Genomic DNA, 56,133 nt, shown 5'->3' with positions numbered 1-56,133 from the left:
CGATCCTGGCGGTGGAGGCGATCACCGCCGGGGAAACGCTTCCAGAGCCCGCGATCTACCGCACCGCCGTGCGCAGCCAGGCCCCGCTTCTCGCCGCCGAACGGCTTACCGGTCGCGCCACCTCGGAGTTGCTGCTCGCCACCACCGCGCGCGATGCGGCGACGCTTGCCGAGAACCGGGCGGCCTTCCTGCGGACCTTGAGCGAGCTTGAAAACATCAGCGCCGCCCTTCCCGCCGGGCTCGAACCCGATGTCCGCGCCGCTCTCGCGCTTTACGCTGCGCAAACCGGGCCCGCTGGCCTCTTTGCTCTGCAAAGCGCCGAGATCGCGGCCCGCAGCCGGGCCGAAGCGGCGCTTGCCGCCGCCAGCGCACGCGCAGCCGATCTCAAGGCCGCCGTCGACCGGCGCGTGCTCAGCGTAAGCCGCACGACGGCGGAAGTGACACAGGCGTTGCGCGACACGATCCTGGCGCGCTCGACGCAGTTCACCGCCATCGCGCTCGGGGTGATCCTGATCGCCGGCGGCCTCTCCTATCTTCTCGTGATCCGGCCGCTCAGCCGCAATCTCGCGGGCGTCACCCGCGCGATGACGCGGCTGGCCGCGGGCGAGCGCAACGCGGAAGTGCCCGGCGCGGACCGGGCCGACGAGATTGGTGATTTGGCCCGCGCTTTCGCGGTGTTTCGCGAAAACTCCGCGCAGGTCGAGAAGCTCGACCGCGAACTGGCCGAGCGCTCGAACCTGCTTCTCGCCACTTTCGAGACGATGAAGGACGGGTTCTCAGTCTTCGACCGCGACCGCCGCCTTGTCGCCTTCAACCCGCAGTATCTGCGCCTGCATGGTTTCTCCGAGGCGGAGGTCTCGGGCGAGCTCGCAATCGAGACAATCAACCGCCTGCTTGCCGCGCGCGGTGCCGAGGCCTTCGGCCCGGATGGCACGGCGCTTGATCTCGATTCACTCTCGCACAGCCGCCTTACCCTCTCCGAGCGGATCGAACTGCGCTTCCCCTCGGGGCGGGTGCTGGAGCTGCGCTCGAACCCGATCCCGCAGGGGGGCTTTGCCACGATCCATATGGATGTGACCGAAGCGCGGGCCACGCAAAGCCAGCTGCTGCATGCGCAAAAACTTGAGACGGTCGGCCAGCTAACGGGCGGAATTGCGCATGATTTCAACAATATCTTGGCCGTTATCATCGGCAACTTCAACATCCTGATACGCGAGCTTGCGGAGGTGCCGGCGCTGCGCGCCCGCGCCGAGCGGGGGCTTTCGGCCGCCAATCGCGGCGCGGCGCTGATCAATCGCCTGCTTACTTTCTCGCGCCGCCAGCGGCTCGCGCCCGAGGATGTGGCGCTTGATACGCTTGTGCGCGGCATGGCGGATCTGCTGCAGGCGAGCCTTGGCGAGGGGGTGCGGCTCGTCACCGATCTGGCCGAGATGCTGCCCACAGTGCGCGTCGATCCGGGCCAGCTCGAGAATGCGCTGATGAACCTCGCGGTGAATGCGCGCGACGCGATGGAGGGGGGCGGCGAGATCACCATCACCACGCGGGCCGCGGGGCCGGGTTTTGTCGAGCTGACCGTCGCCGATACCGGCGCGGGCATCCCGCCCGAAATCGCCGCGCAGGTGTTCGAGCCCTTCTTCACCACGAAGCCGGTGGGCAAGGGTAGCGGGCTCGGGCTTTCGATGGTGTATGGCTTCGTTGAACAATCGGGGGGCGCGGTGGCGATCGAGAGCAGCCCAGGCGCGGGCACAAGGGTCACGCTGCGCCTCCCCGTGAGCCCCGAGCGCGCCCGGGTCGTGATGGTGGCTGAGGAGGGCGAGGCCTGTATTCTCGCCGTCGACGACGATGCCGATCTGCTTGAGATCACCGCCGATCAGCTGCGCGCGATGGGCCATGCCGTGGTGACCGCGCCCGATGGCGCCACCGCGCTCGAGCTCTTGCGCGAGATCCCCGAAATCGACCTGCTCTATACCGACCTCGCGATGCCCGGACTCGATGGTCGAACGCTGGCCGCGCAGGCACGGGCGCTGCGCCCCGATCTTGCAGTGCTTTTCACCTCCGGAGCGCCGGGGCGGGCGGGAGCGGATCTGCCGAACCTGTTGCGCAAGCCCGTGCCCGCGGAGGTGCTGGCGACCGCGGTGCGGCTCAGCCTCGAGGCTCAGAGCCGACGCACCTCGGCATCAAGCACATAGCCTGCACCGCGCTCGGTACGGATGAGTTGCGGCGCGCGCGGATTGGGCTCGATCTTGCGGCGCAGCCGCAGGATCAGCACGTCGATGGTACGGTCGAACACCTCGCCGCCATCCGAGCGGGTGCGCTCCAGAAGCTGATCCCGGCTCAACACGCAACGCGGTGCGCGAATGAACGCCTCAAGAAGCAGAAACTCGGCATTGGTCAGCGCCACGGGCTGGCCCGCCGGGGTTTCGAGGCTGCGGGCGGAGAGGTCGATCACCCAGCCCGCGAAGCCGCGCCGGTCATGATCGGCCAGTTCCGGCGCCGCCGCCGCGCCCGTGCGCCGCAACACCGCCTTGATTCGCGCCACCAGCTCGCGCGGATTGAAGGGTTTGACGACATAGTCATCCGCCCCCATCTCAAGCCCGACGATCCGGTCCACATCGCCACCGAGCCCGGTGAGCATGATGATCGGAATGCGCGAGGTGGCGCGCAGCCGGCCGGCAACCGCGAGCCCGTCCTGATCGGGGAGCCGCAGGTCGAGCAGGATCAGATCCGGCGGCACGGGCACAAGCGCGGGCGCGACTTCGGCCGCCGAGGCCGCCTCGACCACCTCGAAGCCATGGCCTTCGAGCTCGAAGCGCACCAGATCGCGCAGATCCGGATCGTCATCGACAATCAATATCCTCGTCATGCCCGGACGGTTCTCCTGCCGCGCCTGCTGCGCGTCTCCCGCAGAAATCATAATCGTTCCAGCGCGAGCAGGCCAGTGGCCCCGGAAATTCATGCCGGATCCGGCCCCGCCTCCGGGCCGGTCAAGCTCCGGAATATGGTCAGGCCTCCGGTTCGTCGCAGGCGCACAGGAACTCCGAAACCGTGGCAAGGCAGAGATCTTTTTCCTCGACATGGGGCATATGCGCGGAATGCTCGAAGAGCACCCAGCGCACATCGGGGATGTTTTCCACGAGCGGTTTCGTCACCAGCGGCGTCGCCTCGTCGTATTTCCCGGAGATCACCAGGGCGGGAACGTTGATCCGGTGCAGCCGGTCCTCGATCGTCCAGTCCTTCATCGTGCCGATGACATGGAACTCCGTCGGCCCGTTCATCGCAGTGTAGACAGTGCTGTCGAGATCCATCAAGGCGAAGGTGCGTGTCACCTCTGGCGGCCAGGGATCAACGCGGCAGACATGGCGCATGTAGAAAACGCGCGAAGCCGCCAGATACTCCGGATCTGTCAGCGTGCCCGCCCGCTCGTGACGCAACAGCGTTTGCTGCACTTCGGCCGGCAGTTCGCCGCGCAACCGGTTCGCCTCGGCCACCCAGGTCGGCATCGAGGCGAGCGAATTGGCAAAGATGATCGCCTTCAGCCCGGCGGGCTGGCGCACTGCATGTTCACCACCCAGCATGCCCCCCCAGGACTGGCCGAGATAGGCGTAACGATCAGCAATGCCGAGATGGGCAAGCAGAGTGTCGAGTTCCGCGAGGAACAGATCAACTGTCCAGAACGCGGGCTCCTTGTCGGGCAGATGCGTGGAGTTGCCGTTGCCGAGCTGATCGTAATGGATCACGGCCCGGCCATCGAGCGCGGTGATCCCCTTGAAACTGTCTACATAATCATGGGTGCAGCCAGGCCCGCCATGCGCGACAACCAGCGGCAGCTTGCCGTTTGTCAGATCGCCGGTGACACGATACCAGGTCTGCCAGTCGCGAAACGGGGAAAAGCCCTCGCGCGTGGGGATCTGAGCCGTTTCCTGCATCGCTGCCTCCTCTGTGCCGGTTGCAACGATCCTAGACCGCTCAGGCACGGCACGGCAGCTATCAGGAATGAGGGGGATCAGATCAGCCCGCGCCTCACCGCCTCGGCCACCGCATGGGAACGATTGCGCGCGCCGAGCTTGCGCACTGCGGCATTGAGATGCATCACCACCGTCGGCACCGAGCGCTCGATCAGCCGCGAGGTTTCCTTGGCGGAATAGCCCTCCGCCGCATGGCCAAGGCATTCGCGCTCGCGGGCGCTCAAAGCCGGCAAGGCACGCGGTTCGGTGCGCCGCGCCACGGGGCGGGTGGCGGGCTCGGGCGGGCCGATCTCGTTCTGGAACGCCTGCGCCGTCAGCGCGAAGCCCGGCAGCACCTGCGCGGCCACGCTCGAAAAGGCCCGCCCCGGCCCGTTCCAGAGCCCGTTCACCGTCACATAGCCGCCGCCGGGCAGATGGATCGGCACGGTGATGCCGTTCACGAACCCGCTTTGCGAGATGAACTCCACCACCGGGCGCGAATTGCGGGTGAGAAAGGCGGCGCTGAGTTCCCCCGCCTCGGCATCATAGCTCCAGATGAAGGGGGCGACCGAATTTACCGCGACCGCCTGCACCGGATCGACGCGGGCATAGCCGCGCCCGCACCAATAGTCGATCATGCCGGGGTCGAGATTGCGCACCTGCATCACCGCGGGGGGCATCACGGCGCCGTCCGCCTCGCGGCAGCGCGGCGTGTAATCATAGATCAACGCCGAAGCGCCGAAGCCGCGCGCGATCTCGAAGAAGCGGTCGATCTCCGCAGCCAGCGCTTTCAGGGGTCCTGCGCCCGTCTGCGGGGCAACCGTCGCCATGTTCGTGCGTCCTCTCACCTCCCGGACAGGAGCGGTCCGGGCCGTGCCACTATCAATCTTGATAGGTTACGCGGAAAGGGGCGATGCCACATTATCGGGCATCGGAGACGCAAAGAGGCGCCCGAAACATGAGAAACGATGCCGAAGCGTGGTGAACGGCCTGAAAATCGAGCAATCTTGCCCCGAACCTGCTCCGGCGCCCCGCGATCCGTGCCGCCGACAGAGGCTCGATTCGGTGCTCCTGCCCGGCCTTTCGCCATCCGCCGGACATCCGTCATCCAACAAGGAGTAGATCATGATCCCCAAGCTTTCCCCCGAGAGGGTCGCGCGCCGGGCCGCAACTGCGCTCGCCCTCGCCGCTCTGGCCGGGTTCGGTCCGACGCTGGCGCAGGCCGAGGGCGACCACCGCGGCGGCACGCTGCGCCTTGTCTCGGTCTCGTCGCAAGGCACGCTCGACCCGCACATCAACTACACATCGCAGTTCTGGCAGCTCTACGCCTTTCTCTATGACGGGCTCGTGGGGTTCAAGAAAGTGGGCGGTGCGGACAGCAAGGAGGTCGTGCCGGATCTGGCCGAGGCGATGCCGGTGATCTCGAACGACGGCAAGACCTACACTTTCACCCTGCGCAAGGGGATCAAGTTCTCCGACGGATCCGACATGACGGCAACCGATGTGCTGGCCTCGTTCCAGCGCATCTTCAAGGTGCTCGGCCCCACCGCGGGGACGTTCTACAACGGCATTGTCGGCGCTGACACCTGCCTTGCCGAGCCCGCGGGCTGCACCCTCGATGGCGGCGTGATCATCGACGAGGCGGCCGGAACGGTGACGATCAACCTCACCGCCGCCGATCCGGAATTCCTGTTCAAGCTCTCCGCCCCCCATGCCTCGATCCTGCCCTCGGAAACGACGCCGAAGGACAATGGCAACGAGCCGATCCCGGGCACCGGCGCCTATATGGTGAAGAGCTACGACGCCAACAATTCGATGGTGATCGTGCGCAACCCGGCTTTCAAGGAATGGAGCAAGGACGCGCAACCCGATGGTTATGTCGACGAGATCGACTACACCTTCGGCGGCACCGAGGAAGCGGCCGTCAATGCGATCATGAACGGACAGGCCGACTGGATGTTCGACACGCCGCCCGCCGACCGTCTGGCAGAGCTTTCGACCACGGCGCCCGACCAGATCCATCTCTCGCCGCTTGCCGCCTGGTGGTATGCGCCAATGAATGTCAACCTTGCGCCCTTCGACGATGTGCGGGTGCGTCAGGCGCTGAACTATGCGATCGACCGCGATGCGCTGGTGTCGCTCTTCGGCGGCCCTGCCCTTGCGCAGCCGGTCTGCCAGGTGCTGCCGCCCGAATTCCCCGGCCACGAGGACCAGTGCATCTACACCCAGGACCCGGGCACGAGCTGGAGCGCGCCGGACATGGAAAAGGCGCAGGCGCTGGTGGACGAAAGCGGCACCAAGGGCGCGAAGATCACCGTGGTGACCGAGGACAACGCCGCCTCGCGCGGGATCGGCACTTATCTGCAATCGGTGCTGAGCGATCTGGGTTATGACGCCGCGGTGCAGACGATCTCGGGCGACATCCAGTTCACCTATATCCAGAACACCAACAACAAGGTGCAGCTCTCGATCTCGCAATGGTATGCCGATTACCCGGCCGCCTCGAACTTTCTCAACGTGCTCTTCGGCTGCGACTCGTTCCACCCGGGCTCGGATGCCTCGATCAATATCTCCGGCATGTGCGATCAGGAGATCGACGCGCGGATGAAAGCGGCGATCGCGCTTGGCGCCACGGATCAGGCCGCGGCCGACAAGGACTGGGCGAAGATCGACGCGGCGGTGATGGAAAAATCCCCCGCCCTGCCGCTCTTCACCCCGCAACAGGTGGACCTGCTCAGCACGCGGGTGGGGAACTACCAGTTCTCGAGCCTGCATCATTGGCTGATCGCGAATGCCTGGGTGCAATGAGCCTCTATGAGAGCGAAGATCCGGACATGACAACCGATCTCGACACACCGCCCCCGGCCCCACCGGCCGGGGGTGATCCGGCCCCACCTCTCGGGCCCTGGCGGCGCGCTCTGCGGGGCCTCGCCTCCAGCCCCGCTGCCGTCCTCTCCGGGCTCGGCATCCTGCTGATCGTGCTCGCGATGGCGCTCGCCCCGGCCTATGCGAAATATGTGGCCAAGACCGATCCGTTCCGCTCCGGTCTGAGCGCCAAGATCATGATCGACGGCACGCGCGTGCCGGTGATGCAGCGTTCGACCGAGGGGCTGGGCCTCGGCGTCACGCCGATCGGGCCGACCTGGGGGCCGCAATATTTCCTCGGTGCCGACAACCAGGGCCGCGATGTCGCGGCGCGGTTTCTTTATGGCGGGCAGAACTCGCTTTTCATCGCCGGAGCCGCAACCCTCCTGTGCCTTGCCTGCGCGGCCCTTGTCGGCATCGTCGCGGGCTATGCCGGAGGCGCCATCGACGCGGTGCTCTCGAACCTGATCGACATGATCTGGGCCTTTCCGGTCTATCTGCTCGCGATCTCGCTTTCCATCGTGATGCTGGGCAAAAGTTTCGATTTCGGGCCGATCCACCTGTCCTCCTCAAGCCTGATCCTGCCTATCGTAATCATCGGGCTCGTCTATGTGCCCTATGTCGCAAGGCCCGTCCGCGGGCGGGTGATCGCCATCACCAACAGCGAATTCGTGCTCGCCGCACGCGCGCTCGGCATCCGCCCCTCGCGGATCCTGTGGCGCCACATCCTGCCCAATGTCGCCACCACGCTGATCGTCTTCGCGCCCATGCTGATGGCGCTCAACATCGTCACCGAAAGCTCGCTCTCCTTCCTCTCGGTCGGCGTGCAGGCGCCCAATGCGAGCTGGGGCACGATCTTGCAGGACGGGCAGGCACTGCTTTACTCCCGCCCCGTCGTCTCGATGGCGCCGGGGATCGCGATCATGGTGACGGTGATGCTGCTCAACCTCTTCGGGGACGTGCTGCGCGACATCCTCGACCCGAAATCGGTGCGGGGGCGCTGATGCTGGCGGCAATGCTCTCGCGCCTCGCGCGCATGGTGGTGGTGATGCTGGGGATCAGCATCCTCACCTTTTTGATCTTCTTCGCCACGCCGGGCGCGGACCCGGCCGCGCGAATTGCCGGGCGCAATGCCGCCCCCGAAACCGTTGCCGCGGTGCGCCACGACTTCGGCCTCGATCAACCGATCTGGGTGCAATACGGCGCGATGATGCGCAAGATGTTCATCACCGGCGATCTGACCTCCTTCGTCAACCGCGGCGAAAAGATCGTTCCCACGCTGCGCGCCGCCGCCCCGGTGACGCTCTCGCTCGTGGCCGGCGCCGCCGTCCTGTGGATGGCGCTGGGCGCGCTTACCGGCATTCTCGCCGCCGCGACCAGAGGCCGATGGCCCGACAAGATGCTGATGGGGCTCTCGATGATGGCCGTGGCCATGCCGGTGTTCTGGGTCGGCGAGATGGTCAACCTGATCACGCAAAGCCGGCTCCACAACACCTGGGCTTTCTCCTGGGTGCCCCCGCTCGGCTATGTGCCCTTTACCGAAAGCCCGCTGCGCTGGGCGCTGGCGCTCGTCTTTCCCTGGCTGACGCTCGCCTTCCTCTACATCGGGCTTTACGGGCGGATGCTGCGCACCGGCATCATCGAAACCTATCAGGAAGATTACATCCGCACCGCCCGTGCCAAGGGGCTGACGGCGCGCCGGGTGCTGCTCAAACACGCGACGCGCAGCGCGATCATTCCGGTCGTGATCATGTTCGGCATGGATTTCGGCGTGCTCGTGGGCGGCGCGGCGGTGCTGACCGAGGTGGTCTTCGGCCTCAACGGGGTCGGACGGCTCACCTATCAGGCGCTGAAAGTGCTCGATCTGCCGATGATCATGGCCTCGGTGCTTTACGCCTCGTTCTTTGTCGTGCTGGCCAATGCCATCGTCGACCTTCTGTGCATTCTGATTGACCCGAGGATGCGGCGCAAATGACCGACCCCACCCCCGCCGCCCCGATCCTGACAGTTCGCGATCTGCGCGTGTCCTTTGCGGGCGCCCGCAAGAGCTGGAACCGGGTGGTGCACGGCCTCTCGCTGGATGTGGCCGCGGGCGAAACCGTGGCGCTCGTCGGGGAGTCCGGTTCGGGCAAGAGCGTCACCTCGCTCGCGATGATGCGCCTGCTCGATCCGGCCACAAGCCGCATCGAGGGCAGCATTACGCTCGACGGGCATGAGCTGCTCGCCCTCTCCGAGGCCGACATGGTGGCCAAGATCCGGGGCCAGCGGGCCACGATGATCTTTCAGGAACCGATGACCAGCCTGCACCCGATCTACACCGTGGGCGATCAGCTGATCGAGGCCTTGACCTGTCACCGGCCGATGGCGGCCTCTGCCGCACGCAAGGCGGCAGTGGCGCTGATGGAACGGGTGCGCATTCCCGATGCCGCACGCCGTCTGGATGATTATCCGCACGCCTTTTCGGGCGGCATGCGGCAGCGGGTGATGATTGCGATGGCGCTCGCCTCGCGTCCGAAGCTGCTCATTGCCGACGAGCCGACGACCGCACTCGATGTCACGGTACAGGGCGAGATCCTGTCGCTTCTGAAGGAGTTGCAGGCCGAATACGGGATGGCGATGCTGTTTGTCACGCATGACATGGGCGTCGTTGCGGAAATGGCCGATCGCACTGTGGTGATGCTGCGCGGCGATGTGGTGGAGGAAGGGACGACGGAGCAGGTCTTCCGCGCCCCGCGCCAGCCCTATACGCGGGCGCTTCTCGCCTCGGTTCCCGCGCTCGGCTCGATGGCGGGCGAGCCGGTGCCACTGCGCTTTCCGGTGATCGACATTGCCACGGGCGCGGCCACGCCGGGCACACCGCTCGCACGCCAGCCCGACTTCTCGGCCCCGCTTCTGGAAGTGCGCGATCTGGTGACCCGGTTCGATGTGCGCGGCGGGCTCCTGCGGCGCAAGGTGGCCCGCGTGCATGCTGTCGAGAACCTGTCCTTCGCGATCCATCCGGCCGAGACGCTGGCCTTGGTGGGGGAATCCGGTTGCGGCAAGTCGACCACAGGCCGGGCGATCATCCGGCTCGCGGGAGGCCAGTCTTCCGGCTCGGTGCGGCTCGGGGCGACCGAACTTTTCGGGCTCGATGCAGCGCGGTTGCGGCGGCAAAGGCGCGAGATCCAGATGATCCCGCAAGACCCGCTCGCGAGTCTCAATCCGCGCATGACGATCGGCGAGGCGCTGGTGGAACCCTTCCTGGAGCATCGGATGGGCCCATTCGCCGCAGCGCGTGCCAAGGCGGCGCGACTGATGGATCAGGTCGGGCTCGCACCGCAGATGCTCGAACGGTTCCCGCATGAATTTTCCGGCGGGCAGCGCCAGCGGCTTTGCATCGCACGTGCCCTCATGCTGGATCCGAAGGTGATTATTGCCGATGAATCCGTCTCCGCGCTCGATGTCTCGGTGAAAGCGCAGGTGGTGAACCTGCTGCTCGACATTCAGGAGCGGACCGGCATCGCCTTTCTCTTCATCTCGCATGACATCGCCGTGGTGGAACGCATCAGCCACCGCATCGCGGTGATGTATCAGGGCGAGATCGTCGAGATCGGCCCGCGCGCGGCGGTGATGGAAACGCCGCTTCACCCCTATACCCGCCGCCTGATCGACGCGGTGGCGATCCCCGACCCGGCCCGGCGCCACCTGCGCCGCAGCCAGCCGCCATCAGACCTGATGAACCCGATCCGCGACCTTTCCTTCGTGCCCCCAAGCCGGCGCTACCGCGAGGCAACGCCCGGCCATTTCGTGCGCGAAGACTGATCGCTCAGCCTGCCAGAGGAAAAGATGCCCGTAATCCTGACCCGTTCCGCCCCCGCCACCGCGCCCCGCGTGGTGGTCGTGCCGCTCTGTGCGAACCTTGTGTTTGGCCCCCGCGCCACGGCCCTTGAGGCCGCCACGGGCGGTGCGCTCGGCCGCGCAATCACCGCCGCGCGCTTTGCCGCCGCCGAGGGCGCCTGCCTTGAGATCCTCGCCCCCGCGGGGATCGACTGCGCGCGGCTGATCCTGCTCGGTCTTGGCGCGGAGGAGAGCCTGAGCCCGCTTGTCGCCAACCGCGCCGGGGTGGCGCTGGCGCGCCATCTTGAGGCGCTCGGCGAAGATGCGGCGAGCCTCGTCCACGATCCGCTCGGTGCCGCCCCTGAAGCGCTTCTGGCCGCGCTCGTGCATGGCCTCCAGCTTGGCAATTACCGCTCCCCGCTCACGCCGCAGGGGGTGGAGCCCTTCGCACTGACCCTCGCGCTCGAGACCGATCTCGAGGCGACGGCAGAGCTGGACCGGATCGAGGCGCTCGCCGCCGGGGTGACGCTCGCGCGCGATCTGGTGAACTCTCCCGCAAGCCATCTCCACCCCGAAAACTTCGCCGATTTCCTCGCCCCCCTGGCCTTGGCGGGGATCGAGATCACAGTGATGGGCCCGGAGGAGCTCGCGCGCGAAGGCATGAATGCGGTGCTTGCCGTGGGGCAGGGCTCGGCCCGGGGGCCGCGCGTGATCGTGCTGCGCTACTGCCCCGAGGGCAGCCCCGCGGCGCCGATCGCGCTCGTCGGCAAGGGGATCTGCTTCGACGCGGGCGGGCTCTGCATCAAGACCGGGCCGCAGATGTTCGGCATGCGGGCCGACATGAGCGGGGCGGCGGCGGTTGTGGGCACCATGCTCGCGCTCGCGCGGCAGGGCAGCGGCGAACATGTCGTGGGCGTTCTGGGCATCGCCGAGAACATGCTCTCGGGCACCTCCTACAAGCCCGGCGACATCGTCACGACCATGTCGGGCAAGACCGTCGAGGTCTACGACACCGACTGCGAGGGGCGCATGGTTCTGGCCGACATCCTCTATCTTGCGGCAAGCCGTCATGCGCCCCGCGTGATCGTCGATCTCGCGACACTGACCTATTCCGTGATGCAGGGGCTCGGGCATGTCTTTGCCGGGCTGTTTGCAACCGACGATGATCTTGCAGCCGAGCTTCTGGCGGCAGGAGAAACGGTGGGAGAGCGGTTCTGGCGCCTACCGCTCGATCCGGCCTACGAAGTCGAACTGCGCTCCCCGCTCGCAGATCTGCGCCAGCATGCCGCCGACCTTCATGACGGCGATGCCCCTCATGCCGCAGCGTTCCTGCGGCAGTTCACGCAAGATCGCCGCTGGGCCCATCTCGACATCGCCGGCAAGGAACTCGCCGAGAAGGATCTTCCGCTTGCGCGTCGCGGCGGCACCGGTTTCGGCGTACGCCTGCTTGAGGAATGGATCACGGTTCAGGCACATCGGCCGGTTTCGCGAGCACCTTGACGCGAACCCGGCCGCGTATCGGGGCCGTGTCCATCCGCCGATGAGCTTCCCTCAGGCGGCGTGCTGCGCGGGCGGTCCTGGCTCCAGGTAGATGGAATCCTGCGGGCCGCGACTCATGCAGTAGATATGCCAATGCGCGAGGCAGAGCGCCAGGAACTCGGCAGGTGGCAGCGCGCGGTCGCCGAGCGCGCGATTGGCATGTTGGGCGCGGCGATAGGCCGGGATCAGCGACCAATACCCCTTCCCGGCAATCGCCCGCATCAGCCGCGCCCAGATCCTCGCCTGCCCGATCGCCGCACGCGCCCCGACAACCGTGCCGCGGGATTGGTACCGACTGGTATCGGCGCGGCGCTGCTCGCGCTGCGCGCGGAAGGCGCGCTCAAAGAACGCATCCGGGTCGAAGACCCGTTCGATCAGGGCGCGGTGTCCCGCCTTGAGCTGTTCGCGGGTCATCTGCTTGGGCTCAAAGGCGCAAGCGGGATCCTCGGGATAGAGCCGGCCCTCGGCCGCGAGCCGGTCGTAAAGCGGCGTCGTCGGCAGCGGCGCCAGAATGCCGATGCTCGGCAGCGCGATCGCGCTGTCGTGGATGAACTGATACTGCGCCTCGAAGATCTCGGGCGTATCTTCGTCGAACCCGACGATGAAGCCGCTTGTCAGGGTCAAACCGGCATCGCGGATCCGCCGGACCTTGGCAACAAGGGAATCCCCCTTCAGATTCTGGGTCTTGCGGGTTTCTTTCAGCGACGCGAGATTGGGCGTCTCGATGCCGACGAACACGCGGTTGAGAGAGGCCGCGCGCATCAGATCGAGCAGATCGGGCGCATCGGCGAGGTTGATGCTTGCCTCGGTCGCAAGCAGCAGCGGCCGCGGCAGCGTCTTTTGCCACTCTGCAATCGCCTCCAGCAGCTTGCGCGCCTCGCGCTTGTTGCCGATGAAATTGTCATCGACGAGAAAGCAGTTACGGAACCCGGCATCGACCACATCCTGAAGCTCGGCGATCACCTGGGCAGCGGTTTTCATTCGCGGGACCCGACCGAAGGTGACGATGATGTCGCAGAACTCGCACTGGAACGGGCAACCGCGCGAAAACTGGATCGAGGCAACGCGGTAGCGTTCGCTCTTGATCAGATCGAGCCGCGGCTTCGGGATTTTTGTCATGTCGCTGCGCGCAGTCTGGACATAGCGCTTCAGCGTCGGCCGCCCCGCGGCAATGTCTTCCAGATAGGCGGGCCAGGTGGTTTCGGCCTCACCGATGAACACAGCGTCGCAGCGGTTCTCGAAGGCAGGCTCGTCACAGGTGACAAGCGGCCCCCCCACGACGATCTGCGCCCCGAGCCCGCGCACCGCCTCAAGGATGCGGTACATGTGCCAGCGCTGCACGATCATGCCGGTCACGCCGATGACATCATATCCGCGCAGCTCGTCGTAAGCGATCTCCTCGACATTCTCGTCGATGATCCGGATCTGGTGCCGCGGATCCGCGAGGCCCGCCAAAGTGGCCAGGCACCCCGTGAGATTGTTGCATCTGACCGGCCCCCCGTAGAGGTCGATCGCATAGTCATTGCTCCAGATTGAAGGATTGAACTTCGGATTGATGATGCAGATGCGCAGGATACGCCCTGCCTTGTTGCCCACAGCCGAGTCACTCATCCTGATCTCCACGGCCGTCATCCTTCTGGTTCCATCCTTCTGGTTCGCGCGTAGCCCAGCCGAAGCCTGCCTCACCGTAACCGTTGCCACAATAGAACATCACCTGCCGCCCATCCGTAAGGCGCAGAACGAAAGGATAGCATTGCATCTGTCCGTCCCAGTCGTCGGGCGCCGGGGAGGAGCAGAACCCCTGCCGCTCGTCCTCGCGCCGCCACTGCGCGCCATCGCGCGAGCGCGCATAGCCGAGCCGATACCGGCGCAGACCAGGATCCGCCTGCGAATAGGGACCGCGCGCACTGAACCACATTTCGAACCCGCCCGATCCTTCGAGCACCGTAGGGCGCGCCAGACCGGCCTCGCCCGGCGCCCGCAAGATCGCCGGGGACGGATCAACCGTCCAGAATTCGGCATCCTCCGAGCGCGCTGACCGAATGCAATACCGTGCATCCGGTTTGGGTTGCGCCTCCGGCACCCATTGGGTGAAGGCGGTGAACCACATCCGCCAGCCCCCCCCGGCCAGTTTCCGGATGCAGGGAAGCGTGACCGGATAGCCGTTGTTGGCGGCCGAGGTCAGCAGCGTGTGCGGCGGCAGGAAGGTTGCGCCTCCGTCCTGGCTTGTCATCACCTCGATCGCGGCATCGTAAAGGCGCCCGTGCAGCGTGAGCGACGAGGTGGCAAGCAGCAGCCTGTCTCCGTCCCAGAGCGCATCGCAAGGGCCAATGCCCGACAGGCCGCCGCGCGCGATGGCCTGGATCGCCGCCGGTTCGATCTGCGGCGACCGCACGATCTTCATGCCGTCTTCAGGATCGCACTCCATCACCTGAATGATGGAGATGTTCGCCCGATCGCGACAGGAGATGGCGATGCGCACCAGCCCGTTCGGCAATTGCCAAGCGGTAGGGCATTGCACGAGCCGGACGCCCTGAAGATCGTCAGGGCCAAGAATTCGCCCCCGGCGCCGCCATAGGGAAGATATGGTCTGCCGCATCATGCGTCCCAGTACTCGCCGACGCGACGCACGATACCCGCCTGGCGCAACGCGTCGAGCTTGGCGGCGCCAGGAAACTGCCGCCGGTATTCCTGTAAAATCGCAGCTTCGCTCTCGGCCTCTTCCCCTTCCGCGAGCCCGGCCCAGCGCGACCATTGCCACGCCTGCCTGGATTTGGGATCTTGGTTCAGAAGCGCTTTGGCTTCGACGGTGAAACGCGCCTTCCGGACAAACCGGCCGGGCGTCGTGAACCAGAAATGGACCAGCAGCAGTCCGTTGGTCAGCGGCGAGATTTGTCGCTGGCCCAGAGTGTCGCAGGTGCCATGACCTCCGGGGGCATAGGCCGCCACCCGATCAGGACGGGCCAGAACCTTGGGGGCAACCTCGGTCATGATCAATGGCAGGCTGTCGTCGCTTTCATATTCCGAAGGGGAGGTTTTCACCGGCTTAGCCACAATCGAGAATGCGGCCAGCGCCTCCGGGTTGGACGGCGGCGGCGGGATCGGTTGCCCGTCTTGAAAAATGGCGTTGCGCCGTGCGATCTGAAACGAAGCCTGCGTATCCGGCGCCGGCAGTGCGGCCTCCAGAGGGCGCGCAGCATAGAGGAACTCATCCGCATCCAGCCTGACCACCCAGTCCGGCGCGAAGTGGTCGCGCGAGGCCGCGAGCATCCAATCGCCGATCTCGGCCGTCCTGAGGACGGTCGCATCGACCAGCGCGCTCATCTCATATTTGCGAATGACGAAACGTCTGTCGCCCCGGTAGCGCTCCAGCCGTTCGGATGTGCCGTCCACCGAAGCCATGTCTGCGATGACAAACCCGTCGATCCCAAGCGCGAGATGGTAGGCGATATGCTGGTCGATCAGTTCAACTTCGTTGCCGACCTGGATATTGGCCACGATGGTCATGCGACATTCTCCCCCGGCGGCACCATCTCGAGGTCATAGCCCTCGGCCTGATAGAGCGGGCGAAGCCCGAAAATGTCGAGGCAAAAAGCAAAGGCTTCCTGCTGCCAGGGCGCCCAGTCGGCAAACAGGGCCGCGGGCTCGGTCGGGCGTGGGCGCGCGTTATGGATATTGCGTTTGGAGTCGGCAAAAACGCTGTCCAGATAGGCGTCAGAGCTGTCGATCACCCCGCCCCCAAGCCGATCCAGAAGGGCGCGAAAAGTCTCCGGATCACGCGTGACATCTTCTTGCCGGACCGATCCGGCAAAGGCCGCGACCCCCTGTTCCAAAAGGGTGTCCCGGGCCGCAAAATCCGCGGCGAGGCCGCGGAGCGTCACACAGGCGCCGAAAAAGCTCAGCACTTCGAGGTCCCCGGGGTAAAGACCGTGCCGCGCTGCGATCCGTTCGAACACTGCAAGGCCGGTATCGGCAATGCGTCGGGTGATCCAGTGCAACTCGTTTAAGTCGAGACGGAAACTCAGCTCGAACTGACCCGCCCCGGAATTGACGAGGTTCACCGGGTGCCGGATCAGGTTCACGATCCGCAGCTTGCGGTTCAGCCGGGTCAGATCCGCCGCGAGGCCCGGCAGGTCACGAAGCCGGAACGTGTGGACCGAGCCGATCAGCCGCGCGTCCCCCTGCGCTTCAAACGGCAGGTAAAGATCGGCCGGCCGGAGGATAGCCCGCGCATCATAACCCGCGCGGAACCGCGCAAGCATGGCGAATATACGGGTGAAATCCTTGCGCGCGAGCAGCTCCGTGAGGTCGTAGGGCTCGTGCTGGTCCGCCAGCAGCGCGGCACTCGAATGAAGGCAGACGATCTTTGGATGACGATTGAGGTTGTGGGCCAGCCAGTGGCTCGCGCTCCAGCCATGGCTGGTGACGATGAACCAGTTCGGAGCTGGACATTTGGTGTTGGGCGCAATCGTCCCGGCCGGGCCTTTTGGCATCATGGCTTCACCGGGCGCTCGGCGCGGATCCGGGCGCCTTGCCCTGGCCCGGGTTCTCGTGCGGGAACGGCTGGTCCGGCACTGGACGCCCCAGAAATCCGCACAGCGAGCGCCAGTCGCGCTCCTCGGTCAGATCAAAGGAATGGAAGCGCTCGCAGCCGTTGAAATGCGCCAGGATGGCGGCGTTCATGCCTTCATAATAGCGCAGCATCGCGCCTTTCTGGGCCAGCGGGTCCGTGATGCCCCATTCCCGCCTTACGATCATCGCCGCACCATATCCGCCCGCGGCATGAAATGCGTCCAGCATGGGAGCCGGCCCTTTGCTCACCTTTGCGAGCTGGTTCAGGATCGATTGATACCATTGCTCCGGCGCGCGGATCGTGTGCAGGAACCGCGCTTCAGGATAACGGCGCGAGAGCCAGAGATAGAGGTCCGTCCCCCCGAAGGGCATATCGGCGAAAGCGTCAAAATGGCGGATGACGCGGGCGATCTCGTCGGTATCTCCCAGAACTTTCAGTGCCATCAGGAAGTTGCTGTGATTGTTGCTCGACGCCCCGCGGCAGACTTTGTAGCCCAGCCGCTGCAACGCAACCTCAAGCGACGTGGTGCCGGTTTTGGGAAAGCCGAGGCAGAACACCTTGCCGCGGCCGGTATCGTCCTCGCTCACCGGTCGGCCTCGGCGGCACGGCGTTGCTGGGCGGCGGCAAAGCGGCTGCGGATCGTTCCCCCCCGCAAACCCTCATGGGGCAGGTCGAGATCGACCGGGGACGGCGCCGCCCCGACCCGGAAGTCGAGGCAATAATAGGCATTGCCGAGCATCCATTCGACCCGGACCTCCTGCGCAACATCCGGCAAGGCCGCAATCGGCGGATCATAGGCCATCAGCGGGTTGTCGTTGACCACCATCTGCCCAGTCAGCGTCGGCCGCAGCCAGGGCGCATAACCTTCATCGACAATGACGATGCGGCCCCCGGTGCGGGTCACCCGCGTCATCTCTGCGATCGCCCGCACGGGATCGCCAAACTGGTTGAACCCGCCGGTGCTCAGCACGGCATCAAAGCTCTTGTCCGCGAAGGGAAGATAAAGCGCATTCGCCCCGCACCAGATCGTCCGGCACCCCGTGCCGGGACCTTCCGCAGCCAGCCGGTCGGCCCCATGGGCCAACAGCTCCATCGAAAGATCGGTGTTGTAGAGGATGCCCCGCGGCAGGCGCGCCTGCAGCAGCCGCGTATTTGCCCCTGTACCGCAGGCATTGTCCAGCACCACCGCGTCCGGCGCCAGATCGAGCTTGTCCACGACGCGGGCGCGCAGCTCTGCCTCATCGCTGCCGAAGGCGCGGAAGGTCCATTTGAGAAATGCTTCCTCAACAGCATAGAGCGGCCGGTCGAACCGCGGCAGCTCCGGGTCATCCGCCCGCGGCCGTGGGTGGACCAGATCCGCAATGCCGTTTTCGATCTGGTAGACGGCGCCGCTCACCGGCTCGATCAGGGAGGCCCCGTCCGCGCCGGTCTGCAACGGCGCATGATGGACCGGATCAAGATAGGCAGGGAGAAGGGCATCATCCTGCATCACGGCGGTGTCAGGGGTGTCGCTCATGGCCAAAGAGGCTTCTCCTTTCGGGCATTTCATCTGCCGACACGGGCTGGAAGAAGCATCCTTCCAGGATGTCGCTCCGCAAGTCTGTCACGTTCTGCTCGAACAATGCTGGTAGGAAGTGCGGATATGACCCGGTGTAATGGGTCAGGAAATTCAGTTCAATGCCGGCGCGCGAAAAGGTCTCGCGCTCATAAAGAACGGTGCCGCCGGGCGCGTTGATGTAACGGGTTCCGCCCTGCCTGCGGACGATCTCAAGGATCCGTTGCTGCGCGCCAAGACCTGCGGGCAGATCAAGTGCGCTGCTGCGGCAGATCCTGCAGTCAAAGCCCAGCGCCTGCGCGACGATCCGCAGCGATCGCTCGAGATAGGGGACCAGCGGCCCTTCCGGGCTGTCGAGCAGATCGACGATCTGCTGGCGAAGGGGCGTATCGCCGCGCAGCGGCGCGGGCAGTTTGCGGCATTGCGCATTGAGCCGCCCTGCCGCATCGGGGGCGAGGCGCATCTCGCGGATCAGGCTGTCGCGCGGTGCGGGCTCAAGCGGCAGGGTGATCCAGCGCCCCGCGCCGGCAAGCGCACACCGATGCACCCGACCGCGCCGCGGAAACTGCACGCAATCGAGGATCACGAAGACATCTGCGGCAGCGAGCAGCCGGTAATAGCCGGCATAGGGAAAGAAATAGGGCTGCATTACCGCAACGGTCGTCATGGCCGACTGCTCCCTCTGCCCGGCGGCTAGCCCAGAAGGGTCCGCGCGAACCGCCGCGCTCCGTTTGGCAGGACTCGCCCCCCCCGCGCCACAGCGAGCGCGCCATCGGCGATCGTCTCGGTAACCACGGTGCCGGCGCCGATGATGCAGCCTGACCCCACGCTGAGATTGTCCGCAAGCCCGGTCTGACCCCCGAAAAAGGTGCAATCGCCGATGCGCGCATTGCCGGCGATGCCGCAGAAGGAGGCGAAGAAGCAAAAATTCCCCACCTGCGCGTGATGGCCGATATGAACCTTGCTCCACAGGATCGAGCCCGTGCCGAGCTTTGCGTAGGGCTGGACGGTGCAGTCTTCGAGAATCACCGAGTTCTCGCCGATCTCCGCGCCGCTCACATGCGAGGACGGGTGAATGTAGCTGGCGAAACGATAGCCCTTCTCCTTCGCCTCGAGATGGCGGTCACGGCGAAACGTGTTGTTGCCGCGATAGCTCACCGGCCCGAGGATGCGGACCTGTTCGGGCGGGAAAGCGGCGCAGACATCGTCCCATGCGGCGACGGGCAGCCCTTTGAACGCCCCTGAGGGCGGCAGATAGGGACGGTCGACGGTGAACCCAACCAGATTGAAATCCGGATCCTGCTCAACGTAATGTGCCATGACTTCGGCGATCTGGCCGACACCGAACAGAATGATGTCCACTTTCGAGCCCCTCACATGTTGACCCCAGAAGCTGATGGCATGCCCCCGCGCGATCCCTCGGGGCGTATTCCCGTTGCCAGGCCAAGTCTGCCACGGGCCGAGACCCTTGTGCCATATCTGCGCCGGATCGACGAGACACGAATTTACTCCAATCACGGCCCGCTGGTGGACCTGTTCGAAGCGCGGATCGCAGAGCGACTCGGCCTTGGGAAGCACGCCGTCCTCTCCTGCAATTCCGGCACGATGGCCCTGGTCGCCGCAATCCGCGCGGAGCGCAACCTGTCGGGTCACCGGGGCCGTCTGTGCCTGCTGCCCGCCTACACGTTCGTCGCGACGGCGGGGGCGGCGCAATCTTGCGGCTATGACTGCCATCTCCTCGATATCGCCCCGGACACCTGGGCGGTCGAGCCGGCCGCGCTGCGCCATCATCCGCGGCTTTCAGAGGTCGGCCTCGTGCTGCCCGTCGCGCCTTACGGACGGATGATCGACCTGCAGGGATGGCAGGAATTCCATGACAAAACCGGAATCCCGGTGGTGATCGACGCGGCAGCCTGCCTCGACCGGCTGATGCATCCCGGCACGGTGCTGCCACGCTCGATCCCGCTCGCCGTAAGCCTGCACGCCACCAAAAGCTTCGGTTGTGGCGAAGGAGGGCTGGTGCTGTCGCGCGATACCGGATTGCTGCGAGAGGCCTACAAAGTGCTCAACAACGGCTTTTTGGGGTCGCGCGAGGCACAGACGGCCGGCTTGAATGGCAAGATGAGCGAATACGCCGCCGCCGTCGCCCTGGCCGAACTCGATGGCTTCGCGCGCAAAAGCGCGCAATGGACGAAGGTTGCCGTCGCTTATGCCGACGCCGGAAGAGAAACAGAGGTGACGCTCTGGACCGCGCCTCAAATCTCGGGATGCTACGCGCTGGTCGAGGCGGCGAATGCCGGGCACGCCGCCGCGATGAAGGCGCGGCTGGTCGCGGCGGGGATCGACTTTCGCAACTGGTATGGTGGGGGTCTGTCCGCGCATCCAGCCTATGCCCGGCTCTCACATGATCCGCTTCCGGTCAGCGCCGATGTGGCGGCACGCATCATCGGCCTTCCCTGCTTCACCGACCTCGCCAAAGCGGATATCGGCCGGATCGTCGCCTGCCTGTCCCCCCCGCTTGCAGCACAGATGCAAGCCTCTCGCAGTTGAGCATTCAGGGGGGCTCGCCCCCAGCTGGCGGCCATGCCCTTCGCGGGAGGTCATCGCACCGCTGTGGTCCCCGTCGAGCCAGTAGGCGCGCCAGAGGCGGCGCGAGCGCAAAACCCGAAGGCTCAGCCAGGCAGAACGGATTCGATCTTTTGCCACCAGAAGGACAGGGAAAGCCTGTTGGCGCTTCCGCCCTCCCCGCCCTGCCAATGTGGCCCCGCGATCGCCTCCCGCCACCAGAAATACAGCTTCTCGAGGGTGAGCGTGCCTGCATTCCAATCGTCAACGAAGACGACCGGCAATTCCGAATAGGCGCCTGCGATACCCTCCTGCCGCCGCAGGATCGGAATTGCGCCATGGATCATGCTCTGCCAGGATTTTGGCGCCGGATCGACGCCCCCCCCCTCGACGCAGAGCACGAAGGCATGCGCTTCCACCTGACGCAGGAATTCCGGCTCCGGCACCTCCTCGTGCAGGACGGTGACGAATTCGGCCCAGGGCCCGGTCGCCCATTGCATGACCCTGCGCCGCGCGTCCCATTGCGGCCCCTGACGCATACGATGTGCGCAAAGCACGCGGAGCGGACGCTCGGCAAGTGGCGGAACGGATGGAAAGGCGAGGGGCCTGTCGAGGCTGTCGGTATTCACGAGGCCCAGGGGCAACGGGCTCATCGCAGACCGGGAGTCATCCACCAGGTTTTCGGCGAACCAGTGCAACAGAAGCGGATGGTCAAGGATGGTCGCGATCTGGGCCTGTTCCGCAGCGTTATAATCGCGCCACCGCTTGTCGGTTTGCCGGGGCAAGGTCACGTCTTCCGACCCGCTGACCAGAACGAAGGGCCGCGTCAGTCGGGGCAGCACTTCCGTTGCGAAATAGGAGAGCGCGCCGAAGGGGTCGCGCATCGACAAAAAGAGGTGCCTCGGACTCTCGCACTGGTCTTTTCTGACAATGCATATGCGGGGTTCGCGATTGTCGCTCAGGACGACCCAGTCGCAGAGCGCTGCGATGCCGGTGATTTTGTAGGCATCCGCGCCTTTTCCCTTGGGAAAAAGGCGCGTCGACAAGAACAGTTCCGTCACCAGGCGACATCCCGCAACTCGGCCAGCAGACGGGCAACATCCTGCGGCAAAGCCAGTTCGGCCGCCTCCTCCCGGTGACGCGGAATCGCCGGATCGAAGAACGTCATGGCCTGGTCCGCAGGCAACCCCGCATGCACCAGAAGTTTCCGGATCCGCCCCTCCATCTCGGCGCTGTCGCTTGAGAATTCCACGATGGGAACCCCGTATTTCCGGTGCAGCGCGATCAGGGCACTGTTGTAGGCCTTCCAGATGGCGAAGCACTTGTCATGATCAAACCCGTTCCGCAGGAAAATGGATTGTGCCACCTGCACCGGGTCGCGGAAAATGCCGACGCCCGACCAAGAGGGCAGCGCCTCGATCCATCCTTCGGCGACAAGCAACATGCGCGGTTCCTTCAGCCCCCAGAGCGCATGGGGCGCACGGGATTCGATGAAAAGGTCGCGCACCGCCTTGTGAAGTTGCCCCCAGACGATGCTGGGGGGCGGCGCATGCCATGCGCCGCCATTCTCCTGCAGCAGGTTTTCATGCATGAAAATCACCGCTGGCGGCTCCTGAAGCCCCTTGGGATTGTGCTCAAACGGAGTGTCCAGGGTGCGCCCGAGATAAAGCCCCGCCTCCTGGAAGCTGCCCGCCAGCGCGCTGGTGCCGCTTCGGTGCATGCCGAAGATCAGGATCCCATGGCTCGAAACTCCGGAGAGGGCAGCCTGCGAAAGCGTCAATTCTTGCTCCTTGCCGTGCGCGCAACGACTCTTGTCCTGCATTTCTCGTGTCTTACATCTTTTTTCAGAGCGCGACAGCGCTTCTTCGCATTCTTGCGCGAACCGCGGGCAGACCCGATTTTGCGCTTCGAATGAGAGCGGCCTGCGGCTTCGGCGCGCCGCAGCCTCGTAGGTATTCCCCAACGAAACCTCCATCCTGCGCCTGATCGGCCCTCGCCATGGTCACTCGGACCGATGGCGTTCCCATGGCTCGATGCTGGGCGCATGGAGGGCACGATCTGCACAGAACTCAACGGCCTGTGCGCGGCGCTTCTCTGGGCCCGCAAGCGGCCAATGATCTAAGGCATCCCGCAGATCGAACTGCCGAAGTCACCGCCCCCGCGCGATAGGTACCTGACGCGAGACGAAGCGCGTCGGCTGCTCGACGGCGCGCAAGACCCGCATGTCAAGCTCGCGATCTTGCTCGCGCTCATTACTGCCGGGCGGATCGGCGCGATTCTGGAGCTGACATGGACCGGGTGGACATGCAGCGCCGCATGATCAAGCTCGCTACAAATGACATCGGCCCCAAGAAAGGCGCGCCACAGTGCCGATCAACGACACGCCGATGGCCGCATTGCAGACGGCTCGGATCGGCAGAAGCTGTTTCGCCGTCTTGGCAGACGGGTGATAGAAATCGACCGCGTCGGCAAAGCGCAGACTGTGCTCTTCCCCGATCAGATATTTGCGGACCTGAAGCTCTGTTTCGTCGTTTATCCAGTCCCGCGCGCCAGCTTCAGTAGTCGCTCGCGTGCTTTGGCGGTATGGACCGGCGATCGGTCGGCCATTGTAATCGACCCAGCCTTTGACCCAGTAGACGGAACCACGCTTGTAGATTTCGAGCGGCATGCCTGTCCTTCCTCGAAAATGGTGTCGATCTGAGCGGGCGTGATCAGCATGGTGCGTCCGACCCTGAAGAAAGCGCCGGTGTCGTTCGCCCTCCCTCTCAGCGTCCGCTCGGAAATCACGATCCCCATCCCCGCCATTACCTCTACCCATTGCGCGGGCGTCCTGCCCTTGTCGAGGATCTCGGATTGCTCCACCTGATCCGCACCCATCAGACCCTCACCCTTTTGAACCGCCACCGAGGGTCTTTTCTCGGGCGGTGACGGTGAACAGGGAGACATATTTCTCCCAAGCCCCACTGGGATCTTCGGGTTGCGTTTGCCCGGAGCCGTGAAGATGTGATCGAGCATGTCTTCGCGGATCAGGTAGCGCACGTTCGACACGGGGATGCCGACCCGTTCGGCCAACTCCTTCGGTGTCTCCAGCAACTTTCCCATGCTTCGCCTCCTCAAGTCGTACGCTTACGAACAGAGGCGCAGGAAATCTTTTTGCATTCAGAATGAAACAAAACTACGCTGAAGCTGCATTAATCAAGCATCTGGCCATCTTTCGTACCTTCATTTGATACAAATGACTACGAATGAGGTCAATACGAATACAAACGAAAGTTACGCATGACCGTATCCGGCCTTGGACATCGCCTCGCGGCCGTAAGAAACATGGCCCGTCTCTCGCAAGAAGAGATGTCGCAGAAACTTGGCATCAGCCGCAGCGCCTATCAGAACTACGAACGCGGGCAGCGAGACCTGACGGCGCAATTGTTGCTCGCGATCTACGCGGCCTTCGATGTCGATCCGCTCTGGATGCTCGAGGGCGACACCGACGCCGGCAAGAGCCGTAGACACGAAGCGATCGCGGTCGCTTATCGCAAGATCGGCATAGCCGTCGAGCGTCGGAGCATCGAGCGCGGTTTGACCTTGACGCCCGAAAAGAAGTGGGACGCCATCGAATTCTTGTTCGATGAGTTCCTGAACACCGATGCCTCTGCCGTCGAAGGCAGGGAGCCGGACCGCACGAGAATTGACAGTGTACTGAGGTTGGTGAGTTGAAGCTGGATCAAGAAATCCCCGAGGAAGTCAGAAAACTGCGCCCGCGCAAATTACGGCCTGGTCAGGACGCAGAGCGTCTGCTGGCGCACACCTGCGGCGCCGAGGGAAACCCGAACCCTTCGCGCCAGCGTCGGGGCCTCCGCCCGAAGGCCGACAGCATCAATGCCATTCGCTGCGCGGACTGCGGCCAAGTCGAATACCTCACACGAGAGGACTGCCGATGCGGGCACTATCTTGTCGGACAGCTCCAGGATGAACACCTCGCTTGGGAGCAGGATCTGCTTCAAACCCAAGAGCGTCTTTCGGCCGCAGCGGATCGGCGCTTGAGGCCATTCCGGCTCGCGATGCTGGCCGGCCTGCCCTTCGTGGCTTTGCCGCTTCTGTATGTGGGTTTCTCGGGCGCAGCCTCGTCCTTCGATGTTTTGCTATGGATGTTCCCAGGCTTGGCGCTTTTCGGCCTGGGGGGCCTCGTCGAAGCGAAAGTCGTCGCGAGAAGCGATGTTGTCACCAAAACCATCGCAAACGCCACGTTCGAGCAGTTCTTGAATGAGCGTTGAGTGAGAGCTTTGGAACGGCATATGGAGTTGGAGAGCGTCGGCGCAACGGGCGGTGAGCGGCCGGTGAGACTGCCGCACCGCAACCACAGCAACACTGTTAAAGCGGACACTCACGCGGGCCGTAGCGGCGAATAAGGATGAAACTACCTGACAGGCGGGAAGCGGCGGCTTGATTATGCGGTCATGCGTCCCTACGCTTTGGCAATGCGATTTCTCAGCCATTTGTGGAACCATCGCTGTCGCTTAACGTCATCAAGTCCATCAGCTTGAACGCCATGGCCAAACCGGTCTGGCGGATCAGGCAAGGATGCACGGGAAATCTCGTCGATCGCCTTCGAGGCGGTGAAGCGCATCGATGCCCTCTTCGATATCAAGCGCGAGATCTCCGGCCTCGACCCCGCCGCCCATCTGGAAGCCCGCAAGGCCCGCTCGGCCCCGCTGGTCGCGGCCCTGGAACGCTGGCTTCGGCAAACCCGCCTCCTGTTCTTTGATCATCCCTATAATCTGTGCCTCGGTGAAACGGCTTTTCCTCATCTCGTCTGCTCCTTCAGGTTGGGCAGACTCTACATCAGACTGAGGGAACTTCCGGGGGGCAGGTTATAATGTATGGGGTCTGGCCGGTTCGCTATGAGTTAAGTATCGTTAGGGTTGCGGCATGGTTTTCACAAATTGTGAGTGAGGCGCAGTTGGCAGACGAAGAGGAACTCTTTCAAGCGATTTCTGACTTCATCAACACGATAGCGTTGCTGCCTTCGTCAACATGGAGATCAAACAGATAGAACGCGTCTTGCTGTTTAGCGAACCGACACCTTTGCAGTATTCGGAAATTACGGAAAAGCACAATGTTGTCTTGGTTACGTTCGCTGAGGTTGCAGAGCAACTCGCTGAGAAGGCTATCGATGTCAAACGAGATTTTTGACACCAAAAAGATGCCCCGCCCGCGCCCGGTTTTTCGAAGCGGCTCATTCGCGAGAAATGCTTCGCTTCTGCTCAAAGCTTGGTTTGAGTGTGCGCTATGGCTACGGTCGTGTTCGCGTCCTGCTGCGACGGGAGGGATGGGTGATCAACATGAAGAAGACCCGCAGGATTTAAAATGAGTTGGGCCATCAGCTCGGCCTTGTTGCGTAAATGCGGCGAAAGCCCGTTTTGTCCGCTCTGTTGACCTCTGAAGTCCCAGAATTTGCGCTTGCAGCGAATGGCCGGTCTGAAGGGCCGCATCGCGGCACCAATTGGTACCGGCGAGAGTCCGTAAAGGGCCGAACTCGCCTATCCGTAGGGCGAGTCGGTTGAGACAGCCGAGCCTGAAAGGCGCGATCCCGGGCCATGGCGCCGCACGCAGGCTGAAACCTGACATAAGGTCGAGTCACTTGTCAAGAACGGACGGCAACTTGACATTACATCTTGCGATTCGTGTGGAACCTGACATAACGATTTTGATAATTCAAAAAATGGGCAGTTGTTGACATATGGACCTGCAAGACTTTCGGGCTGGCGCCTACGAAGACCGGTATGAATACCGCGCCTTCCGCCCCGAGCCGATCTGCCACGAATGGGTGATCGCTGACCCCGAGTTGAGCGACTTGCTCGGCCGCGCCGATCGCGCCTTGGGTGAACTCAACGCCTTTGGCCAGCTGGTGCCCGACATCGACTTTTTCATCCGCATGTATGTGGCCAAGGAAGCGACGCAATCAAGCCGGATCGAGGGCACGCAGACCAATATCGAAGACGCTTTCAAGGACGCCGCTGACCTGACCCCCGAAGAGCGCGACGACTGGAGCGAGGTGCAGAACTACATCCGCGCGATCAACACGGCAATCGAGAGTCTGAAAACCTTGCCCCTGTCATCGCGGCTGCTGCGCCAGACCCACGCGATCTTGCTGGATGGGGTGCGCGGCGAGCACAAGCAACCGGGCGAATTTCGGACCAGTCAGAACTGGATCGGGCCAAGCCTGAGGAACGCGGTCTTCGTACCGCCGCACCATGAGCATGTGCCTGGGCTGATGAGTGATCTGGAGCGATTCCTGCATGCGCAGGATATTTTCGTGCACCCGCTCATTCGCATTGCCATCGCGCATTACCAGTTCGAAACGATCCACCCTTTCCTTGATGGCAACGGGCGGTTGGGGCGGCTGATGATTTCGCTCTACCTCGCCTCGGAAGGGCTGATGCGGCAGCCGGCGCTCTACCTGTCGGACTATTTCGAACGCAACAAGACGGCCTATGTCGATGCCATGATGGCCGTGCGCCAGGGCGATCACATGCGTGAATGGCTGGTGTTCTTTCTGCATGGGGTAGAAGAGACCGCGCGGGCCTCGGCGGCGGTTTTCCGATCGGTGCTGGACCTCAAGCAGCGCATCGAAAGCACTGTTCTGCCGCGGCTGAGTTCGCGCAAGCAGGACAACGCACAAGCGTTGATGCGCCACCTCTACGCGCGCCCGGTGGTGGATGTGAAGTGGGTTGCCCAGACCATCGGCATCGCCACAAATACCTCCGCAACCTTGATTGCGGATCTGGTGTCGTTTGGCGTGCTGACCGAAATCACCGGCCAGCGCCGAAATCGGCTGTTCGTGTTTCAGGATTACATCGAGCTATTCCGGCAAAGCAGATGACCAAGCAGATGCCTTCGGTCTCCGTCGCCCATGCCGCCAACGCCTCCTCGACCAAGTCGAACGGGCTGGGCATGCGGACACTGCAAGAGCGCGTCGACGAGCAGCGCGGCGAGCAATATCTGCAGATCAGCATCTGACGGCCCCCCCGCGCAAGGTATCGAACCTGAGCCTACAATTCCCGCCCCCAATCTCTTCCCCTCAACGCCGCATCAGCCGTTCTTCGGCGGCTTTCGCTTTCGCCAAGCTCTCGCTCAAGGCCGTCTCCAGCCTGTCGCAACGCCCGGCCTCGTGCAGCAAGCTGTGCAACGCCGTCATGGACGCGCGCTGCGAGTCGATCAGCAGCGCCACGCAATCGGACAGCCTCGAGGGACTCGAGGTAGATCTGCCACCTGTTCGATCTGAACCAATTGTCCGAGAAACAGACCTTGGAGCGCGTGAAACCCGCGCTTTCGGTGGCGTAGGCCTGAACAGCTTTCAGCAGGTCTTCGGGTGCCGCGCCTTCGCTGACCAAATCGGCGATCCGGGCCAGACACGCATCCTTTCCACGTCGGCGGTCTTTCGGATAGGCCGCCCAGATATTTTCAAACCTCTCATCCACCACCGCCTTCGCGCGCTCGCGCGGTGGTGGTTTCTGGATGGTTTGAGAGGGGTTTGGGGTCCACCGTGGCCCCCCTACCCCGTCCTCACTGGACCCCATACCGGGTTCAGGCTGGACGGGGTCCACAGTGACCCCCGTCCCGTCATCGGGCTCCGCCGCCCGGTCGAGCGCCATCACCCGAGCCAAAACGATCCTGTAGATCACCGTGAATCCGTTCTTGCAGGGGCGCCGCCCCGTCTCCACCAGAATGCCCTCTTTCAGGAATTCCCCGATCGTGCGCTTGACCGTGCTCTCGCCCAATTCGGTATGCCGCTGGATTGTGCCCTTTGAACACCAGATGCCCGAGCCATCGTCGCTCGCCCTGTCGGCAAGGAACATGATGATCTGCTTTCGGGCCGCAGATCCGAAGCGGCGTTCCGCACATTCATTCGCCACGCGCCAGCTCATCGCGGCACCTCGTGGCGGGGCAAACCGGCTTCAACTTGTACAGGTTTTGTACAGAAATCCGGGCGCGACCTCCCGTTTCCGGCTGCGTTGCGGTGCATGTTTCTGCATCGGGCTTTGCAACCGACTGAGAAAACGCCATATTTTTCAGGTGTTTTTGGTGACCCCGACAGGACTTGAACCTGTAACCTGCCCCTTAGGAGGGGGCTGCTCTATCCAGTTGAGCCACGGGGCCACAGTGTCACCGGATAGAGCCTTATTGCGACCATCGGCCTGAAAAGGCAAGCCCGCCGCAATGCAACTTCCGGACAGGGAAAAGGGGGAGCGTCTGGCCCACGGCTCCCCCTTCCTGCCCCGCGTCGCGCGCGTTGCCGCGTGCCGCCTCGGGTGATGCGTCGCGCCGGTCCTTGAACGGCCCCATCTTGTTATCGCTAACGTAGCCGGGGTCTTTCGCTTGCGCAACCGAAATGATTGGCGCTATCAGAAGAGATTGCCCTTGAAAGGATACTCCGTGGCCCGTTCGCCCCACGACACCCGCCGCCCGCTGACCCTGCGCGATGTCTCCGAGGCCTCGGGCGTTTCGGAAATGACGGTGAGCCGGGTGCTGCGCAACCGCGGCGACGTCTCGGAAACCACGCGCGAGCGCGTGCTCGAGGCGGCGCGACGGCTCGGCTATGTGCCCAACAAGATCGCTGGCGCCCTCGCCTCGCAACGGGTCAACCTCGTTGGTGTGATCATCCCCTCCTTCTCTAACCTCGTCTTTCCCGAGGTGCTCTCGGGGATCTCGGCCGAACTCGAGAACACCGGTCTGCAACCGGTGGTCGGCGTGACCGATTATTCCGCCGAGAAGGAAGAGCGGGTGCTTTACGAGATGCTCTCGTGGCGCCCCTCCGGGGTGATCATCGCCGGGCTCGAACATTCGGGAAATGCCCGCGCGATGCTTGAAAATGCGGGCGTGCCGGTGGTCGAGATCATGGATGTCGACGGCGCGGGCGTGGATGCGGTGGTCGGCATCTCTCATCGCCGCGCCGGGCGCCATATGGCGGAGGCGATCATCGCGGCGGGCTATCGCCGGATCGGCTTTCTCGGCACCAAGATGCCGGAAGACCATCGCGCCCGAAAGCGGCTCGAGGGCTTCAACGAGGGGCTCGCAGCGGCAGGAATTGCGCTTGTCGATACCGAGTTCTACTCGGGCGGCTCGGCGCTCTCGAAAGGGCGCGAGATGACCGAGGCGATGCTCGCGCGCAGCCCCGACCTCGATTTTCTCTATTACTCGAACGACATGATCGGCGCGGGCGGGCTCCTTTACTGCCTTGAGAAAGGGTTCGACGTGCCCGGCCAGCTTGGCCTTGCCGGCTTCAACGGGGTTGAATTGCTCGATGGCCTGCCACGCAAGCTTGCCACGATGGATGCCTGCCGTCGCGAGATCGGCCGCAAAGCGGCACAGGTGGTCGCCCGGCGCGCCGGAGCGACGGCGGACGAAGCTGCCGGCGGCGTGGAGGAGCAGGTGATCGAATTGCAGCCGGTGATCGAATTGGGCGACACGATCCGCAGGCCCTGAGTCCTGCGCAGGCTCTCATCGCAGGCCGCAGCGCCCCTGGCTCAGCCCTTCGCGCTCCAGCTCAGCGAGACATGCTGGCGGGTATAGAACTCGCCCATCAGCCCGATCGCCAGCGCCGCGATGCCCACGGTCAGCGGATATTGCCAGTTCGAGAAATGCGGATTGTAATTGATGAACGTGTAGCCGCGCGCCTGATCGATGGTGTGAAAGAGCGGGTTCCAGTTGAACAGCACCAGCATCTTGTGCGGCAGCGTGTTGGCGAGAAACATCTTGCCGGAGGCGATCATGTTCACCCGTGCATAGATCTGCTGCACGATGCCCACGAGCGACGGATTCCACGGCTTGATTGCCAGAAACACCATACCGAGCGCGACCCCTGTGAACCATGACAGAAGCACCATCGCCATCGCGCCGACCCAGTCATAGATCTCGATCGGATTTATGATCGAATGATAGAGGTAAAGCACCACGAACATCGACAACAACTGGATGTAGAGCGCCCCCAGCGCCGCGGCCGAAATCGAAACGGCGGTGGTCATCGGCGCGTGTTTCATCATCGCCGAGCTCGACCCCTCGGCCCCGAACACCGCCCCCATGGCCTTGGTATGGGTCATGTAGAGGAAGATCCCCGACATGATATAGAGCAGGAAATCGCCGCGCACCGCATTGCCGCGCATGCCGAGAATGTTGAACATCACGTAGAAGCTGATCACCAGCATCAGCGTTTGCATGATGTTCTGGATCAGCCCGAGCACGGCATGACGCTGGGTCTTGCGGATCGAGCGCACTGTGGCGTGATAGATCAGCTCCACAATGCTGAAGCCCGATCCCAGGGTGGTCTTCTTGCGCTCAGCTCTGAACATGGTTCCGTCACTCCGGCTCCGGCCTTTGTGAACCGGAAAACTTGCCGTTCCCTTGACGGCCCTTCATAAAGACAGCGAAATCGCATGGCAATCTGGCCGAACTGAGGCCGAATGGAGAGTAGAATGGATTTTGACCGCCTCGTGACCGTCATGCGCCGCCTGGCCCTTGAGGCCGGAGACCGGATCATGGAGATCTACAACGCGCCCGATTTCGAGGTGAAGACGAAGTCGGACGCCTCTCCGGTGACCGAGGCCGACGAGGCGGCGGATGCGCTCATTTCCGAAGGGCTCGCAGAGGCCTTTCCGGCTCTGCCGCTGGTGACCGAGGAACAGGCCGCCTCACATGCGCAGACCGCCTCCACCTTCCTGATCGTCGACCCGCTCGATGGCACGAAGGAATTCGTGCAGCGGCGCGGCGATTTTACCGTCAATATCGCCTATGTCGAGAACGGCGTGCCACTGCGTGGCGTGGTGTATGCGCCCGCCAAGGGGCGGCTTTTTTACACGCTCGCCGATGGCCGCTCGATCGAGGAACAGGGGCCGGTCTTCGACAAGGAAACCCCCGGCACACAGACCCCGATCATGGTATCGATGCCCGACAACCGCGCGCTGATGGTCGTGGCCTCGAAATCGCATCGCGATCAAGCAACCGACGATTACATCGCGCGCTATGCGGTGAAGGACATGACCTCGGCGGGATCCTCGCTGAAGTTCTGCCTTGTCGCCACCGGCGAGGCAGACCTCTATCCCCGCCTCGGCCGCACCATGGAATGGGACACGGCCGCGGGCGATGCCGTGTTGCGCGGCGCGGGCGGCGAGATGGTGCGGTTCGAGGATCACAGCCCCTTCACCTATGGCAAGGAAGGTTTTGCCAACCCGTTCTTCATTGCCTTCGCGCCCGGCGTTCTTCTGGTGAAATGATGTCTGTTCTGATCGTTATCCCGGCGCGCTATGCGTCGACACGCTACCCGGGGAAGCCACTCGTGCAGCTCCGCGGTGCGGATGGTGAAGCCAAAACGCTGATCCGGCGCAGTTGGGAGGCGGCGATGACCGTCTCGGGCGTGGCGCGGGTGGTGGTGGCCACCGATGATGCGCGCATCGAAGCCGAGGCGCATCGGTTCGGCGCCGAGGTGGTGATGACCTCGGATCAATGCGCCAATGGCACCGAACGGGTGGCCGAGGCGCTTGCCAGCCTTGGCGGCGGCTATGATATCGTTGTGAATCTGCAAGGCGACGCGCCGCTCACCCCCGCCTGGTTCATCGAAGAGCTGGTGGCGGGGCTCGCCGCCAATCCTTGGGCAGAGCTGGCCACTCCCGTGCTGCGCTGTGAAGGCGCCATGCTCGAGAGCCTGATCGAAGACCGTCGCCACGACCGCGTTGGCGGCACCACCGCGGTCTTCGGTGCCGGGAACCGCGGGCTTTATTTCTCCAAGGAAGTGATCCCCTTCACCGGGCGCGGCTATGGTGCCACGGAGCCCACCCCGGTGTTTCATCATGTCGGCGTCTATGCCTATCGCCCCGAAACGCTGGCCGCCTACCCGGATTGGCCTGTCGGCCCGCTCGAAACCCTAGAAGGGCTCGAACAGCTGCGCTTTCTCGAAAACGGCCGGGCGGTGCTTTGCGTCGAGGTCGCGGCGCGGGGACGCCAGTTCTGGGAACTCAACAACCCCTCCGACGTTGCCAGAATCGAGGCGATGATGGCCGAAATGGGGCTGAACTGAGGAATTTCCCGACACTGTCCCCGGAGACGGGCCAATTCCCGCCCATTCGAGAGTGCATGCTTGAGGTGCGCCTCGAATAAGGACAGTATGGCCGCGAAGTTCGAAAAACGCATTCTCAAACCGTGAAGGTGAGTCATGAAACGTCAGGTCACGAAGGCCGTCTTCCCTGTTGCAGGCCTCGGAACCCGTTTTCTGCCGGCGACCAAGTCGATCCCGAAAGAGATCCTGACGCTGGTCGACCGTCCGTTGATCCAATATGCGATCGACGAGGCACGCGCTGCCGGCATCAAGGAGTTCATCTTCGTCACCTCGCGCGGAAAGTCCGCGCTTGAGGATTATTTCGACGATGCGCCCGAGCTCGAAACATCGCTGCGCAAGAAAGGCAAGACCGAGCTGCTTGAGGCGCTCAAGGCCACCAACATGGATTCGGGCGCCATCGCCTATGTGCGGCAGAACCGGCCGATGGGGCTTGGCCATGCTGTCTGGTGCGCGCGCAAGCTGGTGGGTGACGAATCCTTTGCGGTGATCCTCACAGATGACGTGATCGCCGCCGAAAAGCCCTGCCTGCAACAGATGATGGAAGCCCACGAGGAAACCGGCGGCAACGTGGTCGCGGCGATGGAAGTGCCGCATGACAAGACCTCCTCCTACGGCGTGCTCGACATTTCCGAAGACATGGGCGCGCTGGTGCGGGTGAAAGGCATGGTCGAGAAGCCGAAGGCTGAAGAGGCCCCCTCCAACCTCGCGGTGATCGGGCGCTACATCCTGACGCCGAAGGTGATGCAGAACCTCAACAAGAAAAAAGAGGGTGCAGGCGGCGAGATCCAGCTCACGGATGCGATCGCCGAGGAGATCGAGGCGGGCAACCCGGTCTACGGCTTCCGCTTCCGTGGCCAGCGTTACGATTGTGGCTCGAAAGCGGGCTTTTTGCAGGCCACCGTCGCTTTCGGCCTCGCCCGCCCGGACCTGCGCGACGAATTCGCCGATTTCCTCGGCGATGTGATGGCGATGCGCACAGCCGCCCAGTAAGTCATGACCAAACCTGTTCTGGTGACGGGGGGAGCCGGGTATATCGGCTCCCATGCCTGCAAGGCGCTCGCAAAGGCAGGCTATCTGCCGGTGACCTACGACAGTTTCGTCACCGGCTGGCGTGACGCGGTGAAATTCGGCCCGCTTGAAGAGGGGGAACTGTCCGACCGCGCCCGGCTCGACGAGGTGTTCGCGAAATGGCAGCCGGTGGCGGTGATGCATTTTGCCGCGCTGAGCCTTGTCGGCGAGTCGATGAAGGATCCTGGCAAATATTGGCGTGCCAATGTGCTTTCCTCGCTCACCCTGATCGAGGCAGCCTGCGCCGCAGGATGCCTCAACTTCGTTTTCTCTTCCACCTGCGCCACTTATGGCGATCAGGATGGCGTGGTGCTCGACGAGACCACGCGGCAAATGCCGATCAACGCCTATGGCGGCTCGAAACGCGCGATCGAGGACATGCTGCGCGATTTTGGCGCGAGCCACGGCCTGAGCTCGGTGATCTTTCGGTATTTCAATGTGGCGGGCGCCGACCCGGAGGCCGAGGTAGGCGAGTTTCATCGCCCCGAGACGCATCTTATCCCGCTCATGCTCGACGCGATTGATGGTCGTCGCCCCGCGCTCACCGTTTTTGGCTCGGATTACCCGACCCCCGACGGAACCTGCGTGCGCGATTATGTGCATGTGAGCGACCTCGTCGATGCGCATGTACTCGGGCTGAAATGGCTCGAAGCGGGCAAGGGATCAGAGGTGTTCTGCCTCGGCTCCGGTCAAGGCTTCTCGGTGCGCGAGGTGATTGCCCAGTCCCGCGCCGTGACCAACCGCGAAGTGCCGATCCTCGAGGGGGACCGCCGCCCGGGCGATGCGGCCAAGCTCGTCTCCGGCTCGACGAAAGCGCTCGCCACGCTCGGCTGGACCCCTTCGCGCGCCGATCTCGCCACGATGATCGCCGATGCCTGGCGCTGGCATCAGAGCGGACATTATGACAAATAACCCCCAAGGGGGGCAGGATGGCGCTTTGGTCGAAGCTCTGGCGGGCCTATCGCGGACGCCTCCGGCGCCGGTATTTGCTCTTGCGGGCGATCCGGCGGCGGCGCCGTCTCACCGTGGTCGTGGACCGCACCGCGCAGATCGGCCCCGAGAGCATCCTTCTGTTTGCCACGATCCGCAACGAAGACGCGCGGCTTGACCATTTTCTGAAGCATTACCGGGCGCTTGGCGTCGATCACTTCCTGATCGTCGACAACGAAAGCAACGATGGCAGCCGCGAGATGCTGGAGCTTGCGCCCGATGTCTCGCTCTGGCGCACCGGTGCAAGCTACCGGCTGCACCGCTTCGGGCTCGACTGGCTGACCTGGCTGATGTTCCGTTACGGCCACAACCACTGGTGCCTCACCGTCGACGCGGATGAGCTGCTGATCTATCCCTATCACGACACCCGCCCGCTGGCGGCGCTCACCGGCTGGCTGGACCGGATCGGCCAGCGGGTCTATCCGGCAATGATGCTGGAACTTTACCCAAGGGGGCCGATCGAGGCACAGCATTACACGCCCGGCGAGGATCCGACGGCGCTCCTGTGCTGGTTCGACGCGGGCAATTACACGATCCTCCGGCAGGAGAAGACCCGCGCGCTCTGGATTCAAGGCGGGCCGCGGGCGCGGATGTTCTTTGCCGACCGGCCGCGCCATGCGCCGACGCTGACGAAGCTCCCCCTGGTGCGCTGGAACCGGCGCTGGGTCTATCTCAACTCGACCCATTCCATGCTGCCCGAGCGGCTCAACGAATGCTATGATCAGCGGGGGGGCGAGGCGCCCTCCGGCCTGCTTCTGCATACGAAGTTCCTGCCGCAGGTGGTCGGCAAGGCGGCAGAAGAAAAACGCCGCCGCGAGCATTTCGGGCGCCCCGAAATCTTCGACGGCTATTACGATGGCCTGATCGCCTCGCCCGATTTCTGGACCCCGCATTCGCGCCGGCTTTCCGGCTGGCGCGCGCTTGAGGCGCTCGGGCTCATGTCGCGGGGCGGCTGGCTCTGATATCCTTTGGGACAGCTTTGCATCCAAAGATTTACCTGCCTGCGCGTTAAGCCTATTCTGGCGAAAATCCGCCGATCGGCGATCAGTGAAACCAAGGAATGCCCGGGCCTTGGCGCGGGTCTTGCCCCCGGGGCTTAACCCTGTCTCAAGCTGACCGAAGTATCACGGAGACAGGGCAAAAAAGGATCAGGCAAGGCGTGGGACTGAAAGCGGCCATCCGACTTCGCAGAGAGCGTCGTCTGCGCCAGTGGCGTGCGTTCCGTAAACGCCGCCAGTTGAAGCTTGTCGCCGACCGCACCGCCGCGATCCGGCCCTCCGATGTGATCGTGTTTTGCACGCTTCGCAACGAGCGCGTCCGCCTTCCCTACTTCCTGCGCTATTACAGAGACTTGCGGGTGGGGCATTTCATCTTTGTCGACAATGGCAGCGATGACGGCTCGCGCGAATATCTGACCGAGCAGGAAGACTGCACCGTTTTCAGCACCCATGCCTCTTACAAAGCCTCTGCCTTCGGCATCGACTGGCTCAACCACCTGCTGCGGATCTATGGCACGGGGCACTGGACTCTGACCGTCGATCCCGACGAATTCTTCGTTTATCCGTTTTGCGACACGCGGCCGATCGACGCGCTGACGGACTGGCTTGACACCTATGCGATCCGCTCCTTCCCGGCCATGCTGATCGACATGTATCCGAAAGGCCCGATCGACGCCGAACCCTACCGCGAGGGACAAAACCCGTTCGAGATCGCAAGCTGGTTCGACGCGGGCAATTACATGATCTCGCGCAATCCGAAGATGCACAATCTCTGGATCCAGGGAGGGCCGCGGGCACGGGTATTCTTTGCCGGGGAGCCGATCGCGGCGCCCTCGCTCAACAAGATCCCGCTCGTAAAATGGCAGCGCGGCTATGTGTTTGCCTCCTCGACGCACATGATCCTGCCGCGCGGGCTGAACATGGTCTATGACGCCTGGGGCGGCGAAAAGCCTTCGGGCTGCCTCCTGCATGCCAAATTCCTGTCACCGCTGAGCGGGAAAGTCGCCGAAGAAATGGAGCGGCGCGAGCACTACGCGGGCTCGCGCGAATACGAGGCCTATCGTGCACAGTTGAGCCATGAGCCCGATCTGTGGACGAAATGGTCGGAGCGTTACATCAACTGGCGCCAGCTCGAGATTCTCGGGCTGATGTCGAAAGGCAACTGGGCATGAGGGCTGCGCGGTGACCGTTGGCTTCATCATGATGTGTCACACCGCCTTTCACCGGGCGGCGCAAGTGGCGCGGCACTGGGCAGAACAAGGGGCGCCGGTGGTGATCCATGTCGATGCGCGCGTCAGCAAACAAGACTATGCCGCGCTCGGCCGCAGCCTCGCGGATCTCGACATCATCTCCTTCTCGACGCGTTACAAATGCGAATGGGGCACATGGTCGCTCGTCGCGGCGGCGCAATCGGCCTCCGAGCAGATGCTCGCGCGGCATCCGGAAGTGCAGCATGTTTTCCTTGCCTCGGGCGCCTGCCTGCCGCTGCGCCCATTGGCCGAACTCGAGGCCTATCTCACGGCCCATGCAGACACCGACTTCATCGAAAGCGTCACAACCACCGAGGTCGGCTGGACCGTTGGCGGGATCGACATGGAACGGTTCACACTGCGGTTTCCATTTTCCTGGAAGACCCGGCGCCGCTTTTTCGACGCCTATGTCAATCTGCAACGCCGCTTCGGCTTCCGGCGCCGGATCCCGGATGACATCATGCCCCATCTCGGATCGCAATGGTGGTGCCTGAGCCGGCAGACGCTGAGCGCGATCCTTGAGGACCCCGAGCGCCCGACCTATGACCGCTATTTCTCCCGTGTCTGGATCCCGGACGAGAGCTATTTCCAGTCGCTCGCCCGGCTCCATGCCCGCAATATCGAAAGCCGCTCGCTGACGCTCTCGAAATTCGACGTGCAGGGCAAGCCGCATATCTTCTACGACGACCACCTCCAGCTTCTGCGCCGTTCGGATTGCTTTGTCGCGCGGAAGATCTGGCCCAAGGCCGACAAGCTCTATGCCACTTTTCTCGCCTCCCCGTCCCCCCGGTCGGAGGCGATGATCGACCCGGAGACGCTGGCTGAACCGAACCCCTCGAAGATCGACCGGCTGTTTTCCAAGGCGGTCGAGCGGCGCACAAGGGGGCGGCCCGGGCTTTACATGCAGAGCCGATTTCCGAAGCGCGATCATGAGAACGGCAAGACCTCCGCCCCCTATTCGATCTTTCAGGGCTTTTCGGACCTGTTCGAGAACTTCGAAGGCTGGCTTGCGAAATACGTGGGCGCGCGGGTGCACGGGCATCTGTTCAGCCCCGACCGCGCCGCTTTCGCGGGCGGCGAAACGATGTTCAACGGCTGCCTTTCCGACAGCGCCGCGCTGCGCGATTACAACCCGCGCGGCTTTCTGACCAACCTGATCTGGAACGGTCGCGGCGAGCGGCAATGTTTCATGTTCTCGCCCCGCGACACGCAGGAGATCAACTGGTTCACGGCGACCGATCCGAATGCACAGATCTCGGTGATTTCGGGCGCCTGGGCCGTACCGCTCTTTCATTCGAAGATGGCCTTCAGCGATATCCGCCGCGAGGCGGCACGGCTGCAACAGATCGAGATCGACCAGCTCAACATCCTGCGCTCGATGTTTGTGAAGGCGCGCGTGCGGGTCTGGAACATGGCCGACTTCATCGAGAATCCCATGGAACCCCTGCAGATGATTGTCGACGAGATCAGCCCGCGCGCCACACGCCGGTTGAGCGAGGCGCCGCAGATGGTCGATCTGACGGGGTTCGGGCAATTCCTCCAGAGCCTGAAGAATCAGGGCATGCAACCGCGGCTGATGGGTGATTTTCCGGTGACCGGCGATCTGCTCCAGCATCCTCCGCGGCGCGGTCGCAGCTATATGGTGAAATGATCCGATGGCGGGTTTCGAAAGCTTCGTGATCTTCGCCGAAATGCGCACCGGCTCGAACTTGCTTGAGGCAGCGCTCAGTGAATTGCCCGGCGTCACCTGCCATGGCGAGGCCTTCAACCCGGCGCTGATCGGCTATCCGAACCGGACCGAGCTTTTGGGCGTGAGCCGGGCCGCGCGCGATGCCGACCCTATGGCGCTCTGGAACCGGATTCGCGAGGCAGAGGGCCTCAACGGCTGCCGGTTCTTTCATGACCACGACCCCCGCGTGCTCGGGGCAATGCTCGAAGACAGGCGCTGCGCCAAGATCGTGCTCACCCGCAACCCCGCGGAGAGCTACGTCAGCCTGAAGATCGCGCGCGCCACGAACCAATGGAAACTGGGCGACGCCAGACATCGCAAGGAGGCGCTCGCCGCTTTCGATGCCGTGGATTTCGAGGCCCATCTGGAGACACTGCAGGGCTTTCAGGTGGCGCTGATGCATGCGTTGCAGGTCTCTGGCCAGAGCGCCTTCTGGATCGATTACGAAGACGCGCAGGATGTCGCGGTGCTCAACGGGCTCGCGCAATGGCTCGGCGTTGCGGGGCGGCTCTCGGCGCTGCCGTCGAGCCTTGTGGTGCAGAACCCCGCGGCGCTTGAGGAGAAGGTGGCGAACTTTCCCCAGATGGAAGCCTCGCTCGCCCGGCTCGACCGGTTCAACCTCTCGCGCACGCCCAATTTCGAGCCGCGGCGTGGCCCGAACGTTCCTGCGCTCATCGCTTGTGACGCGGGGCTTCTCTACATGCCGATCCGCCCCGCGCTGGATCACGCGCTGCGCAACTGGATGGCGGGGCTGGCGCCGCTCGAAGAGGGATTTTCGCAAAAGACGCTGCGGCAGTGGAAGCGCAAGCACCCCGGGCATCGGAGCTTCACCGTGGTGCGCCATCCGCTCCTGCGCGCGCATCTCGCTTTTGCGGCGCTGCAATCGTGGGAGAACATGGCCGAGATCCGCGCCGTGCTGCGGCAAAGCTACAGGCTGCCGCTTGCGCCCGAGGGAAAGGTTCTGAAAGCGGCCGATTGGGCGGAGGGGCTTATCGCATTTCTGGGCTGGCTGAAAACGAATCTGAATGCGCAGACGAGCCTGCCCGTGCAGCCGCTCTGGGCGACGCAATCGACGCTATTGCAAGGCTTCGCGCAATTCGCCCTGCCGGACCTGATCGCCCGCGAGGACCGGTTGCGCGAGGATCTCGCCTACCTCGTCACGGCCTTGGGGGCCGAGGCGCCTGCTTTCGTGGCGCCCGAACCCGACACTGCGCCAGTGAAACTTGCCGAGATCTGGACGCCCGCGCTCGAACAGGCCGCCGCCGACACCTATTCGCGCGATTACATGCAGTTCGGTTTCAGTCCGTGGAGGAACAAAGGCGGCTGATCAGGCCGCCTGAACGCCGCCCTGCGCCGCGGTCAGCACCGCATGGAGCGCCGCCGGGTCGGAGTTCGCGCGCAGCTTCGCGCAGGTCTCGGTGTTGCGCAAAGTGCGCGAAACAAGCGCCAGAGCTTTCAGATGCTCGACGCCCGAATCCTTCGGCGCAAAAAGCGCGAAGACAAGGTCTACCGGCAACCGGTCCACCGCGTCGAAATCGAGCGGTTTTTCGAGCCGCAGGAACACGCCCACAACATCTTTGAGCCCGTGCAGCCGCGCATGCGGCAGAGCCACGCCATGACCGACACCGGTGGGCCCGAGAGTTTCCCGTTCCTGCAACGCGTCGATCGTCTGGGTCGCATCCAGCCCGTAGGCTGAATGCGCGATTTCTGCGAGATCCTGGAACAGGCGCTTCTTGCTGGTGACATTGGCCAAAACCTTGACCGCCACCGGCTTGAGCAGGGTGGAAAGATCCATCTGTCCTTTTTCCGCGCCCATTCCCGGGCGCTCACTTGATGTTGCGCGGGTCGATCCAGCCGACATGGCCGTCGTCGCGGCGATAGACGACATTGACCCCGCCGTGTTTCTCGTTGCGGAAAACGAGCAGCGGCTTGCTGGAGAGCTCCATCTGCATCACCGCCTCGCCGACCGAGATCGTGGGAACCTTGGTTTCCATCTCGGCCACGATCACCGGCGCGAGGCTGTCGCCCTCGGCCTCCGACTCATCTTCTTCCGCGGCGAGCACATACAGCCCCGCGGCGCCGAATTCAACCGGCTCGACGCGGTCGCGGTGGTGGTCTTTCAGCCGGCGTTTGTGACGGCGCAGCTGCTTGTCCATTTTCTCGCGGCAAGCCTCGAACGCGGCATAGACATCGCCCGCGCGCCCGGCGGCCGAAGCATTGAGCCCGGTGGACAGATGCACCGTGATCTCGCAAACGTATTCATGCGCAGTGCGCGAAAACACCACCGCCGCATCGGTCGGCCGCTGCATGTATTTGTCGACCGTTTCCCCCAGTTCGGTCTTCACATGGGTTTGCAGGGCTTCGCCAACGTCGAGCTGTTTTCCGCTGATCTGATAACGCATGGCTTCTCCTTCACTTCATTGCCCCGCCTCCGGACTCCTCTGCCGGGGGGCGGGTTGGTTGATCTTGTTGCCGAAATCCGGGGAGATCCGATCCGCAAGCCCAGTGGAGCCGAAAACGGGCGGCGCAGCAACTGGGGCATCGGGACCGTGGTTACGCATAGCAGTTATTTGGGAACGGAACCGGGCCTGTGTCAATGACCTGGCGCAAACTGCGAGTGGTTGCATACTATTGGATACGGAAATTTTCGCCGAGATAGACGCGGCGGACATTTTCGTCCTTCACCACATCTTCGGTACGACCCGACATCAGCATCTGGCCGTCGTGCAGGATATAGGCGCGATCCACGATCTCAAGTGTTTCGCGCACGTTATGATCGGTGATCAGAACGCCGATGCCACGTTCTTTCAGATGCGCGACAAGGGCGCGAATCTCCGCCACGGCAATTGGGTCGACACCGGCGAAGGGCTCATCTAGGAGCAGATATTTAGGGTCAGCCGCGAGGCAGCGGGCAATCTCCACGCGCCGCCGCTCCCCGCCGGAAAGCGCCAGCGCGGGCGCCTGGCGCAGATGCGCGATGGCGAAATCGCCAAGCAACTCCTCAAGCCGCTCGCGGCGGCGGTGCGGGTCGTCGATCACGATCTCAAGCACCGCGAGGATGTTCTGCTCTACTGTCAGCCCCCGGAAAATCGAGGCTTCCTGCGGCAGATACCCGATGCCAAGCCGGGCGCGGCGGTACATCGGCATCGCCGTAGCGTCGACACCGTCGATCTGTACCTCGCCCGCATCGGGCGAGACGAGACCGGCAATGGCATAAAAGCAGGTGGTCTTGCCCGAGCCGTTCGGCCCGAGAAGCGCCACCACCTCGCCGCGGTCGAGACAGAGCGAGACATCCCGCAGCACCAAACGCTTTCGATAGCTCTTGCGCAGGCTGACCACTTTCAACCCCGAGGGTGCCCCGCTCGGGGCCACGGTGCCGTCCTTCATGGCGTATCGCCCGGTTGCGGGCCGGGTTGCAGGATGGTGCGCACCCGGCCCTGCATGGTGCCGGTGCCGGTTTTCAGATCGACATCGAGACGCTGGCCGGAAAGCACGTTCTCGCCCTGGGTCAGTACCACATCGCCGGTCATCACTACGGCCCCCTTGGCGACATTATAGACCGCCTCGCGCGATTCGGCGGCTTCGGCCGCGGTGACGAGGGTCACTCCCCCCGAGGCCTGAAGCTCGGCAATCGAGCGCCGGTCGGCGCTGCCATATTCCACCTGCACCCGCTCGGCCTTCAGCCGCATCGGCCCCTGGATGATCAGCACATTGCCGGTAAAAACGGCATTGCCGTCGGTCTGGTTCACCGCGAGGCTGTCGGCCGTAACCTCGACCGGTTCGGACGTGTTGGTGCGCAGCCCGGCAAAGGCGATCTGTTGCGCCATGGCCCCTCCGGCCCCGAGGGCAAGAAATGTCACGGCGGGAAGGAGCAGGCTCAGGCGCATCGGATCCTCATTCTTGCGGCTGGTATATCAGCTTCACGCCGCCATTGAAGAGCAGATCGTATGGCGCATCCGGTGCGGCGCGGCCGATTTCCATTCGCCCCGCTTCGATCGTGCCGAAGGGCGCTTCGCCGCGCACCGCGCCAGGCGCGCGGATGAGGGAACGGTCGGTTGCGATCTCAGCCGTATCGGTGGCCATGCGGTAACCGCCCGAGGTCTGCACCGCGACACCTTTTGAGAGCGCGATCTGCCCTGCCGACGGATCGACCACCCCGGTACTGGCCGTCAGATCGGTCACGCCGCCATCGGCGGCCTCGAGCTTGGCAATCACTTCTCGCGCAGAGGCGCCATGGCCTTTCGGATCGGGGGTGGCGGTCTTGGCACGCACGGTGAGCGCGGCACCGTCCTCGGTCATGCCCGAATATTCGGGCGCGGTGAGCCGCGGTTCGGCCACCAGCGCATTCACATCGACCTTGGCATAGATCGAGGCCGTGGTCGGATCGACCCTGCTGGAAAACAGGAAAAGCGTCGAAAGCAGCACCAGCGCGCTCAGCGGCAGGGCGAGTTTCGCCCAGTGCACCAGCAGCGAATGACGGCTTTCGCGCCCCAACATCAGGCCACCCCGGCGCGCAGACAGTCGTGAATATGCAAAATGCCGAGCGGGCGCCCCTCCGTGACAGCAAAGAGGCAGGTGATCTTGCGCTCGTTCATCAGCGCCACGGCCGCCTCGGCGAGCGCGCCGGGCGCGATGGTGCGCGGGTTGCGCGTCATCACTTCACCCGCGCTATGGGAGAGCAGCTCATCCATATGGCGCCTCAGGTCGCCATCGGTGACGATGCCGACAAGCCGGCCAGCGGCATCGGTGACGCCGACCACGCCGAACCCTTTCTGGCTGATCACCAGCAGCGCCTCGGGCATCGGCGTATCCTCGCGCACGAGCGGCATGTCGTCATGCATCAGATCCGCCACCTTCGCGAGCCGGGCCCCGAGCTTGCCGCCCGGATGAAAGGTGCGGAAGTTTTCCGGCGTGAACTGGCGATGTTCCATCAGCGCGACGGCGAGCGCGTCCCCCAGTGCCAACGTCATCGTGGTCGACGTGGTAGGCACGACACCGGTGCCGCAGGCCTCTTCCGCCCGCGGCAGAACAAGCGCCACATCGGCCTGCCGCAAGAGCGTCGAATCGGGCCGCGCGGCAACGCCGATCAACGGGATCGAGAAGCGTCGGGTATGGGCGATCAGGTCCGCAAGCTCGGGCGTCTCGCCGGAATTGGACAGCACGAGCGCCACATCCTCGCGCGTCACCATGCCCAGATCGCCATGGCTCGCCTCGGCGGGGTGCACGAACTGCGCGGGCGTGCCGGTGGAGGCGAAGGTCGCAGCGATCTTGCGCGCGATATGGCCCGATTTGCCCATCCCCGACACGATCACTCGCCCGCGCGCGCGCAAGATCATCTCGACCGCATCGCTGAAGGCGCCATCGAGCCCCGCCGCGAGCGCCGCAAGCCCCGCGGCCTCGATGCCGATCACCCGGCGCGCGGTGGCAGCGTAATCAATGGTGGAAGAGGTCATTGGGTTCATCCCAGCCCATCAGGTCGAGTTGCGCACGGGTCGGCAGGAAGTCGAAACAGGCTTTCGCCAGCGCCGTCCGCCCTTCACGTTCCAGCCGGTCGACCAGAACCGCTTTGGCCTGATGCAGGTAAAGCACGTCGGAGGCGGCATAGTCGAGCTGCGCGGGGGTCAGCTCGGCGGCGCCCCAGTCCGAAGTTTGCTGCTGCTTGGAAACATCGACGCCGACGAGCTCGGAGAGCAGGTATTTCAGCCCGTGCCGGTCGGTGAAAGTGCGCACCAGTTTCGAGGCGATCTTGGTGCAGAACACAGGCGCGGTGACAACGCCAAAAGCATTATAAAGCGCGGCAATATCGAATCGCGCGAAATGAAAGAGCTTCTCGACGCCCGGGTCGGCGAGCATGGCACAAAGCCGCGGCGCCGCGGTCTGGCCCTTGGCGATCTGCACCAGATGCGCAGAGCCGTCGCCCGAGGAAAGCTGCACGAGGCAGAGCCGGTCGCGCCGCGGGTCGAGCCCCATGGTTTCGGTATCGATCGCCACCACCGGGCCGAGGTCGAGCCCTTCGGGCAGGTCGTGCTGGTGCAGATGAATGCTCACCCGATGTCCTTTCTCAAGCTTTCGCGCAGATATAGGCACTCCGACCCGGCTTTGCCAATGTCGCAAAGCCGCAAGGCTGCCGCAGAGGCGGAGCGGCGCCGATACCGGATTGATGTGTTCCGGATCTCTGCAGCCCCGATCAAACGGCGGGCATATGGCTGCGCAGGTGGTGGTGCGACGTATGCGCCGTCCCCGCCCCATTGAGATCGTCGGTTCCAGCCGGTCGCCGGAGCGGTGATTTTCCTTCTGAAGTCTCAGAAGGAGGCCATGATGACGGATGGAGCCGAAGGTTTTGGTGGCCGGATCGATGTGATCTCGCGGCCTCGGGCGTTCGACAAGTGACGTTGGTTGCGGGGGCTGAGCTTCGATTTAGCAGCCAGAGAGTCAGGGCCGCTCGGGGAACTTGTTGACTCGGAGCGCACGCAGCTCGCTGCCGCCCCTGCCCCGGATCCCGTCGCTCTGCACCCCGGACTGGCGGATGTCTATCGCCGGAAAGTTTCGAACCTTGCTGCCAGCCTGTCCGATGACGCGACGCTGAGGTGGTCCCCAGAAATCGGACAGTTTGCTAAGCTTGCCGCCAACGAAGACGAGGACGAACAGCGTGGCTGGCATACGGAAGAACTACAGCGCGGACTTCAAGGCGAAGGTGGCGCTTGAAGCCATTCGTGGCGGGGCGACGATCGCCGAGCTGGTGACGAAACACGGTAATTCTCCGCCGAGGGCCGTGATGAGGCAGCCTTGACTTCGGCTTTTTCCAGCGGCTTCCAATGCCACGGCCGCAATTCCGGCAGGCGTGAGACCGGCAGGTCCGAGATCCTGGCGATGACGTCGGCGAGCCATGCCTCGGGTCGACCCTGTCGAGCTTGGCGGTGCCGATCAGAGAATACATGAAGGCTGCGCGCTGCCCGCCGCGCTCGGAACTTTAGGGGGGACTACCTTTCGGACGAGAGCGAAGGCCCCGCGGCGCGACAGGGAACACACTGAAAATGTTGAATCATATGGCGTTTTGAGTGCGTCGAGGAGGTGCAGACGATTGCAAGTTGATGCCGAAAATGGCGGGGACAATCGACATTGAAGCTGCATATCCTATCGAAGATAGCGCACGAGAGCGACACCTGACAGCAATAGCTAACACTTTGCAGAATAGTGCATTTATTTGCGATAAACGACATGGAAGAGGCCCCGAGAGCTCCCGCGCAGGATCGCCGGAGCATGGCAAGGTGGGACGCTACGTCCCACCTTGCCTGAATACCGCAAAGGAAACGGCATCTAACTGATAATAAAAGAATATCCGGCGCCGGCCCCCTGTGATCTATCTCGCGATCGAATCCGAGATGATCCACCCCCTCGCCCCTTTGATCCGCCTCTCCTACGCCGCTTCTGACCGAAGATCAGGCGCGACGCATGCGTGACCGGCTCTTCGCGATGTTAGGTAGAGCTACCCGGCAGAGACAACACTTCCATTCGGGAGCCAAAACCCAGAAGCGCCGGAATCTCTGTGAGCCGGGAGAGAATGACATCGGCGCGCGGCGCATCGGCTGGGGGAGCCACTGTTGCGCAAAAAAGTGCAGCCTTTAGCCCTGCGGCCCGTGCCGAGCGCAGCCCGGTGAGGCTGTCCTCGACGGCCAGAACGCGCTGGGGTGGCAGGCCAAGGGCCGCGGTCGCCATCCGGTAGGGCGCCGGGTCGGGCTTGCCCGCGGGCACGTCGTCAAGGCTGATCGAGCCATGCAAGAGGGGCGTAATGCCGAGGCTCTCGAGGTTCACATCGACCACCGCGCGGTCGGAATTCGAGACGCAGATCTGCGCTATCCCGGCCGCGGCGAGTGCGCGGACGGTTTCGACAGCGCCTGGCATCGGCGCAAGGCTGGCGCTGTGGGCGGCGTAATAGGCGCGGATCTCGCGATGCCACTGGCGCTCCTCGACCGCATCGGGAAAGCGCGAATGGATCCGGCGCCAGACCTCGCCGATATGCACGCCGACAAAGCTTGTATCGTCTGGCGCGATCTTGAGCCCGTATCGCGCGCAGACCGCAACAAGGGCGCGGTGATGGAGCGGCTCGCTGTCGACCAGCGTGCCATCGATATCCCAGGCGACGGCGCAGAGCGTCATGCGTCGGCCCCTTTCAGCTGAGTGTAGAGTGCTCGAAACCTGGCATAGCCAGCCTCGTAGACGGCGCGATGGGACGGGTTGGGCAGGATCGGCGCATCGCGCTGCGTCAGCGCGGCAATGCCCCCCCAATCGGCTGCGCCCGCACCCACGGCGGCGACCCAAGCCGCGCCGAGACAGGAGCCCGGATGCCCGCCGAGCCGTTGCAGCGGCACGCCAAGCACATCGGCAACAATCTCCATCCAGACATCGCTCGCCGCCCCGCCATCGGAGACAAAGAACCGGGTGGTCTCATAACCGATGTCGTTGAAGGTCTCGATATGGTGGCGGATCGCATAGGCATAGGCTTCGAGCACCGCGCGCCAAATGTGACCCAGATCATGTGCGAGCGTGAGCCCCGTGAGCGCGCCGCGCGCGGCCGGGTCGTGCAGCGGCGTCTTTTCGCCCAGAAGATAGGGCAGGAAGGTGAGCCCCATCGCCCCCGCCGGGCGTTCCGCGGCCAGCGCATCAAGCGCGGCATGGCGCGAGCCGTTGACCGGCTCGATGCCCGCCGCGAAAGTCTCGACGAACCAGTTGAGCACCGAGCCGCCTGTGGACATACAGCCATTTGGCATCCAGAGCCCGGGCACGAGATGATAATCAAGAAAGAGCCGCTTGTCCGGGACCGCCTTGTCCGTGGCAGTGAGGATATCGACCGCGCCGCCGAATTTCAAAAGCACATCGCCATTTCTGACCACCCCCGCACCAAGGCAGGAGGCGATCATGTCGGCCGCGCCGCCCATCACGGGCGTCCCCGCGGCAAGGCCCGTCTCAGCGGCTGCCGCCGCACTGACATGCCCCATCACTTCGGACGAGGGGGCAAGCGGCGGCAAGAGATCCGGGTTGATGCCGGTCAGCGCCGCCTGCGGCGCGTTGACTGTATTTGTCGCAACATCGATCACCCCGGCCTCAAGCGCCCAGTTCTGCTCGATCCGCGCCACGCCGGTGAGGCGGTAGTTGATGTAATCATAAGAGCCCAGAAGTGTCTTCGCGGCGGCGACGACCTCGGGTTCATGCTGGTTGAGCCAGCGCATCTTGGCGCCTACAAGCTGCTGGTTCACGCCATTGCCAGCGCGCGCCAGAAAGACCGCCTCGTCGATCTCGCGGCGCATCTCTTCCACTTGGGCACCGGCGCGCCCGTCGCTTTGCTGAATCGAGCGGCGCAAGGGTTTCCCGGCCTCGTCGAGCAGGATCGTGGCGGGCAGCATCCCCGCGACGCCGATGCCCGCGATTTCGGAGGCCTCGCGGCCCGATTGCTCCAGAAGATCGGGAATGATCGCGCAGCAATTGGCCCACCATTGTGCCGGGTCTTCCTCCGCCCAGCCGGGATGATCCGAATGCAGTGTCACCGGGCGCGATGCCTTGGCAAGGATGCGGTCGGGCAGCTCGAGGAGCAGGCCGATGGTGGAAGTGGTCCCGATGTCGAGACCGAGAAAGAGTGCCATGGGAACCTCGCGTTCAGGCGATCAGGATCGCGACTTCGGCCGCTTCGAGCGCCTGCGCGAGTTCGGGGGGCGGGGCAGCATCGGTGACGAGCACCGAGATCCGCGCCAGATCCGCCACCCGCACGGTGGAGATGCGGCGGAATTTCGAGCTGTCAAGCATCAGGATGCGGCGCGACGCGCGCTGGAAATAGACCGATTTCATCGCCGATTCCTCGGGGGAATAGTCGAACACGCCATCGGGCGTCAGCCCCGAGGCGCCGATCAGCGCGGCATCGAAGTAATAGCGCGAGAAATCCTCGATCGCGCTCTGCCCGGTGACCGACATCTCCGAGGGGTGAACGAGCCCGCCGGGCACATAGGTCTGCAGCGCCGCGGCGGCGGCGAGCTGTGCCACGCGCAGGCTGTTGGTGAAGATGCGCCGCCCCGGCACAGGTTCGGCGGCCATCAACGCGCGCGCTCCGGCGAGCACCGTGGTGCCCAGATCAAGCGCCAGCGTCTGATCGCCCGCAACGAGCCGCGCGGCGGCTTCGGCAATGCGTGCCTTCGCCTCGCTGTTGAGCCGTCGCCGCGCCTCGAACACTGGCTCGACATCGTCGATCACCGTGAGCGGGCCATGCTGCAGGCTCACCGCGCCGCCATGCACCCGCTCGAGCAAGCCCTGCGCTTCCAGTTCGGCCAGATCGCGCCGCACCGTCATATCTGAAACCGCGAAATCGCGTGCGATCTCCGCGACGGAGACCGAGCCGCCCTGATTGAGCCGGTCGAGAATTGCCGCGAGCCGCGCCTGGGCGAGGGTGCGGCCACGCCGCGCCTCGGGGCTGGCGGCCGTGTCTTGCTTGGTCTGGGTCAAACTGTCCGTCATCTCTCGATCATGGGCTGGCTCCTGAATCCAATCAAATCAGAACATCGCAAAGGTTTCAAGCGAACAAATGTAAACATTGATCTTGTGCGATTTGCGAATCTATGTTTGGTTTTGATCAATCAGCGGAGCAATGCAGCATGAACGAACACGACCTGCCCCTTCAGACCTATCCCGGCCTTGCGGGGAAAACGGCTTTCGTGACCGGAGCCGCGGGCGGCATCGGCTGGGCCATCGCCCGCGCACTCGCCGCGCAGGGGATCACCGTAACAATTGCGGATCTCGATGCCGGGGCGGCAGAGGCTGCCGCGGCAAAGCTTGGCGCGGGCCATCATGCGGTCCCGGTCGATGTGCGCGAGCGCGCCTCGGTCGAGGCGGCCTTTGCTGCCGCGCTCGAAAAGATGGGCAAGGTCGATATCTGCATTGCCAATGCCGGCGTCTCCAGCATGCGCCGCGCCGTTGATCTGACCGACAAGGACTGGGATTTCAACATGGATGTGAACGCGCGCGGCGTGTTCCTGACCAACCAGATTGCCGCGCGCCAGTTCCTCGCGCAGGGACACGGCACGATCGTCAACACCGCCTCGCTCGCCGCCAAGGTCGGGGCGCCGCTTCTGGCCCATTATTCCGCCTCGAAATTTGCCGTGGTCGGCTGGACGCAAGGGCTTGCGCGCGAGCTGGCGCCGAAGGGCATCCGCGTCAACGCCGTCTGCCCCGGCTTTGTGCGCACCTCGATGCAGGAACGCGAGATCGTCTGGGAGGCCGAATTGCGCGGCATGAAGCCCGATGAGGTCACGCAGGATTACATCTCGCAGACCCCGCTCGGGCGGATCGAGACCCCCGAAGACGTGGCGGGTGTCGTCGTCTTTCTGTGCTCGGATGCGGCGCGTTTCATGACGGGGCAGGCGCTCAACGTGACCGGCGGCGTCTACATGACCTGATCCGGGCCACGCCGCTTCGCCCAACCCTTCCCCTTCCGACGGAACAGCCAAGTGTCAGAGATCAAGCTCAACAAGATCAGCCGGGATTACGGACAGGGCATCTTCGGGGTGCACGATGTCTCGCTGGAGATCGAGACCGGCGAATTCATGGTGTTGCTTGGCCCCTCGGGCTGCGGCAAGTCCACCACTTTGCGGATGATTGCGGGGCTGGAGGAAACCACGAGCGGCGAGATCAGCATTGCCGGGCGCGATGTCACCCGCCTTGCCCCGCGCGAACGCAATGTGGCGGTGGTGTTCCAGTCCTACGCGCTCTACCCGCATATGAGCGTGCGCGAGAACATGCGCTTTGGCATGAAGATGCGCAAAACCCCGCTTGACGAGCAGGACGCCCGCATTGCGCGCGCAGCCGAGGTTCTGGGGCTCCAGCCTTATCTGGACCGCAAGCCCGCGGCCCTTTCGGGCGGGCAACGCCAGCGCGTGGCTTTGGGCCGCGCCATCGTGCGCGAGCCCGATGTGTTCTTGATGGATGAGCCGCTCTCCAACCTCGATGCCAAGTTGCGCGGGGAAATGCGGCAAGAGCTGGTGCGGCTGCATCGTCGCGTTGGCAAGACCACCGTCTTCGTCACCCATGACCATGTCGAGGCGATGACGATGGGAGACCGCATCTGCATCATGCGCAACGGCTGCATCGAGCAGGTGGGCGCGCCGCTGGAGGTCTATGCGCGGCCCCGCAACACCTTCGTGGCGCAGTTCCTTGCCGCCCCTGCGATGAATCTTGTCCCCGCCACACTCACCGCTGCCGCCGGAGCAGTGACGCTGAGCGCCGGCCCGATCGTGGGCCCTCTGCCCGCCCGCGAGGCGGCGCTTTATGCTCCGGCTGCCGGGCGGGCGCTCCTGTTCGGGCTGCGCGCTGAAGACATCCTCACCCAGCCCCGCCCCGGTGCACAGCCCTTTTCGGCTGTCGTCACCGCGCTTGAGGCGCTCGGTCCCGAAAACCTGATCGTGGTCGAGGCTGAGGGCCAGGCACTTTCGGCGCGTGTGGACCGCCATTTCCTGCCGCGGATTGGCGCGGAGGTCACGCTTCATGCCGATCTGGCGCATATGCACCTCTTTGATGCGGCAAGCGGCGATGCTCTCGCGCGGGAGACCTGAGCGATGCGGCGCGCCCTTTCGCATCTCGGGTTGATCCTTGCGGTGGTGATCGTGATCTTTCCGATCCTGTGGGTCTTTCGCACCTCGCTCGTGCCGCCGCAGGAAAGTTACAGCACAACGATCCTGCCCTCGGTTACGCTCGACAATTACCGCGCCCTCTTCGCCGAGAAAAATTTTGGCCGCAACTACCTGAATTCGCTCATCGTCGCGATCCTCTCGGTGGTCGTGACCATGCCGCTTGCGGCGATGACGGGCTATGCTTTCGCGCGCTTTCGCACCGGCGGCGGGCTCGCGCGCTTCGCCACGCTCGCAAGCCAGATGCTGCCGCCTGTCGCACTCGCGCTGCCCACTTTCATGCTGTTTCGCGGCCTTGGGCTCACCAATTCGCTCACCGGCCTCACCATCGTTTATGCCGCGATCAACCTGCCGTTCCTGACCTGGATCCTGATGGGGTTCTTCGAGGCGATCCCCGAAGATCTCGAAGGCGCGGCAATGACCGATGGCGCCACCCGCTGGGGGGCGTTCTGGCGCGTCGTGCTGCCGGTCGCCGCCCCGGGGATCATGGCTGCGGGGGTGCTCGGCTTCATCCTGTCGTGGAACGAGTTTCTGTTCGCGCTGATCCTTGGCGGCTCGAACACGGCCACAGTGCCGGTGGCGCTCGCGAGCCTGCAGACCTCGAACGGGGTGCAGATCTCGAATGTCGCCGCGGGCGTCTCGCTGGCGATCCTGCCGCTGATGATCGCGGCGAAGTTCATCCAGAAATACCTGGTCGAGGGGCTCTCCTTCGGATCGGTGAAATAACAACAAGAAGAGCGGCAACCCAATAGATGAGGACGAAACGATGAAAAAGACCCTTCTTCCATTTGCACTTGGCTTGACGGCCTCGCTCTGGGGCGGCTCAGTGCTCGCCGATGGCGTCACCCTTCATGCGCTGATGGAAGACGTGCCCGAAACGGCGATCATCGAGAAGATGCTCCCCGATTTCGAGAAAGAGACCGGCATCAAGGTCGAGTTCGAGAAGGTCGGCTATGGCGACATGCATGACAAGCTTGTGGCGCAACTCGTCGGCGGGCAGAGCTATTACAACCTCCTTGAGGTCGACTTCCTCTGGGCGGGCGAGTTTCCGGCTGCGGGCTGGCTGGAAGACCTGAAGCCCTATGCCGAAAAGACCGGCTTCGACACCGCGGCCTTCATCCCCTCGACGATGGAGCTTCTGGGCAATACCGATGCCGCGATGCCGCTCGTGCCGATGTACAACTATTCGATGGGGCTGATCTACCGCACCGATCTGCTCGAAGACCCCGCACTTCAGGCCGCCTACAAGGCGCAGACCGGCAAGGATCTCGCGGCACCGACGACACTTGCGGATTACGTGGCCATTGCCAAGTTCATGAAGGCCGAAGGCAAAGTGAACGGCGCCGCGATGCAGGGTCAGAAGGGCGACCCGAACGCGATGGAATTCTCCAACTATCTCTTTGCGGCGGGCGGCGATTATCTCGATGCCGATGGCAATGTGGTGTTGGCGAGCCCCGCGGGGGAAACCGCGCTCGGCCTTTACAAAGAGGCGATCACCACCGCCGCGCAGACCGGCGCGCTTTCCGCGACGCTCGATGACACGATGCGGCTGATGTGCGCGGGCGATGCCTTCTCGATGGTCACTTACTGGTGGATGTTGCCGCAGATCGACAATGCCGAAAGCTGCCCCGATGTGGCGGGCAAGGTCGCGCTCTCGGTGATGCCCGGCGGGCATGGCGAAAGCGGCGGCTGGGGCTGGGGCATCGCGAAGAACGTGCCGCAGGAAGAAAAAGACGCCGCCTGGCAGTTCATCACCTGGGTGCAGAGCAAGGATGTTGCTGTTGCCCGCGCGCTTGAAGGCCACGCCCCTGTGCGCGCCGATGTCTACACCGACCCGGCGGTGCTGGCGAAATATCCGTTCTACAAGGATGCGATGAGCGTGGTCGAAAGCGGAAAATCCTTCCCGATCTTCACCTATTCGGCGCAGTACGAGGATACGCTCGGCACCCAGGTCTCGCTCGCGGCAAGCGGTGATGCGACGATCCCGGATGCGCTCGCTGCGGCGGCCTCGGGGCTGACCGATCTGATGAAGAAGTGACCGCGCGCGAAGGCGGGCGCCCCTCCCGTCCGCCTTCGCCCTGTTTCCGCCGCCTGCCGAAAGAGATCCGATGAGCACGAAAGTGACTGATACTGCGCGCATAGGCTGGGGCTTTGCTGCTCCGGGGCTGACGATGCTTGCCATCGTGATGGGCCTGCCGGTGTTTTATGCCGCGGCGATCTCGCTTTCCTCGATGACGTTGATCCGCCCGGCGCTGAGCTTCACGGGGCTTGCGAATTTCGCCCAGATCGTCTCTGAACCGCTGTTCTGGAATTCGCTCCTCATCACGCTGCGCTATTCGGTGGCCACGGTGGCGGGGGAGTTCCTCGTCGGGCTTGCGATCGCGCTGATGCTGCGTCAGGTGGTGACGCTCAGGGGCGTCTATTTCGCGCTCTTGACCCTGCCGATGGCGATGTCGCCCGTGGCGGTCGCGCTGATCTGGCGGATGCTTTTGCAGCCCAACCTTGGCATCGTCAACCAGACCCTCGCCGCGATGGGCCTGCCGATGGTGGACTGGCTCGGCGATTCCGGCCTAGCCCTCAAGACCATGATCTTCATCGACATCTGGCAGCAAACCTCATTCGTCGTGCTGCTGCTCTCCGCGGGGCTCGCCTCGCTGCCCCGTGAGCCCTACGAGGCGGCCTCGGTCGATGGTGCGGGCCCGGTGCAGCAGTTCTGGTATATCACCCTGCCGCTTTTGCGCCCGGTCGCGATGATCGCGGTGGTGATCCAGCTGATCAACGAATTCCGCACCTATGATCTGATCTACATCCTCACCAAGGGCGGCCCCGGCGTCTCGACTGAGCTGCTGTCCTTCTTTGCCTACAAACGCGCCTTTCAGGGGCTCGCCTTGAACGAGGGCAGCGCTGCCGCCTTCATCCTGCTCCTGATCGTGCTCCTGATCACCGTGGTGTTCTTCTTCCTGCTCGAACGCCGGAAGAACTGAAGCCACCCCCTTTCCCATTCAACGAAGCCCCGCCCGTGGCGGGGACAAAGGAGAGACTTGCCATGAAATTCGCCTCGCTGTTCCCGGGGATCAAGCCCGTCATCGCGATGGTCCACCTCAACCCGATGCCCGGCACGCCGCTTTACGATGCCGATGCGGGCATCGAGGGGATCGTTCAGGGCGCGCTGAAGGATCTCGACGCGCTGCAGGCAGCCGATGTCGATGCGGTGATGTTCGGCAATGAGAACGACCGGCCTTATGAGCTGAAGGTGAATGTGGCCACTACGGCTGCGATGGCCTTTGTCGTCGGGCGGTTGCGCGAGAAAATCCGCAAGCCCTTCGGCGTCAACGTGCTCTGGGATCCCGATGCCACGGTTGCGCTCGCGGCGGCGACCGGCGCCTCTTTCGTGCGCGAGATCTTCACCGGCACCTATGCCTCCGACATGGGCCCCTGGACTCCGGATGCGGGCCGTGCGCTGCGCGAGGCGCGCCGGCTCGACCGCAAGGATCTGGTGATCCTCAACAATGTCTCGGCCGAATTCGCCCATTCGCTCGATGCACGCCCGCTGCCCGATCGTGCCCGTTCGGCGGTGTTCTCCTCGATCCCCGATGCAGTGCTCGTCTCCGGCGCAATCACCGGCGAAGCGGCGAAGATGAATGATCTCGAAGCGGTGAAAAAAGTGCTGCCCGATACGCCCGTGCTCGCCAATACCGGGGTCAAGCATGCGACCGTGGCTGAGGTGCTGAAGATCGCCGATGGTTGCATCGTCGGCTCCTCGCTGAAGGTCGACGGTCACACCTGGAACGCGGTCGACCCGGCGCGCGCGAGAGAATTCATGGAGATCGTGAAAAAGACTCGCGCCTGAACGAGGCAGAAGCTCACGCGCGCGGCCGCCCCGCTCGATCCGGGCGGCCGCTAGAGACAGGGAAGGCGGTTCGTGAGGGCCGCCTTTAATGCAAGGCACTTCCCAGAGAGTTCGCGTCTGAGGACAGTGTGGTTGGTAGCATTCCGGTAGCTGAGCGCAGTGAGTTGGTCCCCGTTTTCCGGGCAGATTTGCGGCGTTGCCAAGCTTGCCAGTTGACTATGCCGCCTTCAGGTCTTGGCCCTGATGGGCATTGACCGGTGTCCTTCCGCCAAGCGCCGAATGGGGGCGCTGGGTGGTGTAAAGTGAGGCCAGGAACGCCACCGGTCGGAGAGAGTGGCCGAGGGTTGCCATTGATAGCGCTAGAGATCAGCCCCAAATCTTGCAGCTTTTGAGGTCTGCAAGTCAATTATAGGCCCGGTTCAAAAACTGCCAAGGGTGACGCGAAGCCATCAGCATGACCATCTCCCATTCAACTTGGAAGCCCTAACAATATCCATATGTGATGGATTTGTAGCTTGGCACTAACAGGTCGCTGAAATAGTCGGCCTCGACCTTGGATGCAGAACATGATTCACCCCTTCTCACGGCGAGAGGGGATCATGATGCGGGGCACGGACGAG

General features: G+C 63.8%; 52 protein-coding genes, 1 tRNA gene and 3 pseudogenes (1 of these 56 only partly in view). 28 read left to right on the top strand and 28 right to left on the bottom strand.

What is annotated here, in order from left to right; genetic code table 11:
• Positions 1 to 2,189: the 3' portion of an ATP-binding protein gene (locus tag CRO22_RS14760; RefSeq protein WP_097070926.1), read on the top strand. Its footprint begins 484 nt before the window's first position; only the last 2,189 of its 2,673 coding nucleotides appear in the window; its start codon lies beyond the left edge, outside the window; the stop codon is at positions 2,187 to 2,189.
• On the opposite strand, the gene CRO22_RS14755 is transcribed toward CRO22_RS14760, so the two are convergent.
• From CRO22_RS14755 to CRO22_RS14745, 3 genes are all read right to left on the bottom strand, one after another.
• Positions 2,156 to 2,863, bottom strand: a complete 708-nt coding sequence (locus CRO22_RS14755; RefSeq protein ID WP_097070925.1) for a response regulator — start codon at positions 2,861 to 2,863, stop codon at positions 2,156 to 2,158. The two genes, CRO22_RS14760 and CRO22_RS14755, sit on opposite strands and share 34 nt — an antisense overlap.
• A 139-nt stretch (positions 2,864 to 3,002) precedes the next feature.
• Positions 3,003 to 3,926 (bottom strand): proline iminopeptidase-family hydrolase, encoded by a 924-nt coding sequence (locus tag CRO22_RS14750; protein ID WP_097070924.1) that lies wholly within the window; start codon positions 3,924 to 3,926, stop codon positions 3,003 to 3,005.
• A 77-nt stretch (positions 3,927 to 4,003) separates the two neighbouring features.
• A complete protein-coding gene (locus tag CRO22_RS14745; RefSeq protein WP_097070923.1) occupies positions 4,004 to 4,774 on the bottom strand; it encodes a helix-turn-helix transcriptional regulator in 771 nt (256 codons plus the stop codon).
• A gap of 295 nt (positions 4,775 to 5,069) precedes the next feature.
• Between CRO22_RS14745 and CRO22_RS14740 the strand changes: the two genes are divergently transcribed.
• From CRO22_RS14740 to CRO22_RS14720, 5 genes are read left to right on the top strand one after another with little or no spacing between them, the layout of a single operon-like run.
• Positions 5,070 to 6,752, top strand: a complete 1,683-nt coding sequence (locus tag CRO22_RS14740; protein WP_097070922.1) for an ABC transporter substrate-binding protein — start codon at positions 5,070 to 5,072, stop codon at positions 6,750 to 6,752.
• A gap of 26 nt (positions 6,753 to 6,778) precedes the next feature.
• Complete coding sequence (locus CRO22_RS14735; protein ID WP_245860993.1) at positions 6,779 to 7,813, top strand: ABC transporter permease; 1,035 nt, start codon at positions 6,779 to 6,781, stop codon at positions 7,811 to 7,813.
• The gene (locus tag CRO22_RS14730; protein WP_097070920.1) at positions 7,813 to 8,784 is read left to right on the top strand and encodes an ABC transporter permease; all 972 of its coding nucleotides are present in this window, start codon (positions 7,813 to 7,815) and stop codon (positions 8,782 to 8,784) included. Before CRO22_RS14735 ends, CRO22_RS14730 begins: the two co-directional genes overlap by 1 nt.
• Positions 8,781 to 10,610, top strand: a complete 1,830-nt coding sequence (locus CRO22_RS14725; protein ID WP_097070919.1) for an ABC transporter ATP-binding protein — start codon at positions 8,781 to 8,783, stop codon at positions 10,608 to 10,610. Before CRO22_RS14730 ends, CRO22_RS14725 begins: the two co-directional genes overlap by 4 nt.
• 24 nt (positions 10,611 to 10,634) lie before the next feature.
• Entirely contained in the window at positions 10,635 to 12,125 is a 1,491-nt protein-coding gene (locus CRO22_RS14720; RefSeq protein WP_097070918.1) for a leucyl aminopeptidase family protein, read from the top strand.
• Positions 12,126 to 12,176: 51 nt separating this feature from the next.
• Here CRO22_RS14720 and CRO22_RS14715 read toward each other — a convergent pair whose 3' ends face one another.
• From CRO22_RS14715 to CRO22_RS19230, 8 genes are all read right to left on the bottom strand, one after another.
• Positions 12,177 to 13,775: a B12-binding domain-containing radical SAM protein gene (locus CRO22_RS14715; RefSeq protein ID WP_097070963.1), complete on the bottom strand. Its 1,599-nt coding sequence runs from the start codon at positions 13,773 to 13,775 to the stop codon at positions 12,177 to 12,179.
• Positions 13,768 to 14,568, bottom strand: coding sequence for a hypothetical protein (locus CRO22_RS14710; RefSeq protein ID WP_245860992.1), 801 nt, complete (start codon positions 14,566 to 14,568; stop codon positions 13,768 to 13,770). Before CRO22_RS14710 ends, CRO22_RS14715 begins: the two co-directional genes overlap by 8 nt.
• A 194-nt stretch (positions 14,569 to 14,762) precedes the next feature.
• Complete coding sequence (locus CRO22_RS14705) at positions 14,763 to 15,671, bottom strand: glycosyltransferase family 2 protein (RefSeq protein ID WP_097070917.1); 909 nt, start codon at positions 15,669 to 15,671, stop codon at positions 14,763 to 14,765.
• Entirely contained in the window at positions 15,668 to 16,657 is a 990-nt protein-coding gene (locus CRO22_RS14700; RefSeq protein ID WP_097070961.1) for a hypothetical protein, read from the bottom strand. The genes CRO22_RS14705 and CRO22_RS14700 overlap by 4 nt, the downstream gene beginning before the upstream one ends.
• Positions 16,658 to 16,664: 7 nt before the next feature.
• Positions 16,665 to 17,294 carry a sulfotransferase family protein gene (locus tag CRO22_RS14695; protein WP_141399457.1) on the bottom strand — a complete coding sequence of 210 codons (630 nt, stop codon included), beginning with the start codon at positions 17,292 to 17,294 and terminating at the stop codon, positions 16,665 to 16,667.
• A 26-nt stretch (positions 17,295 to 17,320) separates the two neighbouring features.
• The gene (locus tag CRO22_RS14690; RefSeq protein ID WP_176518659.1) at positions 17,321 to 18,253 is read right to left on the bottom strand and encodes a class I SAM-dependent methyltransferase; all 933 of its coding nucleotides are present in this window, start codon (positions 18,251 to 18,253) and stop codon (positions 17,321 to 17,323) included.
• Complete coding sequence (locus CRO22_RS14685; protein ID WP_097070914.1) at positions 18,237 to 18,959, bottom strand: WbqC family protein; 723 nt, start codon at positions 18,957 to 18,959, stop codon at positions 18,237 to 18,239. Before CRO22_RS14685 ends, CRO22_RS14690 begins: the two co-directional genes overlap by 17 nt.
• 26 nt (positions 18,960 to 18,985) lie before the next feature.
• Positions 18,986 to 19,654: an acetyltransferase gene (locus CRO22_RS19230; RefSeq protein ID WP_245860991.1), complete on the bottom strand. Its 669-nt coding sequence runs from the start codon at positions 19,652 to 19,654 to the stop codon at positions 18,986 to 18,988.
• 39 nt (positions 19,655 to 19,693) lie between these two features.
• Here CRO22_RS19230 and CRO22_RS14675 point away from each other — a divergent pair, with 39 nt between their 5' ends.
• Entirely contained in the window at positions 19,694 to 20,842 is a 1,149-nt protein-coding gene (locus tag CRO22_RS14675; RefSeq protein WP_245860990.1) for a DegT/DnrJ/EryC1/StrS family aminotransferase, read from the top strand.
• Between the two features lie 122 nt (positions 20,843 to 20,964).
• On the opposite strand, the gene CRO22_RS14670 is transcribed toward CRO22_RS14675, so the two are convergent.
• The 3 genes from CRO22_RS14670 to CRO22_RS14660 form a co-directional block, all read right to left on the bottom strand.
• Positions 20,965 to 21,918, bottom strand: a complete 954-nt coding sequence (locus tag CRO22_RS14670) for a hypothetical protein (RefSeq protein WP_097070913.1) — start codon at positions 21,916 to 21,918, stop codon at positions 20,965 to 20,967.
• Entirely contained in the window at positions 21,915 to 22,820 is a 906-nt protein-coding gene (locus tag CRO22_RS14665) for a hypothetical protein (protein WP_141399455.1), read from the bottom strand. The genes CRO22_RS14670 and CRO22_RS14665 overlap by 4 nt, the downstream gene beginning before the upstream one ends.
• Positions 22,821 to 23,389: 569 nt before the next feature.
• Positions 23,390 to 23,959 (bottom strand): hypothetical protein, encoded by a 570-nt coding sequence (locus CRO22_RS14660; protein ID WP_097070911.1) that lies wholly within the window; start codon positions 23,957 to 23,959, stop codon positions 23,390 to 23,392.
• 177 nt (positions 23,960 to 24,136) lie between these two features.
• On the opposite strand from CRO22_RS14660, the gene CRO22_RS14655 reads away from it, so the two are divergent.
• From CRO22_RS14655 to CRO22_RS14625, 5 genes and pseudogenes are all read left to right on the top strand, one after another.
• Positions 24,137 to 24,571 carry a helix-turn-helix domain-containing protein gene (locus CRO22_RS14655; RefSeq protein ID WP_097070910.1) on the top strand — a complete coding sequence of 145 codons (435 nt, stop codon included), beginning with the start codon at positions 24,137 to 24,139 and terminating at the stop codon, positions 24,569 to 24,571.
• Entirely contained in the window at positions 24,568 to 25,128 is a 561-nt protein-coding gene (locus tag CRO22_RS18680) for a hypothetical protein (RefSeq protein WP_141399454.1), read from the top strand. The genes CRO22_RS14655 and CRO22_RS18680 overlap by 4 nt, the downstream gene beginning before the upstream one ends.
• 342 nt (positions 25,129 to 25,470) lie before the next feature.
• Positions 25,471 to 25,545, top strand: a pseudogene (locus CRO22_RS19495) (hypothetical protein); the annotation flags it as partial.
• 1,163 nt (positions 25,546 to 26,708) lie between these two features.
• Entirely contained in the window at positions 26,709 to 27,737 is a 1,029-nt protein-coding gene (locus CRO22_RS14630; protein WP_217991908.1) for a Fic family protein, read from the top strand.
• Positions 27,734 to 27,874: a hypothetical protein gene (locus CRO22_RS14625; RefSeq protein WP_176518658.1), complete on the top strand. Its 141-nt coding sequence runs from the start codon at positions 27,734 to 27,736 to the stop codon at positions 27,872 to 27,874. Before CRO22_RS14630 ends, CRO22_RS14625 begins: the two co-directional genes overlap by 4 nt.
• 32 nt (positions 27,875 to 27,906) lie before the next feature.
• On the opposite strand, the gene CRO22_RS14620 is transcribed toward CRO22_RS14625, so the two are convergent.
• The gene (locus tag CRO22_RS14620) at positions 27,907 to 28,782 is read right to left on the bottom strand and encodes a hypothetical protein (RefSeq protein ID WP_245860989.1); all 876 of its coding nucleotides are present in this window, start codon (positions 28,780 to 28,782) and stop codon (positions 27,907 to 27,909) included.
• 155 nt (positions 28,783 to 28,937) lie between these two features.
• Positions 28,938 to 29,014, bottom strand: a tRNA-Arg gene (locus CRO22_RS14615).
• Between the two features lie 276 nt (positions 29,015 to 29,290).
• On the opposite strand from CRO22_RS14615, the gene CRO22_RS14610 reads away from it, so the two are divergent.
• Positions 29,291 to 30,340: a LacI family DNA-binding transcriptional regulator gene (locus tag CRO22_RS14610; protein WP_097070905.1), complete on the top strand. Its 1,050-nt coding sequence runs from the start codon at positions 29,291 to 29,293 to the stop codon at positions 30,338 to 30,340.
• Between the two features lie 41 nt (positions 30,341 to 30,381).
• Here CRO22_RS14610 and CRO22_RS14605 read toward each other — a convergent pair whose 3' ends face one another.
• Positions 30,382 to 31,203 (bottom strand): ABC transporter permease, encoded by an 822-nt coding sequence (locus CRO22_RS14605; protein ID WP_097070904.1) that lies wholly within the window; start codon positions 31,201 to 31,203, stop codon positions 30,382 to 30,384.
• A gap of 123 nt (positions 31,204 to 31,326) precedes the next feature.
• Here CRO22_RS14605 and cysQ point away from each other — a divergent pair, with 123 nt between their 5' ends.
• From cysQ to CRO22_RS14565, 8 genes are all read left to right on the top strand, one after another.
• Positions 31,327 to 32,124, top strand: a complete 798-nt coding sequence (gene cysQ, locus CRO22_RS14600) for a 3'(2'),5'-bisphosphate nucleotidase CysQ (protein ID WP_097070903.1) — start codon at positions 31,327 to 31,329, stop codon at positions 32,122 to 32,124.
• The gene (locus tag CRO22_RS14595; protein WP_097070902.1) at positions 32,124 to 32,924 is read left to right on the top strand and encodes a 3-deoxy-manno-octulosonate cytidylyltransferase; all 801 of its coding nucleotides are present in this window, start codon (positions 32,124 to 32,126) and stop codon (positions 32,922 to 32,924) included. The genes cysQ and CRO22_RS14595 overlap by 1 nt, the downstream gene beginning before the upstream one ends.
• A gap of 135 nt (positions 32,925 to 33,059) precedes the next feature.
• Complete coding sequence (gene galU, locus CRO22_RS14590) at positions 33,060 to 33,953, top strand: UTP--glucose-1-phosphate uridylyltransferase GalU (protein ID WP_097070901.1); 894 nt, start codon at positions 33,060 to 33,062, stop codon at positions 33,951 to 33,953.
• Between the two features lie 3 nt (positions 33,954 to 33,956).
• Positions 33,957 to 34,943 (top strand): UDP-glucose 4-epimerase GalE, encoded by a 987-nt coding sequence (galE, locus tag CRO22_RS14585; protein WP_097070900.1) that lies wholly within the window; start codon positions 33,957 to 33,959, stop codon positions 34,941 to 34,943.
• Between the two features lie 17 nt (positions 34,944 to 34,960).
• Positions 34,961 to 35,983, top strand: coding sequence for a glycosyltransferase family 2 protein (locus CRO22_RS14580; RefSeq protein ID WP_097070899.1), 1,023 nt, complete (start codon positions 34,961 to 34,963; stop codon positions 35,981 to 35,983).
• A gap of 197 nt (positions 35,984 to 36,180) precedes the next feature.
• Positions 36,181 to 37,191, top strand: a complete 1,011-nt coding sequence (locus CRO22_RS14575) for a glycosyltransferase family 2 protein (RefSeq protein ID WP_097070898.1) — start codon at positions 36,181 to 36,183, stop codon at positions 37,189 to 37,191.
• A 10-nt stretch (positions 37,192 to 37,201) separates the two neighbouring features.
• Positions 37,202 to 38,920, top strand: a complete 1,719-nt coding sequence (locus tag CRO22_RS14570) for a DUF5927 domain-containing protein (RefSeq protein ID WP_097070897.1) — start codon at positions 37,202 to 37,204, stop codon at positions 38,918 to 38,920.
• 4 nt (positions 38,921 to 38,924) lie between these two features.
• Positions 38,925 to 40,325: a nodulation protein NodH gene (locus CRO22_RS14565; RefSeq protein ID WP_097070896.1), complete on the top strand. Its 1,401-nt coding sequence runs from the start codon at positions 38,925 to 38,927 to the stop codon at positions 40,323 to 40,325.
• On the opposite strand, the gene CRO22_RS14560 is transcribed toward CRO22_RS14565, so the two are convergent.
• From CRO22_RS14560 to CRO22_RS14530, 7 genes are all read right to left on the bottom strand, one after another.
• Complete coding sequence (locus CRO22_RS14560) at positions 40,326 to 40,793, bottom strand: PTS sugar transporter subunit IIA (protein WP_097070895.1); 468 nt, start codon at positions 40,791 to 40,793, stop codon at positions 40,326 to 40,328.
• 31 nt (positions 40,794 to 40,824) lie between these two features.
• A complete protein-coding gene (gene hpf, locus CRO22_RS14555) occupies positions 40,825 to 41,400 on the bottom strand; it encodes a ribosome hibernation-promoting factor, HPF/YfiA family (protein WP_097070894.1) in 576 nt (191 codons plus the stop codon).
• A gap of 226 nt (positions 41,401 to 41,626) precedes the next feature.
• Entirely contained in the window at positions 41,627 to 42,385 is a 759-nt protein-coding gene (gene lptB / locus CRO22_RS14550) for an LPS export ABC transporter ATP-binding protein (protein ID WP_097070893.1), read from the bottom strand.
• Complete coding sequence (lptA, locus tag CRO22_RS14545; protein WP_245860988.1) at positions 42,382 to 42,825, bottom strand: lipopolysaccharide transport periplasmic protein LptA; 444 nt, start codon at positions 42,823 to 42,825, stop codon at positions 42,382 to 42,384. The genes lptB and lptA overlap by 4 nt, the downstream gene beginning before the upstream one ends.
• A gap of 67 nt (positions 42,826 to 42,892) precedes the next feature.
• A complete protein-coding gene (locus tag CRO22_RS14540) occupies positions 42,893 to 43,495 on the bottom strand; it encodes a hypothetical protein (protein ID WP_097070891.1) in 603 nt (200 codons plus the stop codon).
• Positions 43,495 to 44,451: a KpsF/GutQ family sugar-phosphate isomerase gene (locus CRO22_RS14535; protein ID WP_097070890.1), complete on the bottom strand. Its 957-nt coding sequence runs from the start codon at positions 44,449 to 44,451 to the stop codon at positions 43,495 to 43,497. The genes CRO22_RS14540 and CRO22_RS14535 overlap by 1 nt, the downstream gene beginning before the upstream one ends.
• Complete coding sequence (locus tag CRO22_RS14530) at positions 44,432 to 45,046, bottom strand: ribonuclease D (RefSeq protein WP_097070889.1); 615 nt, start codon at positions 45,044 to 45,046, stop codon at positions 44,432 to 44,434. The genes CRO22_RS14535 and CRO22_RS14530 overlap by 20 nt, the downstream gene beginning before the upstream one ends.
• 601 nt (positions 45,047 to 45,647) lie before the next feature.
• Here CRO22_RS14530 and CRO22_RS18675 point away from each other — a divergent pair.
• A pseudogene (locus CRO22_RS18675) lies at positions 45,648 to 45,752 on the top strand (transposase); the annotation flags it as partial.
• Between the two features lie 58 nt (positions 45,753 to 45,810).
• Here the strand turns inward: CRO22_RS18675 and CRO22_RS18575 are convergent.
• The 4 genes and pseudogenes from CRO22_RS18575 to CRO22_RS14515 form a co-directional block, all read right to left on the bottom strand.
• Positions 45,811 to 45,965: pseudogene (locus CRO22_RS18575) on the bottom strand (transposase domain-containing protein); the annotation flags it as partial.
• Positions 45,966 to 46,474: 509 nt separating this feature from the next.
• Positions 46,475 to 47,155, bottom strand: a complete 681-nt coding sequence (locus CRO22_RS14525) for an HAD family hydrolase (RefSeq protein ID WP_097070888.1) — start codon at positions 47,153 to 47,155, stop codon at positions 46,475 to 46,477.
• Positions 47,152 to 48,636 (bottom strand): FGGY-family carbohydrate kinase, encoded by a 1,485-nt coding sequence (locus tag CRO22_RS14520; protein WP_097070887.1) that lies wholly within the window; start codon positions 48,634 to 48,636, stop codon positions 47,152 to 47,154. Before CRO22_RS14520 ends, CRO22_RS14525 begins: the two co-directional genes overlap by 4 nt.
• Before the next feature lie 13 nt (positions 48,637 to 48,649).
• A complete protein-coding gene (locus tag CRO22_RS14515) occupies positions 48,650 to 49,498 on the bottom strand; it encodes a DeoR/GlpR family DNA-binding transcription regulator (RefSeq protein ID WP_097070886.1) in 849 nt (282 codons plus the stop codon).
• Between the two features lie 137 nt (positions 49,499 to 49,635).
• Between CRO22_RS14515 and CRO22_RS14510 the strand changes: the two genes are divergently transcribed.
• The 6 genes from CRO22_RS14510 (at position 49,636) to CRO22_RS14485 (ending at position 55,513) form a co-directional block, all read left to right on the top strand.
• Positions 49,636 to 50,436 carry an SDR family NAD(P)-dependent oxidoreductase gene (locus CRO22_RS14510; protein ID WP_097070885.1) on the top strand — a complete coding sequence of 267 codons (801 nt, stop codon included), beginning with the start codon at positions 49,636 to 49,638 and terminating at the stop codon, positions 50,434 to 50,436.
• 51 nt (positions 50,437 to 50,487) lie between these two features.
• Complete coding sequence (locus CRO22_RS14505; RefSeq protein ID WP_097070884.1) at positions 50,488 to 51,588, top strand: ABC transporter ATP-binding protein; 1,101 nt, start codon at positions 50,488 to 50,490, stop codon at positions 51,586 to 51,588.
• 3 nt (positions 51,589 to 51,591) lie between these two features.
• Complete coding sequence (locus CRO22_RS14500; RefSeq protein ID WP_097070883.1) at positions 51,592 to 52,389, top strand: carbohydrate ABC transporter permease; 798 nt, start codon at positions 51,592 to 51,594, stop codon at positions 52,387 to 52,389.
• Between the two features lie 40 nt (positions 52,390 to 52,429).
• Positions 52,430 to 53,701: an extracellular solute-binding protein gene (locus CRO22_RS14495; protein ID WP_097070882.1), complete on the top strand. Its 1,272-nt coding sequence runs from the start codon at positions 52,430 to 52,432 to the stop codon at positions 53,699 to 53,701.
• Positions 53,702 to 53,771: 70 nt separating this feature from the next.
• Positions 53,772 to 54,647 carry a carbohydrate ABC transporter permease gene (locus CRO22_RS14490; RefSeq protein WP_097070881.1) on the top strand — a complete coding sequence of 292 codons (876 nt, stop codon included), beginning with the start codon at positions 53,772 to 53,774 and terminating at the stop codon, positions 54,645 to 54,647.
• A 62-nt stretch (positions 54,648 to 54,709) separates the two neighbouring features.
• On the top strand, positions 54,710 to 55,513 hold the full coding sequence (locus CRO22_RS14485; RefSeq protein ID WP_097070880.1) for a BtpA/SgcQ family protein: 804 nt from the start codon (positions 54,710 to 54,712) through the stop codon (positions 55,511 to 55,513).
• Positions 55,514 to 56,133 lie beyond the last annotated feature (620 nt).

Origin of the sequence: Rhodobacter maris, from assembly GCF_900217815.1 — a bacterium.
Classification (GTDB): Bacteria; Pseudomonadota; Alphaproteobacteria; order Rhodobacterales; family Rhodobacteraceae; genus Rhodobacter; species Rhodobacter maris.
The sequence above is the reverse complement of the archived record's forward strand: the minus strand, read 5'-3'. Positions and strand labels throughout refer to the sequence as shown.

What these genes read in the sequence shown, in the direction of transcription:
- CRO22_RS14755 (WP_097070925.1), bottom strand. Translation starts at nt 2,863, where the DNA reads ATGACGAGGATATTGATTGTCGATGACGATCCGGATCTGCGCGATCTG.
- CRO22_RS14750 (WP_097070924.1), bottom strand. Translation starts at nt 3,926, where the DNA reads ATGCAGGAAACGGCTCAGATCCCCACGCGCGAGGGCTTTTCCCCGTTT.
- CRO22_RS14745 (WP_097070923.1), bottom strand. Translation starts at nt 4,774, where the DNA reads ATGGCGACGGTTGCCCCGCAGACGGGCGCAGGACCCCTGAAAGCGCTG.
- CRO22_RS14740 (WP_097070922.1), top strand. Translation starts at nt 5,070, where the DNA reads ATGATCCCCAAGCTTTCCCCCGAGAGGGTCGCGCGCCGGGCCGCAACT.
- CRO22_RS14735 (WP_245860993.1), top strand. Translation starts at nt 6,779, where the DNA reads ATGACAACCGATCTCGACACACCGCCCCCGGCCCCACCGGCCGGGGGT.
- CRO22_RS14730 (WP_097070920.1), top strand. Translation starts at nt 7,813, where the DNA reads ATGCTGGCGGCAATGCTCTCGCGCCTCGCGCGCATGGTGGTGGTGATG.
- CRO22_RS14725 (WP_097070919.1), top strand. Translation starts at nt 8,781, where the DNA reads ATGACCGACCCCACCCCCGCCGCCCCGATCCTGACAGTTCGCGATCTG.
- CRO22_RS14720 (WP_097070918.1), top strand. Translation starts at nt 10,635, where the DNA reads ATGCCCGTAATCCTGACCCGTTCCGCCCCCGCCACCGCGCCCCGCGTG.
- CRO22_RS14715 (WP_097070963.1), bottom strand. Translation starts at nt 13,775, where the DNA reads ATGAGTGACTCGGCTGTGGGCAACAAGGCAGGGCGTATCCTGCGCATC.
- CRO22_RS14710 (WP_245860992.1), bottom strand. Translation starts at nt 14,568, where the DNA reads ATGAAGATCGTGCGGTCGCCGCAGATCGAACCGGCGGCGATCCAGGCC.
- CRO22_RS14705 (WP_097070917.1), bottom strand. Translation starts at nt 15,671, where the DNA reads ATGACCATCGTGGCCAATATCCAGGTCGGCAACGAAGTTGAACTGATC.
- CRO22_RS14700 (WP_097070961.1), bottom strand. Translation starts at nt 16,657, where the DNA reads ATGCCAAAAGGCCCGGCCGGGACGATTGCGCCCAACACCAAATGTCCA.
- CRO22_RS14690 (WP_176518659.1), bottom strand. Translation starts at nt 18,253, where the DNA reads ATGAGCGACACCCCTGACACCGCCGTGATGCAGGATGATGCCCTTCTC.
- CRO22_RS14685 (WP_097070914.1), bottom strand. Translation starts at nt 18,959, where the DNA reads ATGACGACCGTTGCGGTAATGCAGCCCTATTTCTTTCCCTATGCCGGC.
- CRO22_RS14675 (WP_245860990.1), top strand. Translation starts at nt 19,694, where the DNA reads ATGCCCCCGCGCGATCCCTCGGGGCGTATTCCCGTTGCCAGGCCAAGT.
- CRO22_RS14660 (WP_097070911.1), bottom strand. Translation starts at nt 23,959, where the DNA reads ATGGGAAAGTTGCTGGAGACACCGAAGGAGTTGGCCGAACGGGTCGGC.
- CRO22_RS14655 (WP_097070910.1), top strand. Translation starts at nt 24,137, where the DNA reads ATGACCGTATCCGGCCTTGGACATCGCCTCGCGGCCGTAAGAAACATG.
- CRO22_RS14625 (WP_176518658.1), top strand. Translation starts at nt 27,734, where the DNA reads ATGACCAAGCAGATGCCTTCGGTCTCCGTCGCCCATGCCGCCAACGCC.
- CRO22_RS14620 (WP_245860989.1), bottom strand. Translation starts at nt 28,782, where the DNA reads ATGAGCTGGCGCGTGGCGAATGAATGTGCGGAACGCCGCTTCGGATCT.
- CRO22_RS14605 (WP_097070904.1), bottom strand. Translation starts at nt 31,203, where the DNA reads ATGTTCAGAGCTGAGCGCAAGAAGACCACCCTGGGATCGGGCTTCAGC.
- cysQ (WP_097070903.1), top strand. Translation starts at nt 31,327, where the DNA reads ATGGATTTTGACCGCCTCGTGACCGTCATGCGCCGCCTGGCCCTTGAG.
- CRO22_RS14595 (WP_097070902.1), top strand. Translation starts at nt 32,124, where the DNA reads ATGTCTGTTCTGATCGTTATCCCGGCGCGCTATGCGTCGACACGCTAC.
- galU (WP_097070901.1), top strand. Translation starts at nt 33,060, where the DNA reads ATGAAACGTCAGGTCACGAAGGCCGTCTTCCCTGTTGCAGGCCTCGGA.
- galE (WP_097070900.1), top strand. Translation starts at nt 33,957, where the DNA reads ATGACCAAACCTGTTCTGGTGACGGGGGGAGCCGGGTATATCGGCTCC.
- CRO22_RS14580 (WP_097070899.1), top strand. Translation starts at nt 34,961, where the DNA reads ATGGCGCTTTGGTCGAAGCTCTGGCGGGCCTATCGCGGACGCCTCCGG.
- CRO22_RS14565 (WP_097070896.1), top strand. Translation starts at nt 38,925, where the DNA reads ATGGCGGGTTTCGAAAGCTTCGTGATCTTCGCCGAAATGCGCACCGGC.
- CRO22_RS14560 (WP_097070895.1), bottom strand. Translation starts at nt 40,793, where the DNA reads ATGGATCTTTCCACCCTGCTCAAGCCGGTGGCGGTCAAGGTTTTGGCC.
- hpf (WP_097070894.1), bottom strand. Translation starts at nt 41,400, where the DNA reads ATGCGTTATCAGATCAGCGGAAAACAGCTCGACGTTGGCGAAGCCCTG.
- lptB (WP_097070893.1), bottom strand. Translation starts at nt 42,385, where the DNA reads ATGAAGGACGGCACCGTGGCCCCGAGCGGGGCACCCTCGGGGTTGAAA.
- lptA (WP_245860988.1), bottom strand. Translation starts at nt 42,825, where the DNA reads ATGGCGCAACAGATCGCCTTTGCCGGGCTGCGCACCAACACGTCCGAA.
- CRO22_RS14540 (WP_097070891.1), bottom strand. Translation starts at nt 43,495, where the DNA reads ATGTTGGGGCGCGAAAGCCGTCATTCGCTGCTGGTGCACTGGGCGAAA.
- CRO22_RS14535 (WP_097070890.1), bottom strand. Translation starts at nt 44,451, where the DNA reads ATGACCTCTTCCACCATTGATTACGCTGCCACCGCGCGCCGGGTGATC.
- CRO22_RS14525 (WP_097070888.1), bottom strand. Translation starts at nt 47,155, where the DNA reads ATGACGCTCTGCGCCGTCGCCTGGGATATCGATGGCACGCTGGTCGAC.
- CRO22_RS14520 (WP_097070887.1), bottom strand. Translation starts at nt 48,636, where the DNA reads ATGGCACTCTTTCTCGGTCTCGACATCGGGACCACTTCCACCATCGGC.
- CRO22_RS14515 (WP_097070886.1), bottom strand. Translation starts at nt 49,498, where the DNA reads ATGACGGACAGTTTGACCCAGACCAAGCAAGACACGGCCGCCAGCCCC.
- CRO22_RS14510 (WP_097070885.1), top strand. Translation starts at nt 49,636, where the DNA reads ATGAACGAACACGACCTGCCCCTTCAGACCTATCCCGGCCTTGCGGGG.
- CRO22_RS14500 (WP_097070883.1), top strand. Translation starts at nt 51,592, where the DNA reads ATGCGGCGCGCCCTTTCGCATCTCGGGTTGATCCTTGCGGTGGTGATC.
- CRO22_RS14495 (WP_097070882.1), top strand. Translation starts at nt 52,430, where the DNA reads ATGAAAAAGACCCTTCTTCCATTTGCACTTGGCTTGACGGCCTCGCTC.
- CRO22_RS14490 (WP_097070881.1), top strand. Translation starts at nt 53,772, where the DNA reads ATGAGCACGAAAGTGACTGATACTGCGCGCATAGGCTGGGGCTTTGCT.
- CRO22_RS14485 (WP_097070880.1), top strand. Translation starts at nt 54,710, where the DNA reads ATGAAATTCGCCTCGCTGTTCCCGGGGATCAAGCCCGTCATCGCGATG.